Source organism: Komagataeibacter diospyri, assembly GCF_006538165.1.
GTDB classification, from domain to species: domain Bacteria; phylum Pseudomonadota; class Alphaproteobacteria; order Acetobacterales; family Acetobacteraceae; genus Komagataeibacter; species Komagataeibacter diospyri.
This window is the reverse complement of record NZ_BDLU01000070.1, coordinates 1-55,933: the sequence shown is the minus strand read 5'-3', so window position 1 is coordinate 55,933 and position 55,933 is coordinate 1. Positions and strand designations below refer to the sequence as shown.

The 55,933-nt window shown below is 57.9% G+C and carries 61 protein-coding genes and 2 pseudogenes (1 of these 63 cut by a window edge); 38 read left to right on the top strand and 25 right to left on the bottom strand.

All coding sequences use genetic code 11. From position 1 onward, the window contains the following. The 11 genes from MSKU9_RS16725 to MSKU9_RS16675 form a co-directional block, all read right to left on the bottom strand. A protein-coding gene (locus MSKU9_RS16725) for a hypothetical protein (protein ID WP_141262491.1) crosses the window boundary here: on the bottom strand, positions 1-305 show its 5' portion. The gene continues 43 nt to the left of window position 1, outside the view; only the first 305 of its 348 coding nucleotides appear in the window; its start codon is at positions 303-305; its stop codon lies beyond the left edge, outside the window. Between the two features lie 71 nt (positions 306-376). After that, complete coding sequence (locus MSKU9_RS16720; RefSeq protein WP_141262490.1) at positions 377-787, bottom strand: hypothetical protein; 411 nt, start codon at positions 785-787, stop codon at positions 377-379. Then, positions 757-981, bottom strand: a complete 225-nt coding sequence (locus MSKU9_RS16715) for a hypothetical protein (protein ID WP_141262489.1) — start codon at positions 979-981, stop codon at positions 757-759. The genes MSKU9_RS16720 and MSKU9_RS16715 overlap by 31 nt, the downstream gene beginning before the upstream one ends. Continuing rightward, a complete protein-coding gene (locus MSKU9_RS16710; protein ID WP_141262488.1) occupies positions 981-2,369 on the bottom strand; it encodes a DUF4043 domain-containing protein in 1,389 nt (462 codons plus the stop codon). The genes MSKU9_RS16715 and MSKU9_RS16710 overlap by 1 nt, the downstream gene beginning before the upstream one ends. Positions 2,370-2,449: 80 nt before the next feature. Continuing rightward, positions 2,450-3,067 (bottom strand): phage scaffolding protein, encoded by a 618-nt coding sequence (locus tag MSKU9_RS16705; protein WP_141262487.1) that lies wholly within the window; start codon positions 3,065-3,067, stop codon positions 2,450-2,452. Positions 3,068-3,112: 45 nt separating this feature from the next. Then, positions 3,113-4,630 (bottom strand): portal protein, encoded by a 1,518-nt coding sequence (locus tag MSKU9_RS16700; protein ID WP_141262486.1) that lies wholly within the window; start codon positions 4,628-4,630, stop codon positions 3,113-3,115. A gap of 15 nt (positions 4,631-4,645) precedes the next feature. After that, on the bottom strand, positions 4,646-5,956 hold the full coding sequence (locus tag MSKU9_RS16695; RefSeq protein ID WP_193557724.1) for a phage terminase large subunit: 1,311 nt from the start codon (positions 5,954-5,956) through the stop codon (positions 4,646-4,648). Next, entirely contained in the window at positions 5,956-6,417 is a 462-nt protein-coding gene (locus tag MSKU9_RS16690; protein ID WP_193557723.1) for a hypothetical protein, read from the bottom strand. Before MSKU9_RS16690 ends, MSKU9_RS16695 begins: the two co-directional genes overlap by 1 nt. Before the next feature lie 298 nt (positions 6,418-6,715). Beyond that, positions 6,716-7,264 (bottom strand): hypothetical protein, encoded by a 549-nt coding sequence (locus tag MSKU9_RS16685; RefSeq protein ID WP_141262485.1) that lies wholly within the window; start codon positions 7,262-7,264, stop codon positions 6,716-6,718. Positions 7,265-7,277: 13 nt separating this feature from the next. Then, positions 7,278-7,532, bottom strand: coding sequence for a hypothetical protein (locus MSKU9_RS16680; protein ID WP_141262484.1), 255 nt, complete (start codon positions 7,530-7,532; stop codon positions 7,278-7,280). Positions 7,533-7,777: 245 nt separating this feature from the next. After that, the gene (locus tag MSKU9_RS16675) at positions 7,778-8,059 is read right to left on the bottom strand and encodes a hypothetical protein (protein WP_141262483.1); all 282 of its coding nucleotides are present in this window, start codon (positions 8,057-8,059) and stop codon (positions 7,778-7,780) included. 1,004 nt (positions 8,060-9,063) lie between these two features. Between MSKU9_RS16675 and MSKU9_RS16660 the strand changes: the two genes are divergently transcribed. Continuing rightward, positions 9,064-9,783: a hypothetical protein gene (locus MSKU9_RS16660; RefSeq protein WP_141262482.1), complete on the top strand. Its 720-nt coding sequence runs from the start codon at positions 9,064-9,066 to the stop codon at positions 9,781-9,783. On the opposite strand, the gene MSKU9_RS16655 is transcribed toward MSKU9_RS16660, so the two are convergent. From MSKU9_RS16655 to MSKU9_RS16630, 6 genes are all read right to left on the bottom strand, one after another. Next, the gene (locus MSKU9_RS16655; protein ID WP_141262481.1) at positions 9,775-12,300 is read right to left on the bottom strand and encodes a topoisomerase; all 2,526 of its coding nucleotides are present in this window, start codon (positions 12,298-12,300) and stop codon (positions 9,775-9,777) included. The two genes, MSKU9_RS16660 and MSKU9_RS16655, sit on opposite strands and share 9 nt — an antisense overlap. After that, positions 12,297-12,689, bottom strand: coding sequence for a VRR-NUC domain-containing protein (locus MSKU9_RS16650; protein ID WP_227002546.1), 393 nt, complete (start codon positions 12,687-12,689; stop codon positions 12,297-12,299). The genes MSKU9_RS16655 and MSKU9_RS16650 overlap by 4 nt, the downstream gene beginning before the upstream one ends. Beyond that, positions 12,686-14,116, bottom strand: coding sequence for a DEAD/DEAH box helicase (locus tag MSKU9_RS16645; protein WP_141262480.1), 1,431 nt, complete (start codon positions 14,114-14,116; stop codon positions 12,686-12,688). The genes MSKU9_RS16650 and MSKU9_RS16645 overlap by 4 nt, the downstream gene beginning before the upstream one ends. Positions 14,117-14,240: 124 nt before the next feature. Further along, positions 14,241-14,540: a hypothetical protein gene (locus tag MSKU9_RS16640; protein ID WP_141262479.1), complete on the bottom strand. Its 300-nt coding sequence runs from the start codon at positions 14,538-14,540 to the stop codon at positions 14,241-14,243. 271 nt (positions 14,541-14,811) lie between these two features. Further along, a complete protein-coding gene (gene ssb / locus MSKU9_RS16635; protein ID WP_141262478.1) occupies positions 14,812-15,282 on the bottom strand; it encodes a single-stranded DNA-binding protein in 471 nt (156 codons plus the stop codon). Continuing rightward, positions 15,282-15,491: a hypothetical protein gene (locus MSKU9_RS16630; RefSeq protein ID WP_141262477.1), complete on the bottom strand. Its 210-nt coding sequence runs from the start codon at positions 15,489-15,491 to the stop codon at positions 15,282-15,284. Before MSKU9_RS16630 ends, ssb begins: the two co-directional genes overlap by 1 nt. Before the next feature lie 137 nt (positions 15,492-15,628). Between MSKU9_RS16630 and MSKU9_RS16625 the strand changes: the two genes are divergently transcribed. Continuing rightward, positions 15,629-15,835, top strand: a complete 207-nt coding sequence (locus tag MSKU9_RS16625) for a hypothetical protein (RefSeq protein ID WP_141262476.1) — start codon at positions 15,629-15,631, stop codon at positions 15,833-15,835. Between the two features lie 134 nt (positions 15,836-15,969). Here MSKU9_RS16625 and MSKU9_RS16620 read toward each other — a convergent pair whose 3' ends face one another. Beyond that, positions 15,970-16,170: a YdaS family helix-turn-helix protein gene (locus MSKU9_RS16620; RefSeq protein WP_227002544.1), complete on the bottom strand. Its 201-nt coding sequence runs from the start codon at positions 16,168-16,170 to the stop codon at positions 15,970-15,972. A 109-nt stretch (positions 16,171-16,279) separates the two neighbouring features. On the opposite strand from MSKU9_RS16620, the gene MSKU9_RS16615 reads away from it, so the two are divergent. From MSKU9_RS16615 to MSKU9_RS16605, 3 genes are all read left to right on the top strand, one after another. Further along, positions 16,280-16,648: a helix-turn-helix transcriptional regulator gene (locus MSKU9_RS16615; RefSeq protein WP_141262474.1), complete on the top strand. Its 369-nt coding sequence runs from the start codon at positions 16,280-16,282 to the stop codon at positions 16,646-16,648. 147 nt (positions 16,649-16,795) lie between these two features. Continuing rightward, positions 16,796-17,020 (top strand): hypothetical protein, encoded by a 225-nt coding sequence (locus tag MSKU9_RS16610; RefSeq protein WP_141262473.1) that lies wholly within the window; start codon positions 16,796-16,798, stop codon positions 17,018-17,020. Then, entirely contained in the window at positions 17,010-17,453 is a 444-nt protein-coding gene (locus tag MSKU9_RS16605) for a hypothetical protein (RefSeq protein ID WP_141262472.1), read from the top strand. Before MSKU9_RS16610 ends, MSKU9_RS16605 begins: the two co-directional genes overlap by 11 nt. A gap of 33 nt (positions 17,454-17,486) precedes the next feature. Here MSKU9_RS16605 and MSKU9_RS16600 read toward each other — a convergent pair whose 3' ends face one another. Beyond that, the gene (locus tag MSKU9_RS16600) at positions 17,487-17,744 is read right to left on the bottom strand and encodes a hypothetical protein (RefSeq protein ID WP_141262471.1); all 258 of its coding nucleotides are present in this window, start codon (positions 17,742-17,744) and stop codon (positions 17,487-17,489) included. Between the two features lie 155 nt (positions 17,745-17,899). Between MSKU9_RS16600 and MSKU9_RS16595 the strand changes: the two genes are divergently transcribed. The 28 genes and pseudogenes from MSKU9_RS16595 (at position 17,900) to MSKU9_RS16465 (ending at position 37,843) form a co-directional block, all read left to right on the top strand. After that, positions 17,900-18,595 carry a bactofilin family protein gene (locus MSKU9_RS16595; protein WP_227002542.1) on the top strand — a complete coding sequence of 232 codons (696 nt, stop codon included), beginning with the start codon at positions 17,900-17,902 and terminating at the stop codon, positions 18,593-18,595. Between the two features lie 222 nt (positions 18,596-18,817). After that, complete coding sequence (locus tag MSKU9_RS16590) at positions 18,818-19,084, top strand: hypothetical protein (protein WP_141262470.1); 267 nt, start codon at positions 18,818-18,820, stop codon at positions 19,082-19,084. An 82-nt stretch (positions 19,085-19,166) separates the two neighbouring features. Continuing rightward, on the top strand, positions 19,167-19,715 hold the full coding sequence (locus tag MSKU9_RS16585) for a hypothetical protein (RefSeq protein ID WP_141262469.1): 549 nt from the start codon (positions 19,167-19,169) through the stop codon (positions 19,713-19,715). Further along, positions 19,712-19,882 (top strand): class I SAM-dependent methyltransferase, encoded by a 171-nt coding sequence (locus MSKU9_RS16580; protein ID WP_141262468.1) that lies wholly within the window; start codon positions 19,712-19,714, stop codon positions 19,880-19,882. Before MSKU9_RS16585 ends, MSKU9_RS16580 begins: the two co-directional genes overlap by 4 nt. A 1-nt stretch (position 19,883) precedes the next feature. After that, positions 19,884-20,660, top strand: a complete 777-nt coding sequence (locus tag MSKU9_RS16575; RefSeq protein ID WP_141262467.1) for an ERF family protein — start codon at positions 19,884-19,886, stop codon at positions 20,658-20,660. Further along, complete coding sequence (locus MSKU9_RS16570; protein ID WP_141262466.1) at positions 20,657-21,292, top strand: lambda exonuclease family protein; 636 nt, start codon at positions 20,657-20,659, stop codon at positions 21,290-21,292. The genes MSKU9_RS16575 and MSKU9_RS16570 overlap by 4 nt, the downstream gene beginning before the upstream one ends. Beyond that, on the top strand, positions 21,289-21,495 hold the full coding sequence (locus tag MSKU9_RS16565; RefSeq protein WP_141262465.1) for a hypothetical protein: 207 nt from the start codon (positions 21,289-21,291) through the stop codon (positions 21,493-21,495). The genes MSKU9_RS16570 and MSKU9_RS16565 overlap by 4 nt, the downstream gene beginning before the upstream one ends. Continuing rightward, complete coding sequence (locus MSKU9_RS16560; RefSeq protein ID WP_141262464.1) at positions 21,482-21,979, top strand: hypothetical protein; 498 nt, start codon at positions 21,482-21,484, stop codon at positions 21,977-21,979. The genes MSKU9_RS16565 and MSKU9_RS16560 overlap by 14 nt, the downstream gene beginning before the upstream one ends. Next, entirely contained in the window at positions 21,976-22,164 is a 189-nt protein-coding gene (locus MSKU9_RS16555; protein ID WP_141262463.1) for a hypothetical protein, read from the top strand. The genes MSKU9_RS16560 and MSKU9_RS16555 overlap by 4 nt, the downstream gene beginning before the upstream one ends. Then, positions 22,161-22,538, top strand: coding sequence for a hypothetical protein (locus MSKU9_RS16550; RefSeq protein WP_141262462.1), 378 nt, complete (start codon positions 22,161-22,163; stop codon positions 22,536-22,538). Before MSKU9_RS16555 ends, MSKU9_RS16550 begins: the two co-directional genes overlap by 4 nt. Beyond that, the gene (locus tag MSKU9_RS16545) at positions 22,535-22,735 is read left to right on the top strand and encodes a hypothetical protein (protein ID WP_141262461.1); all 201 of its coding nucleotides are present in this window, start codon (positions 22,535-22,537) and stop codon (positions 22,733-22,735) included. The genes MSKU9_RS16550 and MSKU9_RS16545 overlap by 4 nt, the downstream gene beginning before the upstream one ends. Continuing rightward, positions 22,732-23,121: a hypothetical protein gene (locus MSKU9_RS16540; RefSeq protein ID WP_141262460.1), complete on the top strand. Its 390-nt coding sequence runs from the start codon at positions 22,732-22,734 to the stop codon at positions 23,119-23,121. Before MSKU9_RS16545 ends, MSKU9_RS16540 begins: the two co-directional genes overlap by 4 nt. Further along, on the top strand, positions 23,118-23,435 hold the full coding sequence (locus MSKU9_RS16535; protein ID WP_141262459.1) for a hypothetical protein: 318 nt from the start codon (positions 23,118-23,120) through the stop codon (positions 23,433-23,435). Before MSKU9_RS16540 ends, MSKU9_RS16535 begins: the two co-directional genes overlap by 4 nt. Then, a complete protein-coding gene (locus MSKU9_RS16530) occupies positions 23,432-24,268 on the top strand; it encodes an FAD-dependent thymidylate synthase (protein ID WP_141262458.1) in 837 nt (278 codons plus the stop codon). Before MSKU9_RS16535 ends, MSKU9_RS16530 begins: the two co-directional genes overlap by 4 nt. Continuing rightward, the gene (locus MSKU9_RS16525) at positions 24,265-24,840 is read left to right on the top strand and encodes a DUF3310 domain-containing protein (RefSeq protein WP_141262457.1); all 576 of its coding nucleotides are present in this window, start codon (positions 24,265-24,267) and stop codon (positions 24,838-24,840) included. The genes MSKU9_RS16530 and MSKU9_RS16525 overlap by 4 nt, the downstream gene beginning before the upstream one ends. Further along, a complete protein-coding gene (locus tag MSKU9_RS18305) occupies positions 24,837-25,010 on the top strand; it encodes a hypothetical protein (RefSeq protein ID WP_162853832.1) in 174 nt (57 codons plus the stop codon). Before MSKU9_RS16525 ends, MSKU9_RS18305 begins: the two co-directional genes overlap by 4 nt. Then, positions 25,007-25,177 carry a hypothetical protein gene (locus MSKU9_RS18300; RefSeq protein ID WP_162853831.1) on the top strand — a complete coding sequence of 57 codons (171 nt, stop codon included), beginning with the start codon at positions 25,007-25,009 and terminating at the stop codon, positions 25,175-25,177. Before MSKU9_RS18305 ends, MSKU9_RS18300 begins: the two co-directional genes overlap by 4 nt. 221 nt (positions 25,178-25,398) lie before the next feature. Then, entirely contained in the window at positions 25,399-26,376 is a 978-nt protein-coding gene (locus MSKU9_RS16515; protein ID WP_227002540.1) for a tyrosine-type recombinase/integrase, read from the top strand. A gap of 22 nt (positions 26,377-26,398) precedes the next feature. Then, positions 26,399-27,319: pseudogene (locus MSKU9_RS16510) on the top strand (complex I 51 kDa subunit family protein); the annotation flags it as partial. Positions 27,320-27,321: 2 nt separating this feature from the next. After that, positions 27,322-30,057, top strand: a complete 2,736-nt coding sequence (gene nuoG / locus MSKU9_RS16505) for an NADH-quinone oxidoreductase subunit NuoG (protein ID WP_141262455.1) — start codon at positions 27,322-27,324, stop codon at positions 30,055-30,057. After that, the gene (gene nuoH / locus MSKU9_RS16500) at positions 30,054-31,010 is read left to right on the top strand and encodes an NADH-quinone oxidoreductase subunit NuoH (RefSeq protein WP_141262454.1); all 957 of its coding nucleotides are present in this window, start codon (positions 30,054-30,056) and stop codon (positions 31,008-31,010) included. Before nuoG ends, nuoH begins: the two co-directional genes overlap by 4 nt. A 25-nt stretch (positions 31,011-31,035) precedes the next feature. Beyond that, positions 31,036-31,548 carry an NADH-quinone oxidoreductase subunit NuoI gene (gene nuoI / locus MSKU9_RS16495; protein ID WP_141262453.1) on the top strand — a complete coding sequence of 171 codons (513 nt, stop codon included), beginning with the start codon at positions 31,036-31,038 and terminating at the stop codon, positions 31,546-31,548. Between the two features lie 6 nt (positions 31,549-31,554). Then, a complete protein-coding gene (gene nuoJ / locus MSKU9_RS16490; RefSeq protein ID WP_141262452.1) occupies positions 31,555-32,055 on the top strand; it encodes an NADH-quinone oxidoreductase subunit J in 501 nt (166 codons plus the stop codon). A 1-nt stretch (position 32,056) separates the two neighbouring features. Continuing rightward, complete coding sequence (nuoK, locus tag MSKU9_RS16485) at positions 32,057-32,380, top strand: NADH-quinone oxidoreductase subunit NuoK (protein WP_141262451.1); 324 nt, start codon at positions 32,057-32,059, stop codon at positions 32,378-32,380. Beyond that, positions 32,373-34,343 (top strand): NADH-quinone oxidoreductase subunit L, encoded by a 1,971-nt coding sequence (gene nuoL / locus MSKU9_RS16480; RefSeq protein ID WP_141262450.1) that lies wholly within the window; start codon positions 32,373-32,375, stop codon positions 34,341-34,343. Before nuoK ends, nuoL begins: the two co-directional genes overlap by 8 nt. Further along, positions 34,340-35,848, top strand: a complete 1,509-nt coding sequence (locus MSKU9_RS16475) for a complex I subunit 4 family protein (RefSeq protein WP_141262449.1) — start codon at positions 34,340-34,342, stop codon at positions 35,846-35,848. The genes nuoL and MSKU9_RS16475 overlap by 4 nt, the downstream gene beginning before the upstream one ends. Then, positions 35,845-37,299, top strand: a complete 1,455-nt coding sequence (locus tag MSKU9_RS16470) for an NADH-quinone oxidoreductase subunit N (RefSeq protein WP_141262448.1) — start codon at positions 35,845-35,847, stop codon at positions 37,297-37,299. Before MSKU9_RS16475 ends, MSKU9_RS16470 begins: the two co-directional genes overlap by 4 nt. 43 nt (positions 37,300-37,342) lie before the next feature. Continuing rightward, the gene (locus MSKU9_RS16465; protein WP_141262447.1) at positions 37,343-37,843 is read left to right on the top strand and encodes a CBS domain-containing protein; all 501 of its coding nucleotides are present in this window, start codon (positions 37,343-37,345) and stop codon (positions 37,841-37,843) included. 415 nt (positions 37,844-38,258) lie between these two features. On the opposite strand, the gene MSKU9_RS16460 is transcribed toward MSKU9_RS16465, so the two are convergent. From MSKU9_RS16460 to MSKU9_RS16445, 4 genes are all read right to left on the bottom strand, one after another. Then, positions 38,259-39,671 carry an aminotransferase-like domain-containing protein gene (locus MSKU9_RS16460; RefSeq protein WP_141262446.1) on the bottom strand — a complete coding sequence of 471 codons (1,413 nt, stop codon included), beginning with the start codon at positions 39,669-39,671 and terminating at the stop codon, positions 38,259-38,261. A 772-nt stretch (positions 39,672-40,443) separates the two neighbouring features. Next, positions 40,444-41,733, bottom strand: coding sequence for an NAD(P)/FAD-dependent oxidoreductase (locus MSKU9_RS16455; protein WP_141262445.1), 1,290 nt, complete (start codon positions 41,731-41,733; stop codon positions 40,444-40,446). Between the two features lie 47 nt (positions 41,734-41,780). Further along, on the bottom strand, positions 41,781-43,154 hold the full coding sequence (locus tag MSKU9_RS16450) for an amino acid permease (protein WP_141262444.1): 1,374 nt from the start codon (positions 43,152-43,154) through the stop codon (positions 41,781-41,783). Between the two features lie 126 nt (positions 43,155-43,280). Beyond that, positions 43,281-45,422, bottom strand: coding sequence for a TonB-dependent receptor (locus tag MSKU9_RS16445; protein WP_141262443.1), 2,142 nt, complete (start codon positions 45,420-45,422; stop codon positions 43,281-43,283). A gap of 564 nt (positions 45,423-45,986) precedes the next feature. On the opposite strand from MSKU9_RS16445, the gene MSKU9_RS16440 reads away from it, so the two are divergent. Continuing rightward, the gene (locus MSKU9_RS16440; RefSeq protein WP_141262442.1) at positions 45,987-46,187 is read left to right on the top strand and encodes a DUF2905 domain-containing protein; all 201 of its coding nucleotides are present in this window, start codon (positions 45,987-45,989) and stop codon (positions 46,185-46,187) included. Here MSKU9_RS16440 and MSKU9_RS16435 read toward each other — a convergent pair. Together MSKU9_RS16435 and MSKU9_RS16430 are read right to left on the bottom strand one after the other, a co-directional pair. After that, positions 46,158-46,887 (bottom strand): annotated as a pseudogene (locus MSKU9_RS16435) (IS5 family transposase). The gene MSKU9_RS16440 and the pseudogene MSKU9_RS16435 overlap by 30 nt on opposite strands. A gap of 309 nt (positions 46,888-47,196) precedes the next feature. Then, the gene (locus MSKU9_RS16430; RefSeq protein ID WP_227002538.1) at positions 47,197-48,651 is read right to left on the bottom strand and encodes an MFS transporter; all 1,455 of its coding nucleotides are present in this window, start codon (positions 48,649-48,651) and stop codon (positions 47,197-47,199) included. Between the two features lie 388 nt (positions 48,652-49,039). Between MSKU9_RS16430 and MSKU9_RS16425 the strand changes: the two genes are divergently transcribed. From MSKU9_RS16425 to MSKU9_RS16405, 4 genes are all read left to right on the top strand, one after another. After that, positions 49,040-49,741 carry a response regulator transcription factor gene (locus MSKU9_RS16425; protein WP_264371859.1) on the top strand — a complete coding sequence of 234 codons (702 nt, stop codon included), beginning with the start codon at positions 49,040-49,042 and terminating at the stop codon, positions 49,739-49,741. Next, positions 49,738-51,114 carry an ATP-binding protein gene (locus MSKU9_RS16420; RefSeq protein WP_141262441.1) on the top strand — a complete coding sequence of 459 codons (1,377 nt, stop codon included), beginning with the start codon at positions 49,738-49,740 and terminating at the stop codon, positions 51,112-51,114. The genes MSKU9_RS16425 and MSKU9_RS16420 overlap by 4 nt, the downstream gene beginning before the upstream one ends. Before the next feature lie 74 nt (positions 51,115-51,188). Continuing rightward, positions 51,189-53,033, top strand: a complete 1,845-nt coding sequence (locus MSKU9_RS16415) for a PD40 domain-containing protein (RefSeq protein WP_141262440.1) — start codon at positions 51,189-51,191, stop codon at positions 53,031-53,033. Positions 53,034-53,932: 899 nt separating this feature from the next. After that, a complete protein-coding gene (locus tag MSKU9_RS16405; protein ID WP_193557722.1) occupies positions 53,933-55,420 on the top strand; it encodes a prolyl oligopeptidase family serine peptidase in 1,488 nt (495 codons plus the stop codon). Positions 55,421-55,933: the final 513 nt, after the last annotated feature.

The following is a 55,933-nucleotide window of genomic DNA, read 5'->3' as shown; positions in this document are numbered from 1 at the left end:
TTCTTGGCCTTGTTCTGCGGCCAGTTTGCGGGATGGTCAGGATCTTTGCTGGGCACAATGCCTGCCGAAGTCAAAGCCACGGAAAGCGGTCCGGACATGGGAGCAGGAACCGGCGGCCCTTCCAGATACGCGGGCTGGCCATCAGGTATCGGCCCGGTCCGGCGCTCGCGCGGGGTGACGTTTCCCATGCGATCAACAAGGTATCCGATCATCGCATCGGTGCCAGTGACCTCGACCACGCGACCGGCATCCGCCCCGAACGGTTGGGGGTCACGCGCAAGAGCGCGCCTGACTGCGACAATCACGCCATCTTTAACCTGCGCCCAAATCCGCGATGGTCGCGGCCTGTTGCTGTCAACAGCGAACATGCTGCCTCCTATATTGTGATGCGATTGGCAGGGCGCAGACCAGGCCCCGGTGGCACTCCCAGAAACGCGCACAGCTGCCTGCGCCACCTGTTGTAAAGGCCAAACCTGTCCTGAACCTCGGATCGGTTGTGATGCCACACGGCGGCCTGATCCGTGTCCAGATTGTCCGACGCGCCCATGATGGCGGTCTCCAATGTCTGGCACTGGGTCAGAAAGGTACGGGCCTGCACGCATTCGTCGGGCGCAAGATTGCGCATGCGCCATTCGTTGAAGCCATAGACCTGAAAAAATCGCCATGACTGCTGGCCGCTGTTAATGCCGCCCATGGCTGGATAGCCCATATAGCGGCGGCACTGGACAAGCTCGTCGTCGGTCAGGGGTGTGCTGACTACGTCTTGGCCCGTGGTTGTTCCAGACATTCGACCGGCTCCATCTCTGCCCCCCGTTCGCGCAGGTGGGCGATTTCCTCGGGGCTTGTGATGATTTCCCCGGCGGACCAGTGGTATCGGCCCCGGTTGAACCGGGGTTCGATATACCCGTGGTCACGCACAAGCCGAACGGGGGCGGCAATTTCGCCACCCCCCTCCCCCTGCACCTTGCGAGGGCGCGCCATTACGCGCTGGCGCCCAGACTTTCGATCACCACGCCGCGCTTGAGATAGCTGTTGGTCGCGGTCGGGATGATCGTGGTATCAGCCGTAAGGTCAGTGGGAAGCGCAAAGCCCCCAATCCACGACCACGACTGCGCAATGATCTGCGCCAGACGATCCAGCGCCGGGCGGGTGATCATGCACACGTCGTCCACATGCGTCAGTTCGCCACCGTCCAGCATGCCCGCGTAATGGTTGCCCATGTTCGCGTAATCGCCCTCGATCAGCGCCCCCTGACCGCAGATGATGGCGCGGTGGATGGCCCCTGCCCCCAGAGACGCCTGCTGCGGCGCTTCTGTCGTGGGGATGAAGCGAATACCCAGCAGGTCGAAGATCTGGCCGGTCTGGTAGGTATCGGACCCATACTGACCACGATACAGCAGCTTGAAGTCGTCATCGCGGAACAGGCCCAGAAGCTGCGCATTGTCGAGGTAGCAGTGATAGACGCCACCTTCCAGCGTAGGCACGTTGTTGTCACGCAGCGCGGAAAGGGCGGCCAGCATCGCCTGAATGGTCAGAAGATCGCCAGTCACCACGTTTCCATCGGAGTCCTTCTGCCCGCCAGCCAGAAGGCCAAGCGTTGTCGAACGCCCGTTGGGACGCAGAACCAGCGGGGCCGTGGCGGCAACAACAGCCTGCCCAGCCGTGCCGTCTGCCACGGTCACGTTGCTGGAGAACGTCAGCGTGCCGGAGATTCCGTTGGGAGCGGTTGTGGTGTTGGTCGCATCAGCCGCGACACCAACCAGTGTGTAGGCATCACCGCCGACGGTAACCGTCATTCCGTTGCTGCTGCTGACCGCGACCACCTGTCCCTCATCGGACAGGATATTCTGGAATCCGCGAATATCATCCACCGCGACCGTGGTGCCCGCAGCGGTCAGCGTGGTGGTGACGCGCGTATTGCCACCGAGGTAGCCACCGACACCGCTCTGAACACCACCGAACAGCGCGTTGCGGGCCAGCCGGTCGAGCGTCTGACGGGCATTGATGCCGAGAACCTGCGCATTTTCCACGAACTGGTTGGCAATGCCCACGCCTTCGGTCACCTGGTTAAGGTCCATGGTGTTGCCATACTGATCGATCGACAGCGTGTACTGCTCGACCGACCAGTTCGTGGGCGACATGCCGTTATCGAAGTTGGTGTTGCTGCTGGGGTTCAGCGGGGTTGTCGCGGGAGCCAGCAGGCCGCGCCGGGTATCGGTAATGGTCTGGCCGATGCGTGCCGGAAAATCCATCCGATCCGCAACGGAACGAAACCCGAGGCGCGACTGGAGGGAATCCTGAAAGGCACGCGCGAGGTAGCCCTGCTGAATGACGGGCTGAAGAACTGCGGGGAAATTGGCGATGGCCATGTTTATGTCCTTGATGTCAGAAATTCGCCCCGGCATCAGCAGGAAGCGGTGCGCGCATCAGCGGCGGGATTTGTTTTGTGTTAGCGAGGCGGCCAGCGCAGACCGATGGTTGCGGCATTTGCTGCCACGTCTTTCGCGTCTGCCGTTACCGCGTTGAACGGTTCGGGGTCTCCGGCCTTGGGCGCGGGCGTCGTCTTGGTCGTGCCGGTTTCTGTGCCGGGCTTGGCCGGTGCAGTGAACAGATAGCCACGGCTTTCCTTGGCGGCTTCCATGACTGCATCAAGACCTTCGACCTGACCATTATCGCCCATCTTGACGGTGCCGAGGTCGATCAGCTTGACCACATCCTCGGGATTGACCGCGCCCAGACGGACGGCGGCGGCCTTGGCCTCGGCGCGAATGACGGCGGCGTTCGCCTTTTCAGTCGCACCCTTGGTTGCGGCCTCGGCGTCGGCCTTGGCCTGCTCGACGGCAGCATTCGCATCGGCCAGGGCCTTTTCGCCGTCAGCCTTCTGCTTGTCGAACTGGGCCTTGAGGCCATCACGCGACTTGATTGCCTCATCGCGCTCACCGCGAATGGTGTCGCGTTCAGCACGGGCGGATTTCAGTTCGCCGCGCACCGTTACGAGATCGGCGCGGGCTTTTTCGAGTTCTCGCACCGTGTTGGGATCGATTACAGGCGTGGTGTTTTCGGTCATCTGACCCTCTGTTTTGTGAATGATCCGGCATCAGCCGGGGGAACGTCAGGCCGTGGCTTGTCGTGTCTCTGTTCGGCCTGCACCAGCAGCCTGCCGGTCGGCTTTGGCGGCGTTCGCGGCGTTCTGCCGCTTGGCGGCCAGAACCGGGTCGGACAGTTCATCCAGCACCCGGTCCCATTCCTCCTGCGGGCTGGCCGTTCCGACCTTGGCGGCATAGATGTTGCAGGCGGTCTCGTTGGACATAAAGCCCGACGCCACAGCCGTCGCCAGCCCCTGCGCAAGCTGCAGTAGTTCGGGGTCCGTGCTGGGGAAGTAGGGTGGCCATTGCAGCGCCAGACCGGCGTCAGGCAGATTGACGTGATCCTTGCCGCCAATCCGGATGCCGCCAGCCACTACGCTGGAAAACCGGCAGATCATGCGATACAGCGCCAGCAGTCCGTATTCGCCGTATGACAGGCGCAGGCGGTCAGCCAGCCACACCAGCGATTGGCACATCATTTCCATGGCCCGGCCAGACTGCGCGGCGCTGATCTTGTCCGCACTGGCCCGGTTGCCGTGGATCTGCTCCATCACGATGGCGCGCAGTTCCTTGTAGTGCGCCAACATGGCGCCGGATGCGTCGCCATTGATCTCCAGCATCTTGGCGTCGCCATCAAGCGGGAGCGTCAGGGCAGACGCTGCGCCGCCGGTTATCCCGCCATCATCCGCCGCGCCGGCCGGATCAGCCGCACCGGCTTTGATAACCAACTTCGGGTCGGCGCTGTATTTCAGGCCGCGTCCAGACTGGGACAACAGGTAATCGCACTCGATGACCGTATCGATGGCGCGCTCGAAGGTGCATGGACCGTCCACAACGCCCGGCTGCGCCAGATTGGCCATCCAGATCCACGGGACAAAGTCTAGGCCGTGGTGCGTGGTGCGTGTGGCATCTATCCGGTCGGGCAGGCCATCGGCCACACGGGTTGGAACGTAGACCCGACAGGCTTTTTTGTCCCATTCGCGCCGCCACCAGAACACGGCAGGCATGTCATCATCAGAGAGGGGCCAGCCATTCGCGGCCAGATCAGCCCCCTTGACCTTGTAGCACTCGGTCACGCTCACCAGGTGGTTCGCCGCGTCCCATACGGGCGTAAGAAACCGGGTATCGTGCATCGACACACACGGCGCACGATCCACAACCTCGACCAGCAGGGCAGACGAACCGACAGAGCCAGAAATAACCGCTTCGATCATGACCGCGGGCAATGCACATTCCCGGTCCAGATCGGCCATGACGGCGGCAACATCCGGACTGTCCGCGCTCAGGGCGGGCCAGTGGCATTCGCCGAACACCAACGAAGCGCTTTCATCCACCACCGTTGCGCACATGTTGGTGCGCACCGACGGTCTGCGCTGCGATAGCGGGATGTATTCCCCTGCCCCGTTGTATTCGCTGCTGAACGGGTTCTGGATCGCGTCATACTGCGTGCAGTCCCTGACCTTCATCAGCGCGGTCAGGCGGTTTGCACGCGCTGGCAGATCGTTGTCCTGCGGATAGGTTTTCTTTAGCTGCTGCCAGTCCATACGGCCCCGTGGCCGCTATCGGCCCAGATTGAAACGTGTTGGTGCGAAGCGCGCCGGTGCGGCCGGTGGCGGCCCCAGCATGAGATCAGTCAGGCCCCACACCAGCGCGTCGGCCCGGTCGGGCGAACGCGCGCCCTCAAACCCCGACATGGAGAACTGGCAAAGCTGGTCCTCAAGGTCGGGGAACCTGCCGTGGTGGGTCACTTTCCCCTGTTCATAGAGCGCCGCCACAGGTTCAGCCCGAGCGAACTTTCCGCGCGAGGCCGTGACAAGCGTGACCGGCGCCGTGGCACGCGCCGCCCTGATCGTGCTTTCGACCATCGCGCCGCCAAAGTTTTTTTCGGCCACGATCCGGTCGCCGCGCCAAAGGTCCAGCGCATCCAGTGCGATCTTGGCCCATCCGGCCGGGCCGGTGCGGCATGACAGGTCAGCCAGCACATGGCCGTTGCCGTCAACGTCAACACCGCACACCGAAATGCCTATCTCATCCGAGCGATAATCTTCCGGCCCTGAACAGCCCGAAGGATCGACGGCCACGACGATGCGCCGCATACGCGCCAGCACGGCGGCACGGTTGGCGTCCGTTATCGCGGCCTCGCGCCGAATGCGGTCCAGCGTCCACAGCGCTCCCTCGATTGCAGTCTGGTAATTGCCGAACAGGAACCGCTGGCGTTCCTTCTCCGGCAGGCTTTCCAATTGCTTCAGATATTCAGGCGACAGGTTGGCCCGGTTGCTGTCCGGGTTGATCTGCATGGTTGCATAATCGGCCGGGTCGGGCAGCGGTTCGCCCGACTTCGGCTCAACGTGCCGCTCGAACAGGCTGTAAAGCCAATGCGAAGTCGTGGGCGGGTTGGCGTCGATATATTCCTTGACGTTCAGCGTCGATTTCTGCGCCAGCCGTGTCAGCAGCATGTTGCGCGCGCCGTATCCGATCTGGCTGGCCTCATTCAGGTAAACAGTGGCGAACTCAAGACCGAGGATCTTCTCTGTGCGGTCGGAACTATCAAGGCCATGGAACAGGATTTCGGACCCGTTCGGCAGGGTCACGAACCAGTCCGTGCGGTTCAGGTTGTAGGGCACGCCGGGGAAGCACAGGCGCATCACCTTGGGAAACGTGTCCCCGATGATGGAGTGTTTCAGCGCATTGAATCGGTGGCGGAAAATGCCGTGGCGCGTGCCCGGCGCCTTGGCTGCGCGGATGACCAGAGCGCGGATCAGGAGAAAGGTTTTCCCCGACCGCGAACCGCCCCGAAGCAGGATGTGCGTGGCCGGGCTGCCCAGCAGTCGGTTTGCTTCCTGCTGGGCCGGGTTCAGCTTGGCGACCATTACAGCGCGTCGTCATCCGATGTGATGTTCATGGTGATGTTGCCGGTCTGCTGAACGTCATAGCGTTCACGGAATTTCTCGGGCCGGTGCGCTTTGAGAAGAAGCGTTGTCAACGCATCGCTGTATTTCTTCTGTTTCAGCGGCTTCCCGGTTTCCGGATCGCGCACTATCTGCCCCATGGAAATCACGTATTCTTCGTGGCCATCGACGGCGCGACGACGCGCTTCCGCCTCAAGGGCGTCTGTCGCCTCATCGATCGCATCGTCCCATGCGGCGGCAAACGCAGGGTCTTGATCCCGCCATTCATGAACGGTCGTTCGCCCGACCACAGCAACACGAGCAGATTCTGATACGTTTGATGTTTTACGCAGATGCTCAAGGAAAACCTCGCGTGCATCGCGCGTAGGACGTGTCCGGCTCGTTCGCTTCTCAGCTTTAGCCGGACCCTTTCGCCCAGCCATACGATCCTCCAGGCAATGATGTTTGATGCACTCCCCGCCTTATCCCCCGTTGCTTGCGGGCTGACAGGATTTACCCATGCCGATCGGCAATGAAACTAACGGGCACCAATCGGTTAGGGAGGACGGGGATATCGGCTCCGTGCCAGAACCGTAAGGTTGTCAGCCGCCCGAATGCACATGGAACAGGGATGGCCGAATACGAAAAACCGCCCTCGGTGGGTGGATTATATCGTGCCGTTGCGGCGCATTTATTCCATGATGGACCGAATAATGCACGTTACTGGAAAAAGTACAAGTCTTATTTTTTGAACCACAGATCAGCCAGTTTATCGAGGCCATAGCACAGGGTTTTGCCGCGCATGCCCACACGCTCATCCTCGCCACATACGGCAACGATCGCGCGCCGCTGCGCTGATGTAAGAACTTCCAGCGCCTCGGAAACCAGTTCGCGGGCGTAGCTGGTGTTTTCCGGCCCTGTCAGATCGCCGCCACGTTCGATTTCCTGCGTGTCGTAAGTCTGGGTCACGCGCGCCCGTCGGGCGGAACGCAACCATGCCTGACGGAAACGCATCCCGGCAGCATGCTGCTGCGGTGTCAGGTTGCTGTTTGGCCGATGGTAGAACCGGTCCAGCGCACATTCATCCGCGACCCGGCGAACTGCCTGCGTCTTGCCACCGCCGCCTGCAATCGCAATAGCATCCTGCACAATCCTGCGGCGGATTGCGGCTGGTCCGTCTGCCCCCGGGTCTGTGGCTGTCCCGGCTTCTATCTCACGGCGCAGGCGATTATAGCGCCGGTCTGATTTCAGGATCTGGGATACGCGGTCAAGTTCACTGGTCTGCGCCACCTGCCCCTCCAAATCACTTCGTTTCGAGTTCGGCAATGCGTCGTGCCGTTGGTTCAATGTTTTTAGCCAAAAGACGGGCCGTATTTACAAGATTTTCCGCGCTTTTATCGGAGCCGATTAGCATTTCATTGAAATACAACTCCCCATTGCGCCTGATAAAATACATCACCTTTTCTTCGCCTGCATATGGAACCGTTACGAAACTTTTAGAATTTCTGCTTTCAGTCATCTTTCCTCCAACCTCCTCATATCTGCCCGCATTTTCCACGCCGCCCGCCAGTCACTCGGCGTAGCACTTGAGAAATACAGAGCGCCGTTACTGTGCTGCCACCTGATATGCCCGCTGCCGGTGATTGCGATGGCCGACCATCCCCTGTCTGCCATTTCGCGTTGCAGTTTGCGGTGGAGGCGGATTTTCATTCTCCGCACCACCAGACAAACACCCAAGCCGCTGCGGACACGGGTGCGACCACGAGGATGAACAGGGTCCAGATCAGGGCGGTTGTCAGTGTGTCAGCCATTCCGGGCAAACCTCCTGCTTTTCCCAATCTCATCCCGAAGACGATCGGCGATTTTATCATTTCCTGCGATACGATGCGCAACTGACCAGAATGCATTTGCCCCATCGTAATACTTCTGCACGTCAGGCATATGCGCCGCGCAGAACCCTACGAGATGATCAGTATAATCAAGCAGTTCAAGAAGATCGCGCCGCTCACGTTCCGTAATCCGCTCACGCTTCAGCCTCTCAATCTCCGACCAAGGCCACACGTAGCGTTTCAGGAAGCGGATCATGAATTGCGGCCTCCAAGCCGAACGACATTCGATACGGCACTATAAGCGCCCTTCGATTTTACCAATTTGATCTCTCGCGGATGGATCAGGCAATTTCCCCCGTGAGGAAACTGGACCCGGAAAAAAGTGGGCATGCCGGGCATTTTATCGCAGCCAATAATGACACCAGGCCTCGGAATACTTTTCGTGCTGATAAGCACCTCATCCCCGATTTGAAACACCCTTTCTTGCCGGAATGTCCGAGGGTCGCGCTCCCATCGCTTCATGGAAAGTTCACACCCTTCCGCCAGAGCGATCCCCTTGACCATTCCACGATGAGAAATTCGTCCACCGCAACCGCAAGGGCACTTCCGTCGGCAATACTTCCTGTCCTGCGGCTCGATATATCGACACTCAGTTTCGCATGCCGATTTCCCCCAACCATCAGTTCCGCCCTTCACCGCGGCCTTTAGGGCTTGGGGAGAAAGAGAATTCAGATCCATCATCCGAACCAACCCTCCATATTTGCCCACACAGCGCCTTTCCCATCACCCACGGTAATCTACCCTCGGAACCGATTACACCACACTCAGCGCCAATCCTCGACGCTCTCAGGGCTATACCAGCCAGCACAGCCCGTCCCGTTTCCCCGATATCGTATCCGGCCCGCATCTGACACGCGGTTACGGCCACGTTCCAGTTTCGGGCCGGGGCAAGGTTCGCCACATAGTCGGCGCCACAGCGTTCGGGCCAGATTTCTTGGGTATCCACAGATCACCGGAAATTATTGGATTTCCGGAATTCTAGTACGGATCGGATAGGGAGAGAAGGAAAAATGGTGATATTTACTTATTTTATACTTTGCGGGGTTTGCGGGGTATGTTTTTGGAAGGCCGTAAATAAACGCAGAAATATTAGTGTTTGTATGGTTTGCGGGTACGGAAGGGTTTGCACAACCACTTTCCCTTGGCGGGAGGAAAAATGCAGAGATAGTAATATGCAAATTTCAGGGTTGCGGGGCGGAAATGCCGCACAAACCCTTCCTAACCCGCAAACCATACAAACAAATTGACAAGACGACCGGGATGACTCATGTTTCAAGCATGAAAAAAGACATAGATAATCACCCGCGATTTTGCTCGTTTGTCGAGAAAAACTGGGGCTTAGGGCGGCCGTTTGAGGCCGATGACATCCTCAATTGCGCCCATGATTTAGGGGGTGCGTCTGACGTTTATGTCGTCGCGAAGTGGACGACTGCCAACAGTCCCGGCCTGTCGGTCGTTAATTTCCTCAAGCGGGTTTGTGGAGAAACAATCGGCAATTATCGAATTGTTCCCGTGACGGGCATGAAGCCTGCCCGCCGGAAGTATTTTGCGGTAATTCGACCAGTAGGGAAGCTGGAGCACTGCCAGGAATGGTTACATCACGAAGAAACCTACGAGGAACGTCGCGACAAGGAATTAGCGAAATATTATGGACTTTTGGCAGGCATGTTCGGGAAACATATCCCTTTTACGACCCGCGACATCCTCAAAATGTATAACGCTAAAAAATCCCTTGAAGGTGACGTCTTCACTGAAATTACGGAAAATCTTGCAGGAAAACGCGGAGAAAATGGCCCGGAAATAAGCCTGCGATCCTTGGGGCGTCATTTTATGAGCGTACCCCGCCCAAGCGCATCGTCTCCCACTATGGAGCGATGCGGCATGGCGTCGGGCGGGATTGCAAAATGGCACCTAGTTTGACGCTCTAGATGCGATATACCAGCGCTTTACCTTATCCCGCGTAACCCCGCTGTCCATAATACGTGCGCCATCGGTGATCCGACCCTTGTGGTCGGAGAACCACTTTCCAAGGCGGCGAGAACTTACCTTTCCGGATGCATTTCCGGCTATCCGTACCAGCGCATCCCGTAGTTCCGGAAACTTCAATCCTGACATGTGACCATCATCGCCGTATGTGGTTTGCAGTGATAGTTCCTCAATCTGACGAATTGTCAGGGCGCATTGCCTTCCCGATCCCGCCGCTTCAGCCAGTAGGCCCACAACCTCACGATGCTCGATACGTTCAGGATCATCCTCGCGTGCAGCTTCCATGCTGTCGCAGGGGTCTTCCTGACCAAGCCAGACCAGGGCACTCCGCACCGTCCTGCTCCACACCTCGAATGAGGCCAGAGGCGTCAGCTGCATATCATCGCCGCTTTCCATGTATGAGCGCACGATTGTGATGCAGGCCGCGACATACTTCCCGCGGTTCTCCATCACTTCCTCAACTGGGTTATGCCGGAACTTGCGCAGTTCGGGCTGCTCCATTCCGGCATCAAGCGAAGCAACCAGACTGCGTCGGGTCATGTCGCCCTTAACGCGCAGGGCATTTCCTGTCGCGAAAATCACGGCCCGGTTCTCGATCTCGGTTGATGATGACGATCCCAGCTCACGGATACGAACGATCGGCCGTTCCGTGGCCTGGCACAACAGGTCGCCGCCCAGTTCTCCATTCACGTTATCCAGCGACATGATGGGATACCCGGCGAGCAGCAGACCGGCGAGGCGCTTTTCCATTTCGGTCGTGTCTTCCCCTGCACTGGTTACCGGGCACACGCGGCCCGTGGCGATCACGCTAGCGACATCCACCAGAAATGATTTTCCCGACCCGGGAGCGTTGGCGCGAAAGGCAAAGAGCGGGCTGACCGGCATCATGCCGCGCACTACGGCCGTGATGATCGAGGCAACGGCAACGGACCGATCTACATCCGCGGCAAACGGAAATTCTTCCAGCAGGGTGTTCAGCGTATTCAGCGCGTCAAATGCCGCATTCTTGCTCGGGTTTGGCAGGCGCAGGTCCAGCAGCGGATCATCAACGTGGAACAGGCGCGTTGCAGCGTCATAGCCCGGCGCCATGAGCACGCTGCCATCAGGCCGAAGGGTTGGCGTGGTGATGACACCTGCGATCGACGGGAACGCCCATGTGCCAGCCCGGGCCAGAATGGTCTGGGCGGCTGTCGGCGGCGGGTCGATCTGCTTCCAGCCCTGAGTGCGCTTATCGTATTTCTGCCACTCCACTGCCTGACACAGCAGATCAGTCAGTGCCGATGCGCCCAGGTCGATCAGGCATGCAGCATAAGTCGTGCGACCGTTGGCGGCGGCCACTTCCCTGCGTCCCGGACGCATAAGGGCCGTGCCCCGCTGGTACACCGGCATGCCGGACGCAACCAACGCCTGTTCACCCGCAGTAGCGACAAGATCCAGTTCGCCAGCGCGTACCTGTATCGGTTCCAGACCGGCTACGCGCCGACCCGGCTGCATGACGGGTGCGCTTTCCTGCGCACGCTTGACGGTCATGCCGCATAGTACGGGTCCGCAGTGTTCACGCAGCCAGTCGCGTGGGCTGGGCACGTTCAGGTCAGCAGCATCATCGCCGGGGTTTAGACCGGACACATCAACCATCCGCACCGTATCGGCAATTCCGGCGAGGATGGAGCGGATTTCCTCGGCTGCCTTCAGGCCCGGTTCATCATTGTCCGGCCAGATCAGGACATTTTTCCCCTCGAGAACAGACCAATCCGACTTGCTCACGTTTCCGGTCCCGGCCGTCCACGTCACGCACGCAATGCGTGGGAACATGGATTGGGCGGCATCGGCGGCCTTCTCTCCCTCACACACCAGAACGGCACGATGTTGTGCTACACGGTCGAGACCATACAGGCAGCGTGGTGCGGCATCATGCTTCAGGTGCCACCGCGTTCCTTTGGGCGACGTGCCGTATGTGAGCGGCATGATTTTCTTTCGCTCATGCTCGGTCGCATTTTTCCGCACGACGTACCGTAGTGGGAAGCCTGCGGCATCGCGGTAAGCGTAAACCTCGTCCCAACCGGTAAAATCCGGCGCAGGGGCATCGGCCGGCGGCGGAACGATCGGCGACCAGTCTGACTGGTGCAAAGGCTGATCTCGGTGAACAGGGACAGGATCAACGGTATCAGAAGTCACGCCAAGAATTTCCCCAAGGGCGCGGGCCGCAGTTACCCGGTCGCCATTCGTATTGATTGCTGCATAGAGGCTGATCGGGTCGCCCCCCTTCCCTGCGCCGGAGAAATCGCTCCACTTCCCGGTGCGCGTGTTGATGGACAGGGAGCGCCCCGGGTTTCCTGACAGGTCACCCAGCACCCATTCATCACCCCGGCGCTTCCCTGCAGGCAGCCAGGTTGCAACCAGTTGCGGGAACTGAGACAGGGCAACGGAATTGATCTGGTCGAATGGTATCATGCCTGCACCAGTCCCAGCGTCGCCAACGCTTCATCAACTGAACGGGCGACGCCTGCAGTTGCACCATGACGGCGCACCACTTCGATGAACCGGGCCTGTTCCATGGTCGCACGTCCACGCGGTCCTTTCACCTCGATAGCCACAAGCTGCGCCACCGTCTGCCCGACCATATCAGGCGTGATTTCACGCGACCGGTAGCCCAGAAGATCAGATGACCCCGGACACCAACCGAATGTAACGCGACGCGGATGTTCCAGCAGGAGGCGACTGCCTTCATGGCGGATGGTACGCCCAACCCAGCCTTCACCAACCGAATTACGGAACAGACGTACCCCATGGAGAGAGCCAACGCGGAGCATGATCTCCGCCTGTATCTGGGCTTCGTTCATGCCTGCGCTCCTGCACGTTCAGCGCGCATTTTCATCTGGTGGAAAACCCATCCCCGCTTGTAATTGCGGGCTTTGGCGATTTCTTTCAGGTCATCTTCGGTCCGGGCTTCCCTGAGAACCTGCTTGTATGGCTGCTGGCGCAGGTAATTCAGACGGGCCTGCGCGGCCTCATCGAGTTCGACCAGTTCACCATCCGCAACTTCCATGCGTCGGTCATCTTCTTCAGGCTTGTCCTGCTTCCGCGCCTCTCCACACTCCTGGCATTTGCGTGCTGTTGCAGCATTGACGGAAAAGCAGTGCTCGCACCGCCAGGTCGCGATAGCCGATCCGTCCCGTTCTTTCTTGGTCCGGCCTTCGAGGGACCAGTTATGCAGGCTATCCGGCAGGCCATGCTTGAACGTGTTTCCCGCATGATCAAGAACGATCAGATGCGTCTTGCCCGGCATTGGACGTAAACCGCGGCCAACCTGCTGGACATGCAGCCCAAGGGATTTTGTCGGACGCAGCAGGATCACCGCCCCTACGCACGGGACATCCAGACCCTCGGAAACAAGGTCGCAGGTAGTCAGAACCTGCACGGATCCGTCAGCCAGACCATTTATCGCAGCATCGCGCTCTTCGCCGGGCATCGCTCCATACGCAGCCCTGGCGCGCCAGCCCGCGTTCTGGAATGCCTCTGCATACATCTGGGCATCCTGCACGCAGGCGCAGAAAGCAATAGCAGGCAGCCCGGCCGCATATTTTGCGTAATGCGCCACTACGTCCCCGGTCAGTTTAGGCTCTGACATGATTGAGGACAGTGCCGTGGTGTCATAATCACCACCGCGCGTCTTAATGCCGGACAGATCAGGCGCATCAGTCGGCGCGAACACCCGGCTAGGCGTGAGAAATCCGTTTCCGATCAGGTCGCCGATCAGCGGACCCATGACCAGTGTGTCAAACACGCCGCCAGCGGATACGCCCAGACCTTTTCCGTCCATACGTTCAGGCGTAGCCGTTACTCCAAGGATCTTTGCCCAAGGCTGTGCCGCGATGACCTTGGCCCAGGTGCCCGCCACGGCATGGTGCGCTTCGTCCATAATGATCAGATCGAAGCGCGGCAGCGTCTCCAGCCTGCGGGCCAGTGTCTGCACCGACGCAACCTGCACCAGATCGCCTGTGGGATCAGCCCATGGCGCGATGATGCCGTGGGATACGCCAGCATCGCGCAGCTTACGACTTGCTTGCCGAATAAGCTCCTTGCGATGCGCAATAATGAGCACCCGGGAGCCGCGCGCCTTGGCACTTGACGCGATGTGACTGAACATCACCGTCTTGCCTGCTCCGGTAGGCGCCACAAGCAGCGGGGCACGGTGCCCCTGCCGGAATGCGTCGCGGACACCCTCTACTGCGTCCTGCTGGTACGGGCGTAGGGTTACTGCTGTCATTTGCGCAGTTCCTCCTGTGCAGCCTTCAGGGCACGGTTCATCTTGTTGGCCCATGTGTCCCAATCGAACCACGAAATGTGCAGGCACAGGACGTGACACGAGGGAGGCGGACCATCTTCACGCTTCAGCCAGACGAAGCGTCGGAACCTGATTTTGATCCAGGGCATTCTTCTTCCCTTGCCTTGCGGCGTTCTTCGACAAGCTGCATGACCTCGCGTTCGATTTCGTCGCAGGAGGCCATAAGCTCGATCAGTTGCGGAACGCCCGGCGCGCATTGGCCGGACAACCAGTTTTCCGCCGCGCGAGGTGTGCTCGAAGCCATGTCGGCGAGCTTCTGCGCGGCAAATCGAAATGGTGCAAAATGGCTACGGATTACTTTCAGCAGCCGTGGGCGAGGATCAAACGAGGCAGTTGCGCCGCTCATTCCCCTAACCTTTCGGAATTTTCCCCAAGAGTTCGGCATTCAGATTCTCCATGTTCCCTCTTGCGACGGACGGAACTGGAGAAACTGCACTTGGAGGAACATGAACGAAGAAATGTTGATGGAGCACGCGAGGGAGACCGAACCCCCTTCCTCGCGTGGATGCTCGTAAACGATGCCCGCACCTGGGCTGTGCTACACCCGAATGCTACCATCGAGGTCCGGCAGCATCTAGCGGCCATGATAGCCACGGAACTGGCGGGGCGGTGACGCATCAGAACGGTATTTCGTCGTCCAGATCATTACCGGACGGCGCGTCCCACCCGCCTGAACGCTGCTGGGCGGCCTGCTGGCGCGGCTGGGACTGCTGAGAGGATGAGCAGCCTTCCCCGGCTGGCTCACCACACAGAACCAGATCACCGCCAAACTTCTGGATCACGACTTCGGTCGTATATCGGTCCTGGCTGTGCCGGTCGGTCCACTTTCTGGTCTGGTTCTGGCCGATGACCTGCACTTTAGACCCCTTGCGAACAAACCGTTCGATCACGCTGGTCAGTCCTTCATTCCAGCAGACCACGCGATGCCATTCAGTCTTTTCGCGCTTTTCGCCGGACTGCCTGTCTTTCCATGTTTCAGACGTGGCGAGCGTGAAGCTGGCGACCTTCTGTGCGCCTTGTGTGGTCCGTATTTCAGGGTCCTTACCCACATTGCCAAGGATGATCGTCTGGGAGAAATGACCGGCCATCACCGCACCCCCAAAGCCTGCCGACTGACCACGCGCTCGCCAATCCCGCGAACGCTGACGGTCACGCCGTATCCGACATACGCCCCGCTTGGCGCGGCATCGCCGTCCACACGGACCCGCCCGCAGCGGATCAGGGCGCAGGCTTCGTCGGTCGTGGTCGCAAGGCCGAGGCGGCGCATTGTGCTTGAGAGGGGGAAGGTTTTGCTCATGAGCGGTCCTCCCTGTCACGGGTGCCATGCATGCGACGGCATAGGTCGCACGAGCAGCGGGATATTACAGTTTCAGCGCCGGAGAGAGTCGCACCCCTCTCCGGCTTTTCTCCACCCTGTGCAGAGGATGAAGCTTTATGAGTATGGAAACAATGAGCCGAGAAGGTCTGATCTGGCATATTGCCAAAGTCATTGCCGCCAATGAAGGAAAAGAAACGTCTTACAATACTATTGATGCAGACCGGGCATACATCATTGATGTGATCTCGGCCGCCCGCATGGCTGTCGACGGCACTGGCAACCCCATTTCCATGAGCGTTGTCCCCGACGACACGAAGCTGTAGGGCGCCCGTCAGATAGGCTTCAATGATGGCAGCCGCCTTCACAAGATCAGTGCTGGTGGCTGCCTGTGCGCCGCCGCGCACTTCAGTCCAGCGGAGTGCAAGGTCAATGGCTTCACGTCGATTGTTCTGTGTGTTCATCGCACCCCCTCCCCTTCAGGCCGCACGACCGTCACGCCTCGGAATAGGTCCGGGCGCAGTTCTTCGCGGGGGATGCCGGTGGCGGCTTCGATTGTAATGAGATGCTTGTCAGGAATACGCTCCCATCCCAGCACTGTCGCATGGGACCGAAGGCCAGCGGCGCGGGCGACTTTTGCAGCGCCGCCTACCCGCTTCATGAGTTCTGCTGGTGTCATGCCGGAATGTTAGTATTTCCGACTTTAGCACGCAACAGAAAAGTCGGTAGTTCCGACACAGGGGTTAGAAATATCAACCATACTGCTTCCCATGAGCCTTGAGACAGACATGGGCGCCCGTCTTTCCGGCCTGCGGTTGCAGAAGGGAAAGAAAGAAGGGCGACGGATTACCCAGCAAGAGGCGGCTGATGCTGTAGGCATTGGACGCAGTACGCTTGCGTCATACGAAAAGGCTCACGATAAGCCGGGACGCGAGACTATGATTGCGTTAGCGCAGTACTATGGTGTCCCCGTCGATTATATAGCTGGCGCGGCGCCGGTTAATTCGGACCTGTCGCCGCAATCGGTCGAAGATCCCGACGAATTGGCCCTCCTTGGCCTCTGGCGCGCCCTCAATCACGATGAGCGCAAATTGCTTCTCACTCTTTTTGAGAAGGCTATTCGCTCGGATGCAGCCTGACCAATCCCCAAGCGCCCGCAGGTCTTTCGCCGCGTTCCCGTTCATTGTTTCCCTTTCGTTCTCATGGAACGATAGCAGAACAGACCGGGCGGTTGATATACGTAATTTGGATATTGCTTATAATGAAATCTGCGATTGGAACCTCGGATGACTGATTTTGAACAACGATCAGATTTGCGAGTGGTCGCGGCAAAAACCGCTTTAGGGGTCGCAATGGTTAGCGATGCCATCGCACAGATAGCCCGTGGAGAGCGAAACGCACTTCTCCCGGCCGATTTAAAAAAAATTCAAGAAGATATGAATAAGACTGCACAGCAAATGATCGACTTATGCGGGCAGCTTTTAAAAGAGATAGATGCCGATGAGCACTGAAGAAGCCCTACGCGAGCAGTTCCGGTCTTTCTCTGCCAAACTAGATGCTGAAAAGCAGGAAATTCGTCATCTTGAAAATGGCTCAGGGGGCAACGATAATGGAGGTATGGATCGGCGCATAACCAATCTTGAAAGCGACATGAAGGCCGTCAAGGAAACATTGACAGGCATTCAGGTTACGCTTGCCGAAATTAAAGCGTCCATCGCGACTAAGGATGATATATCCAAGCTGGATATTCGACTCAATACCATTGAGCACACTATGGCGACGTCAGAGTCCTTGGCGGCATCCAATACACGCCTTGCTGTGCTTGACGAGCGAACAACCAAACTATTAACAACACGATCCGCCGGAGTGATGATGGCTCTTGCGATTGGTGCTATTACCTTGGTCACTAGATGGCATGATATTCTAAGTAGCTTTCATAGATAGAGTGCGTCCCCTCCCCCGCTCCGGCGGGGTTTTTCATGCCTGCACCACAGCCACCTGCCCCACTTCGTCCACCGTCTCGGTCCGTGGCGCGCCATCCTCCCCCACATAGAACCGGAACACGCTGGCGCCTATATCGTCGGTCAATCCTGATTTGACCTTATAGAGCCGCATCAGGGCATCTTGGCGCGACCGGCAGTGCACAAGCCCTGTCGGCCATGGATATTGTGCGCCTGGCTTCCCTTCCAGCTTGTAGGATTGGAACACGTAGGTCTCGGTCTGGGGTGCGGGCATGGCGAATCCTTCCAATTATGTTCATATTATGTTCTTTGAGATTCGCGAAGGCGATTTTCGCATGGGTGATATTTTGTCGGGGCTTCTAACTTTTCCTCTTGCATAATTTGTCGGATTATCCGACATTGTTCCCATCACCAACACGGAGATGGGCAGTGAACAATTCCACGGTTGAGCAGACGGATGCTCCCGAAAACAACAAATACGAACTCCTGACTACAGATACCGTGAAGTCGTGGGATGGCCGGACGCTCTATCGTATCCGCGCCCTCGTCGCGATTACGGTAATCGGTGTCGCGGCTGGCGATCTTGGTGGTTACGTCGAAGCTGAGGCGAACCTGCAGGTCTACGGCGACGCGTGGGTCTCCGGCGACGCGCAGGTCTCCGGCAACGCGCGGGTCTCCGGCAACGCGCGGGTCTCCGGCGACGCGCAGGTCTTCGGCGACGCGTGGGTCTTCGGCAACGCGCAGGTCTCCGGCAACGCGTGGGTCTCCGGCAACGCGCGGGTCTTCGGCAACGCGCAGGTCTACGGCGACGCGTGGGTCTCCGGCAACGCGCGGGTCTACGGCAACGCGTGGGTCTCCGGCGACGCGCAGGTCTCTCTCGATATTCACTTTGGCTGGATCAGCCACGTTGGGTCTGAGGACGGAACTCTGACTTGGTATCGCTCCAAGGATGGGGTTCAGGTCAATCGGGGATGTTTTTATGGGACGCTGGAGGCGTTCAATGCTGCCGTTGAGGAAACGCACGGCGACAACCAGACAGCCAAAGAATATCGCTGCCTGATCGACTTCATCAAACTGCGCTCGTCCTCGTGGATCAATGAAGAAACGGATCAGGAGGCGGCCTGATGCCTCCCCTCCCCGACAACCACCTAACCCGCTTCCTCGGCATGGCCCTGCTCGGCGCCATGCTTCTGGGTGTCATGTTCTGGGCCTTCACCATCATTGCAATGCCCTGACACGCCCAGGCCACCGGGATTGCGGTCCCGGCAGTCTGGCCGAGTTGGCCGAGTATTTTCCAAGTAATGAGAGGAATTGATTATGTGCAGTAATCTTCCTGACGGTTGTTCGATGAATGACATCGATCGTCGGTTTCAGACGCAGAGCATAGCGATTGTGCGTAAGGCGCAGCGTGCTGAGAAGCTGAAGAAGGATCTCGAGAACTGCTTGCATGAAGCAAAGCAGGTGTTCTTCGGCGAAGTATCCGACACGGTCGGTTTCCTGCCAGATTGCATCGAGGAAGTGACGGCGGAAATCGAGCGTCTGGACAAGGACCAGTGTGATCTCGAGGACGAATGGCGTGCAGCCAACGCGCCTCAGTTGGAGGCAGCCGAATGACCTTCCCCCTGACATCCCACCAGTACGCCCGCGTCCGGGTCAACCGGCGGCCTGTGCCTGCCCATTTGGGGAGGCGGGGGCTGTGACATATCCCGGTGAAAAAGCTTTCGAGGTCTTCGAGAAGAAATACGGAGCAGATGCTGGAACCGAAGTTATGGAGCGCATCGCGGATGCGATGTGGGACCAGAAGGGAAATGATCGTCTAATCATCAGCAATATCCATACCATCAATGCATGCAATCACGTTGTAGATGGAGATATTGAGCATGCAGGCGAGTGGTTTTCATTTTCCATTGAAAGCGGAGATCGAAACGGGACGGTAATTCATGGCTGGGGGCCTTTGGACGAAGTGTCTCCATATAAGCCGGAACCACCTGTCATCTATGAAATGGTTCCTCGCGATAGAGACCTAGAGTTGCGCAATCCTAGCATGTTCAGGGTCTATCTTCATTGGCGCGATGCGGATTGGTTTAAGGAAATGTGCCGTTCCTACAACTATGATCGATATGCTCAGCCGGGCGGAAAGATCGAAGGATATTACCGTGACAAGGCGGCAAAGCGCGGCCTTGCGTGGACAACCCGCGAAGATGCCAAGGAACGAATTGACGCATTCAGGAGCATCTCGGCATGAAAACCCTCACCACCCGACAGCTTGAGGCAGCGCGCCGGAACCTGCGCATGATGGACCCTTGCACCGACTGGCAGCGCATCACGGGACGCGACGATCTGGAAATCCCCGCGTGGCCGTTCCCTGATTACGAAAAGATCTACTTTCCGCCATCATATGGAGTTCCCTAGTATGTCTGAAACGCTTGAGCGCAAAGCAACCACAGTATCCGTCAAGCAGGATCAGGCGGTGGCGACAAGGCAGGAACAGGACCCAGCCGTATCCAATAGCATCCTGAACGTCATCGCGCGCGCGGCCGCTGACCCGTCCGTTGACGTGGACAAGATGCACGAACTGCTTAAACTGCAGGACAGCATCATGAAGCGGCAGGCAGAGGCCGAGTTCAACCAGGCTATGGCCGACGCCACTGGGGAAATCCAGCGCGTTGCAAAGATGGGCAAGGTCGATACCGGCAAGGGGAAATACAGCTTTGCCCGATGGGAAGATATGGATCGGATGCTCCGTCCGGTCATGCAGAAGTTCGGCTTTTCCCTGTCGTTTGACGCGCAGGAGCGTCAGGGCGGCCTGACCATAACCGGAACCGTCAGGCATCGCAGTGGGCACAGCCAGACGGCATCCATGCCGCTTCCGATCGATAACGGCCCTGGCCGCAATGCCCTGCAGGCAATGGGATCAACGCTTTCCTACGGTAAGCGGTATTGCGCGGAGATGCTGTTCAACATCGTGCGTGAAAATGCCGATGACGATGGTGTGCAGGGATTTGTCCGCACTGTGGATGCAGCGCAGGCAAAAGCTATTCAGGATATGGTTTTTGAAATTGGCATGCCCTTGACGGATGTTCTCAAGCATTTTGGTGCCAATTCGATCCAGGAACTTCCGGCCAATCAGTTCGCCCGGATTGTGAACTCCCTGAACAAGCGCCGCCAGACGGGAGCGCAGGCGAAATGAAGATCCATACCATGGAACAGGGTAGCGAGGCGTGGCTTCAGGCGCGCCTCGGCCTTCCTACAGCATCCGAGTTCGACAAGATCGTAAGCAACACGGGAAAGCTTTCTACGCAGTCCCGCAAGTATGCCATCCGGCTTGTCGGAGAAATCATTCTCCAGCGCCCCCTCGGTGCTGACCTGTCAAACAACTACGATGTGCAGCGCGGGAATGAACTTGAGCCGGTCGCAGCTGACCTTTACGCGTTTGAGACCGGACGTGTCCTGCAGAAGGTTGGCTTTGTGACGCTTGACAGCGGTATTGCCGGGGCAAGTCCTGACCGAATGGTGGGTGATGACGGGCTTCTCGAAATCAAGTGCCCGAAGGTGGAGACCCACATAGAATACGAGTTCGACGGCTTTGGGCACAAGTATAATACCCAGACGCAAGGCCAGATGATGGTCTGTGAGCGTGAATGGACGGATAAGTATTCCTACTGCGAGGAAATGCCATCCTATGTGGAGCGGGTATTCCGTGACGAACCGTTCATCAAGAACTTGGAACAGGCCCTCAAAGACTTCCACGACATGAAGTTGGAACTGCTGGAACGGGCACGGCAGCGCGGGATGATGCAGCAGGTAGGAGGTGCAGCATGACCCCCACCAGCGACGCCGCCGAACCCGACTACCTCGCCACGCGGCTTACGTGGATGCAGCAGGTCGAACTGCACATGAGGGCGCATAACTCCGCGCCCTGCAATTCCCGGCAGAAACGTCGCCTGTGTATTGCCCGCGATAACGGCGTCGAACCGTGGGAAGCTTTCACCCAGATCATAGGAACCGACCATGTGCAGTTCTGAAAACGAACTGATCCACGATGCGCGGCAGGTTCATTTGGAAGAATTGATCATGAAGAACGAAGAACAGTTTGTTATGGTGCGGTTGCCGCTGTCAGATGAACAGCATGATACGTTCTACCGCCTCACTCGTCGGGACAGCGCCGAAGCAGCACTCATCGCCATCAGCGCCCCCATCCCGCCGTGCGCGGACGTGGAGACGGTCGGATGGGGCCGGGAAACATCCTTTGTCGATATCAAGGCTCCCGGATGCCATGCGGTTTCAATCCACAAGGAATGGGACGGCGGAATCCCCCTCGTCCGCCGCACCGACATGGAAGCGCAGGTTGCGAAGGTGGCGGCGGAGAAGGATGCAGAGATTGCGCGGCTTAGCGCGGTCCTTCTCGAAATTGTGCGCGCTGAACCTAGCATCTACGATGGCCGCTATCTTCGAGAAATCGCCCGGACGGCTCTCAACGAAGGATCGGTCGTAGGGGAGAAGGCATGATGGGAATGCCCGTAGCATGGCAGGCCGGTTACGACTGGGCCTACGATAAAGGTGAATTTTCAGGAATGGACTGCGGAGACGCCATAGAAGCGCATGGTTGGGATTTTACCAGCAAAGAACACGATCAGTTCTGCGATGGCGCAAAGGCGGCGCAGAACGAGCAGCTTGAGGCGTTTGGAGAATGACCAAAACAAAACTTGAAATCATCGGCCCCTACACCCCGGAGCATGAGGGGCCGTTTTGCACGCGGGATGGGCTACCTGCTCGCATCATCAGCCGGACTGGTGGCAGTACGAAATACCCCGTTGTCGCAATCATAGATGGTTGTGATTTGGCCGGAAGCTTTGAAGCTGACGGTTCTGTTTTTTCAGCTGCTGGGCCGAAACCAGACGACCTCATGAACGCCCGCGAAGTCCCTGTGGCGCGGGAGTTTTGGGTTAATGAGTATTATGGCGGTGGACGATCGGTTTACCTGTCAGAAGAAGAAGCAGAGAAATGCAGAGTGCGTTTCCAGCGCACAATCCACGTCCGCGAAGTCCTGCCGGGGGATGGGGAATGATTTCCAAAGAAGAAACAATGAAAATCGTCCGCAATCCTGAATGCAAATTGCATAAGGCTATGACGATTATCTCTAACTGTCATGGGCGCATTGATAATGACAGTCGTAACCGCAGGCCAGAAGGGCCTGTAATGTGGCGCGGATGGCAGATTGAAGCGGCAAAAGAAATTCTTGCGCTTTACGGGGTTGAGGTATGACCAAACCATGGCACGGCCTGCCAGATCAGCCGGAGCGGAAAGGCTGGCATATCATCCTCGACAATACCGGCGACCGTCACGAGTTCTGGTGGGAAGGTCCGAACTACCAATACTGGACCACATGTGAAGGCGGCGATCTGATCTGGTCCATTGAGGAAATGGCAGCAGAATATCGTTATGCCGGTGCCGTCTATTCGTCATCCGAACTCGCGCAGATGCTTAGTGACCAGCGTGAAAAAGACGCTCAGGTGGCTGAAAGATACGCAAGTCAATTCGCGCAACCGTTCCCTACGTTAGGTTCTGATTGCCGAAATATCGCTGCTGGTATCCGTGCCAATCCATTGGCCATCCGCGCCCTAACCGACGATGAAGGGAAGAAGTCGTGAGAAGCCGGGAAGAACAGATTGCTGATCTCACCAACCTATTTGGCGAGGAAGGCACATTTTCATTCGTGGATGACCGGGACGCCGCGACCAAGCATATCATCGTAGCCGAGCGCCGGGCAGAACAGCGCGTGCGGGAAGCGATTGCGCGGGATAGTGAGCGATTGGATTGGTTGGCAGAATGCTGCATTCATGCGTATGCGCCGAAACAATATCAGAGAGGCGTTGGCTGCGGTGTTTGTCTCGTGAGTCATGTACCCGAAATAGATCGTAATTTACGCGCCGCCATCGACGCAGCACGGGAGGCGCAGGGATGACCATCACAGCCACATCCATCCTTGCCAGCATCAGCAATGCCGGGAAGCGCATTGACACGCTCCTGCTACGATATCCTCGGTTTATTCATGCTGAGTTCATGACGCATCGTCAGTTCAGCCGCAACGCCAGCAGCAGCCGGGCCATCCCGGTTGAGCGATTGATTGCGGACGTTGAACGCGATCCAGCCGCGCCGGTGTTCTGGGGTAAGAACCAGAAAGGGATGCAGGCACGTGAGGAAATGTCAATCCATGACAGGTCAGCGACCGAAATGCTTTGGCATGACGGCGCGCGGTATGCCGTCGAAACTGCACGCCTCATGTCTGGGCATGCCGCTCACAAACAGATCGTCAACCGTGTCCTTGAGCCATTCTCTCATATCAACGTGGTGGTGACGGCAACGGAATGGGATAACTTCTTCGCTCTACGCGACCGTGAGGACGCCCAGCCGGAAATCCGCGCGCTGGCTCAGGCGATGAAAGCGGCTATTTCGGCAGCGGATACGCAGCACCTCTATAGCGACCAATGGCATCTCCCGTTCGTGTCGCCAGAGGAAATCCGCGAGCATCAGGGCCTCACAGACCCGACTGGCAACCTGCGTATCGTGTCGGCTGCCCGGTGTGCGCGCACGTCCTACCTGACGCATGATGGGCGACCTTCCTCACTGGCTGAGGATTTGGCTCTAGGTGAACGCCTGACGCGCTCCCGTCCGTTCCATGCCAGTCCTTTCGAGCATTCTGCGTCACCCTATGTTCCCGGTTTCCATGACGAAACCGACCAACGCAATTTCCGGGGCTGGGTCCAGAACCGCGCCCTGATGGAGAAATACCAGTGACTGAACAGACGCACACTCCCTATCAGCGAGGGCGCCGGGCGGCTGAGCGTGGCGCTCCGAGGGAAGTGCCGAAGGATATAGATTTTGGCCAATACCGTAGACCATGGCTTGCGGGTTTCGACAGCATTCGCGGTACGCAGCGCACAGAAATCGCCGACGATACACGCGGCGAACACTACCGGACCGGCCAATTTCAGGCATGGGATGTGACGCGCTACCTGTCCGGCGATATGGCCCAGGCATGGCAGTATGTCTATCGGTGCGGGCGTAAGGGGTCGGATCAGGATGCCATTACGGATCTACGAAAGGCCGTCGATTTTCTGGAAGACTGGTGCGCGAATGATGTTCCGATAAGGGAAGTTGATCCCGATGTGAGGCATCGCGTGAACTGCCTGCTATGCGACCACCAAGCAGTAGACGGTTGGAAGGTGCCGATATTGGACCGGATTTTCATGGCAGACACGTATGTAGGTCAGAATATGGCGGGAGACCGCTTCCATGGACAGTCCCTCGTAATGGCGGCGGTCATTCCTGCCATTACTGCTGAAATCGCGCGGCGGGAGGCATCATGAACATCTCCACATGCTTCGGCTTCTTCTACAAGGGGTGCCGGGTGGAGTGCACCCGGAAAGAAGCCCGTATCATTCTGGACGGGAAGGTCGTGGGGATATCCAAGGGTGCCACGCGGTCCGCTATCGAACAGGACATAGAGAGGGTGATTGCCGGGGAGGAATTGGCATGACCCACAAAATCCGCATAGCAGGCGACCTGACCGAAACCGTGGAGCTGATCGCCCAGAACCGATACCGCGTTTTTCTGCGGCGCAATGGAGAAATCGTGGCGATGAATGCCGCAGCCTGGCAGAGGATTGTGGATAGCGGGCGCGTAGTGGAGGTTCAGAATGGGTGAAGCATTGGAACGCTGGCTTAGCCGAGAGGGGCTGGCCCGACGCATAGATGTGAAGCCCCACAATGTGGCCCGGATGGTTAAGCAGGGGAAATTGCCACGCCCCAGCTATCACCTTGGCGAGCGCAGCCCGCGATGGGACAGACACGCAGTTGATGCCCTCATGATGAAAAGTCAGGGCATTGAGATCAAACGGGACATGGACGAGATATTAGAGCGGCATTGTGAAGAAAAAATCAGACAGCACGCGGCGCTTCAAGGTCGTAAAAAAGCGGCTGGCAGACGGGTCAATTAAGGAATACCGCTATCCTGTTAAATCTGCTGGCGAGGACACCTCTCGGCTGCCCGCACAGGGATCTGTAGAAAGCGTCATCCGGTCATATCGGCAAAGCATTGAATTTAGACAAACCCGACCGGCAACGCAGAGGATCAAACAATACTATCTTTGCGAGCTTGATATTTTTAGGGATATGCCGATCCAAGATATCAAGAGGCGGAATATACTGGCGATCAGAGACATGATTGCCTCATGTCGGGGGCATGGCGCTTCTAATGGTTTTCTTTCAATAGTTCGGTCATTCTTTGGGTGGGCAGTCACCCGAGATTGGATTGAAGTAAACCCAGCCTCGGGGATTAAGATGCTCCCCTCCAAGCCGCTGCCTACATGGACACCGGAAATCGTCCAGCAGGCAATGGGGAGCTTAAATCATGCACTGCAAAGAGCGATTATTATGGCTCTGTTCACTGGACAGAGGCGCAGCGATCTTTGCCGGATGAAGTGGTCCGATATATCAGGGAACTTTATCCATGTGATCCAAGGAAAAACCGGAACCGCGCTAAAGATTCCCATCCACCCTAAACTTGCAATCTATCTGGATCAATGGAGGCACTCCGGAGAATTTATTCTGACCAACACCAATGGCGATCCATGGAAGCCTAACAGCATCACATCCTCATTAAGCGAGGCGTCTTTATCCGGGAGAATACCACCGGGCTTCAATATCCATGGCCTGCGCAAAATGTCAGCAACGCTTTTGGCTGAAGCCGGATGCACGACCCACGAAATTGCCGCCATAACAGGGCACAAGACGCTTGCGATGGTCCAGCATTATACATTGGCCGTCAGTCAGGAGAAGTTGGCAAAGGATGCGATCGCACGCATAGATACCAGTTTCTTAAACCAGAAAGAAACTAAGCCATAAGTTGTTGATTACGTTTGATTAGGTATCCATGCGCGGGGAATACCATCTTGCCTGCGCCCGTCTGCACCATGCAATCGGGGAAGCACGGCAACAGGGCTGGCTGGGGAAGAATATCCTTGGCTCCGGCTTCAGTTTTGACATCCATGTGCATTCCAGCGCCGGACGCTACATATGCGGCGAGGAAACCGCCCTGCTGACCGCGCTGGAGGGCCGGCGCGCCACACCGCGCAGCAAGCCGCCCTTTCCCCAGACCGGCGGCCTGTGGGGCGCGCCGAGCGTGGTGAACAATGTCGAGACGCTGTGCAACCTGCCCCATATCATCACCAACGGGCCGGAATGGTTCGCGGACCTCGGGCTGGGGGAAGATGGCGGCACCAAGATCTATGGTGTCAGCGGCCGGGTAACGAGACCGGGCGCGTGGGAACTGCCCATAGGCACGCCGCTGCGCCAGATTATCGAGGACCATGCAGGAGGCATGATTCCAGGCTACCAGTTGCGCGCCCTGTTGCCCGGCGGGGCGTCCACCGCCTTTCTTGACGGAACCGCCCTTGATGTCGCGATGGATTACGGGTCGGTTGAAAAAGCAGGCAGCAGGCTGGGGACCGGCATGGCCATCATTCTGGATGACCGGACCTGCCCCATCGGCATGATCCGCAACCTGGAACATTTCTTTGCGCAGGAATCCTGCGGGTGGTGCACCCCATGCCGTGACGGGCTGCCATGGGTGGAACGCCTGCTGGACGCGATCGAAGACGGAACCGGACAGGACGAGGACATGGACCAGCTTGGCCGTCATGCCCGCATGCTGGGGGCACCGGGCCGGACCTTCTGCGCCCACGCACCAGGGGCAATGGCGCCACTAGCCAGCGGGCTGAAGCTTTTTGCCGCCGATTTTGCAGCCCACATCCAGCAGCGTCGATGCCCGCAGCAATCGGGAGCATGACCATGACCAGCATCCGCATTGATGGACGGGACTGCCTGACCCGCACCGGCATCAACCTGCTGCAGGCCTGTCTGGAAGCGGGGGCCAACCTGCCCTATTTCTGCTGGCACCCCGAACTGGGCTCCGTTGGGGCATGCCGCCAGTGCGCCATCAAACAGTTCAGCGGGCCGGATGACACGAAGGGCCGCATCGTGATGGCCTGCATGACGCCTGTCAGCGAAAATACCATCATATCCACCGATGACCCGGAAGCCCGGGATTTTCGCGCCAGCATCATCGAATGGATGATGGTCAACCATCCCCATGACTGCCCGGTATGTGAGGAAGGCGGCGAATGCCACCTGCAGGACATGACGGTCATGACCGGGCACAATCCCCGCCGCTACCGGTTCACGAAACGGACGCATCGCAATCAGGATCTGGGGCCGTTCGTAAAACACGAAATGAACCGCTGCATCGCCTGCTACCGCTGCGTGCGCTTTTACCGTGATTATGCGGGCGGGGATGATCTGGCGGCCTTTGCATCGCATGACAATGTGTATTTTGGCCGTGCGGCGGACGGTACGCTGGAAAATGCCTTCAGCGGCAACCTGGTGGAAATCTGCCCGACAGGCGTGTTTACCGACAAACCCTTTTCCACTACCTATACCCGCAAATGGGACATGCGTGGCGCACCCTCGATATGCGTGCATTGTGCGGTGGGCTGCAACACCATTGTCAATGCGCGCGAGGAAACCCTCCGCCGTGTCCTCAACCGCTACAATACCGATATCAACCGCTACGTGCTGTGCGACCGGGGACGGTTCGGGCATGGTTTTGTCAATGCGCCGACACGTATCGGCACGCCGCTGCGCACCATCGGCGGCCAGCAGGTATCCGTCCCGATAACGGATGCCCTGCAGGCCTTCGCCCGCATGGCGGCAGATGGCCCGATCGTGGGCATCGCCTCCGCCCGTGCGACACTGGAAACCTGTTTCAGCCTGTATGCGCTGGTGGGTCCCCAGCATTTCTGCACCGGCCAGACACGGCATGAACAGGAATGCGTGGAACTGGTCCATGCCCTGCTTACCCGGCATCCCGGCGCCCTTCCCACCCTGCATGAGATGGAAAGCGCCGATGCCGTACTGGTTCTGGGAGAGGACGCATGCGCCACCGCCCCCCGGCTGGGTCTGTCGCTGCGACAGTCCGTGCGTCAGGCATCCTTCCATATGGCAGACGGCGCCAAAGTACCACGCTGGATGGATGCGGCAGTGCGCACGCTGGGAGCCGAATGTCCGTCCACCCTGCATGTCCTGACACCTGCGCCAACCAATCTGGACAGCGTGGCGGCGGAAGCGTTTCGCGCCGCGCCCGATGATATCGCGCGGCTGGGCTTTGCCATCGCCCACGAAATTGATCCCGCAGCCCCACCCGTCACGGATCTGACGCCAGATGATGCGGCGCGTGCCACACGCATTGCGCATACGCTTATGGCAGCCAGAAAACCGCTGGTCGTATCGGGCATGCAATATGGCTCCCCGGCACTGTTGCAGGCAGCCAGCAGTATTGCCGCAGCCCTTGCGCGCGCCACGCCTGAAGCGGGCCTGTCGCTGGTGCTGCCGGAATGCAACAGCATGGGGCTGGCCATGATGGGGGGGCTGTCGCTGGAAACGGTGATGGAACAGGCACGGGCGGGTGCGATTTCCACCCTGGTCATTGTGGAAAACGACCTGACCCGCCACCTGCCCCCGGCCGATGTGGCGGAACTGGTGGCGGCAGTCCCCGATATCGTCATGATCGACCACACGGCAACGCCGCTGTGCCAGCAGGCCAGCCTTGTCCTGCCGGTTGCCGCCTTCAGTGAATGCAGCGGCACGCTGGTCAGTCAGGACAGCAGGGCGCAACGATTTTTCCAGGCGGTCTTTCCCACTGCCCCCATACAGGCGGGCTGGCGGTGGGTACAGGCGCTGGCGCAGCACCTTGACCCGTCCATGCTCCATATTTCAGGCCTGACCGGGTGGCGGGATCTGGATGATGTCCTTGCCGCACTGGCGGTGGCATTTCCCCCCCTTGCTCCGGCAGTCATGGCCGCACCGGGGGCAGATTACCGCATGAATGGCCAGAAACTGCGCAGCCAGACCTACCGCGCCAGCGGACGGACCGTCATCCGTTCCTTCGTAAACGTACATGACCAGCCACCGCCCGGCAGCCCGGACACCCCGTTCAGCAGTTCAATGGAAGGTGCCTATGGTCCCGACATGCCCGCCACACTGGTTCCCGGCTATCAGGCGCCAGCATGGAATTCGGTTCAGGCGCTCAACCGTTTCCAGCATGAAATTGGTGGGGACATGCGTGACGGGGCATCCGGTCTGCGGCTGCTGTCCCGCGCCGGGAATCAGAATGCGGATCCCCCTCCGTATGCTTACGTCAATGATATTCCCGCCCCTTACGCCGCGCGGACGGATACTGTTCTGGTGCTACCCGATACGCGCCTGTTCGGCAGCGAGGAACTGAGCATGTTCTCCCCACCCGTCATGGCGCGCGCACCCGCGCCAACGCTGGGTCTGCCTGCCGACATGGTGACATCAGGCCGCATGGTGCTGCATCTGGAAGACGGGCCACACGTTCTGCCTGTGAAACCGGTGCCAGGGCTGCCTGCGGGCATTGCGCTGTGCCCGGCGCACATGGTCGCGCGGGCGCTGCGTTTTCCCTGCATGGCCCGGCTGGACAGGGCGCCAGACGGGGGAGAAGGATCATGACATATACGGCGCTTACGACCATCATTTTTACGCCGTTGGTCATCCTTGGTCTTGCCACCGTGCTGACATGGATCGAACGGCGTCTGCTGGGGTTGTGGCAGGACCGGCATGGTCCCAACCGCGTGGGACCGGGCGGCATGTTCCAGGCCGTGGCAGACGGGACCAAGATCCTGTTCAAGCAGGACTGGATTCCTCCCTTTGCCGACCGGGGCGTGTTTGTCGCGGCACCTGCCATTGGCATGATGACGGTCCTGCTGTCCTTTGCCGTCATTCCCGTCACGATGGGCGCTGGCATTGCGGGGAACATGAATGTCGGGCTGCTGTTCGTCGTCGGCATGATGGGACTTGGGGTCTATGCGGTGGTGCTGGCAGGGTGGTCATCCAACAGCAAATACGCACTGCTGGGCGGCATGCGGGCAGCGGCCCAGATGATCAGCTACGAAGTCTTCATGGGGCTATCCCTGCTGGGCGTGGTCATGATGGCGGGGTCATTCAACCTGCACGATATCGTGGCTGCACAGACGGGACTATGGTTCATCATCCCGCAATGTCTCGGCTTTGGCGTGTTCATGCTGGCTGGCATTGCAGAAACGCACCGCCTGCCCTTCGATCTGCCCGAAGGGGAAAACGAACTGGGTGCGGGGTTCCATACCGAATATTCAGGCATGAAATTCGGCATGTTCTTCATTGCCGAATATGCCGGGATCGTCCTGGTCGCAAGCCTCGTGACCACGCTCTACCTTGGTGGCTGGCGCGGGCCGTGGCTGCCCGCTGGCGTGTGGTTCGCGCTCAAGACCGGGGGCATGGTAGGGTTTTTCATCCTGCTGCGGGCAGGCCTGCCACGCCCGCGTTACGACCAGTTGATGGCGCTGGGCTGGAAGGTCCTACTGCCGCTTTCCCTTTTCAATGTCATGGCGACCGGAACCATCCTCATGCTGCGCGCGTCTTTGTGACACGCCTGATGCAAAGGCATTTCCCATGCTTGATACCCTGCGTACCCTGTTCCTGACGGCGCTGCATGCCTTCCACCGGCGCGCGACCGTGCAGTATCCTGAACAGAAGCCCTACCTGCCGCCGCGTTATCGCGGGCGGATCATCCTGTCGCGCGATCCCGATGGGGCGGAGCGGTGCGTTGCGTGCAACCTGTGTGCCGTCGCCTGTCCGGTGGACTGCATAAGCCTGCAGAAAACCGAAGCCGATGGCCGGTGGTACCCGGAATATTTCCGGATCAATTTCTCGCGCTGTATTTTCTGCGGCTTTTGCGAGGAAGCCTGCCCCACCTATGCCATACAGCTGACGCCTGATTTTGAAATGGGCGAATATGCGCGCCCCAACCTTGTTTATGAAAAGGACGACCTGCTGATAAGCGGGACCGGGAAACATCCCGATTACAGTTTCTACAATGTCGCGGGCATTCCCATTCCCGGCAAGGATCGCGGCGCGTCCGAACGCGAACGCCCGCCGGTCGACCTCCATTCCCTGCTACCGTAACCCGTCATGCATGCCCTGGCCCTTCTTGCCGCCAGTGTGACCGTTGTGGGGGCCGTCATGGTCATTACCCGGCGCGTGGCGGTGCATGCGGTGCTGTACCTGGTGGTGACGCTGCTGTCGCTGGCGGTGATACTTGTCATGCAGGGCGCATCATTCGCGGCGATGCTGGAAGTCATCATCTATGCCGGTGCGATCATGGTGCTGTTCGTCTTTGTCATCATGATGCTCAATCTAGGGCACCCGGACAGTGCACGTGAAAAGGAATGGCTGCGTCCGCGCGCATGGTGCGGACCGGGGCTTCTGGCCGCCATAGTGTGTGCGGAACTTCTTTATTGCATGGGGACATTTTCCGGTCCTGCACGACCTTTCGCCCCCATTACGGCGCATGATGTCGGGTTAAGCCTGTTTGGCCGCTATGTACTGATGGTCGAACTGGCGTCGTTCCTGCTGCTGGCCGGTCTGGTCTCAGCCTTTCACATCGGACGCAACCGGGTGGGGGGAAACTGACATGCCTGCCTTTTCCTTCAATGACATCCTGCTGCTGGCAACGACCCTGTTTTCGGTCGGGCTGGCAGGCGTGCTGGTCCGGCGCAACATGGTGTTCATGCTAATGTCGCTGGACATCATGCTCAATGCAGCAGCCCTTGTGTTCGTGGGGGCGGGCGCACGCTGGCATGATGCGACGGGACAGGTGATGTTTGTGCTGATTCTGGCCCTTGCCGCCGTGGAAACGGCAGTCGGGCTTGCCATCATCCTGTGTCTGCATGCCCACGGACGCCCCACACTGGATGCCGACACCGGCAACCTTTTGCGAGGATGGAACCATGGGTGAAATCCTTCTCCCCCTTCTCATCCTCTGCCCGCTTGCGGCATCCATGATCGTGTCTGTATCGGCCGGTCGCATGGGAGCGTGTGCCATCGGGACGGTTGCCTGCACCGGAGTAGGGATATCCGCCGTCATCAGCATCATCCTGTCCATCACGCTCCTGTCCGGGCCACCAGCGGGAGTATTGCAGGTAACGCTGTGGCCTTGGATGCATATTGCGGGATTTTCAGCGGATATCGCCTTCATGCTGGACCGGGTTTCCATGGTCATGATCCTTGTCGTCACGATCGTGGGGCTGCTGATCCATGTCTATGCCGCAGGCTACATGCGCGATGATCCGGGGATCGCACGCTTTTTTGGCTGCATGACGCTGTTTGTGGCGGCCATGCTGGTGCTGGTGCTGGCGTCCGACCTGCTGTGCCTGTTTATCGGGTGGGAAGGCGTGGGGTTGTGTTCCTACCTGCTGATCGGGTTCTGGTATAACGACCCGGCCAATACCGCTGCCGCGCGCAAGGCTTTCTACATGACCCGCATGGGGGATGTGGCATTGCTGTGTGGCCTGCTGCTGCTGGCCACGGCTACAGGTTCCCTGCGCATCGGGGCCGTGCTGGCGGCGGTCACGAATGGGCAGCTGGCTCCGTCCGGTGTCAATTTGGCGGCCCTTTTCATACTGGTGGGGGCACTTGCCAAATCGGCGCAGATCCCGTTCCAGACATGGCTGCCAGACGCCATGGCCGGTCCGACGCCGACCTCCGCCCTTATCCATGCGGCCACCATGGTAACTGCAGGCATCTACCTGATCGCGCGACTGCATGACCTGTTTGCCATGGCAACCCCCATCATGGCGCTCACGGCCATACTTGGAACGCTGACGCTGCTTATGGGGGCCTGCACGGCCCTGGTGCAGTCCGACCTCAAGCGTATCCTTGCATGGTCCACGATCAGCCAGCTTGGTTACATGTTTCTCGCCCTTGGGTGTGGAGTATGGCAGGCGGCGCTGTTTCACCTGATGACCCATGCCTTTTTCAAGGCGCTGCTTTTCCTTACGGCTGGCGCCGTGATCATGCGCACTGGTCATGAACAGGATATTTTCCGCCTTGGTGGCCTGCGCCACGCCATGCCTGGACTGAGTGCAGCCTTTGCCGTGGGCGCATCCGCACTGGCTGGCCTGCCACTGGTGACGGCGGGATTCTACAGCAAGGAAATGATCCTGTCGGGTGTATGGCACGTCCATTTTGGCCTGACGCGGGAATGGACCCTGAGCGGGCATCCGTTATGGGGGATTGCCCTGCTGGGGGCCTTCCTGACCGCGCTGTATATTTTCCGCTGCGTTTTCATCGTCTTTTGCGGAAAAAAACAGGGAACTTCGGCCACGGGCCGGACGTCACGCCTGATGAGCATTCCGCTGGGTTGCCTGTGCTTCCTCTCCCTATGCGGCGGAGTCATTGAAATGCCCGATACGCTTCCCCCCCTTCACCTGTTCAGCACCCTTCTTGACCCGAAAACGCCATTATCACATGCAGATGAACCGATCTGGCTTGTGCTGGCGGGAGCACTTGCCCCCCTTGCCGGGCTTGGGGTTGCATGGGTGCTGTGGGGACGTGCTACGCCCGTCATGCATGAAATACCCGGACAGGCAGCCATCATCCGCCTTGCCCGTACCGGCTGGGGCATGGATGCGCTGTATGACCGTGTATTCGTGCAGCCCTTCCGCCTGCTGACGTGGCTGACACACCATGATGTTCTTGCTCATGCCATCACTGCGACAGGGCGGCTGACGCAGGCCGTCAGTGGCCGGATTTTCCAGGCGCGGACAGGTTTTCTGGACATTCTTTCCATATGGGGAAGCCGGGGGACCGGATGGATGGCATACCTGCTGGGTCAATTGGATAATGGCCGTGTGCGGTGGTATGCGGCATGGATTGCGGGTGGGCTGTGCGCGGGCCTGGCCATGGCGGTGCTGTCATGAACCCCCTGCCCGCCCTTGTGCTGCTGCCTGTCGTGGGCGGCGGACTGGCATGGCTGGCCGAGCACATCCAGCCTCATACCACCACCCCCGCGCGCGATGCATCATGGTGGGTGGTGCTCGGTATCCTGACTGTGGAAACGCTGCTGCTTGTGATGGTCACATTCCACCATCCTGCCCATGCGGGGCCGTGGCTTGGACATTTTTCCGTGCCATGGATCCCGGCCATGGGTATTGCGATCAGGCTGGACATGGATGGTCTTTCACTGTCGCTGATCTGGCTTTCGCTTATCCTGTGCTTCCTGTGCGTGTTTCTTGCCACCCGTCAGGTCACGGTCAATGCTGGTGCATTCCATTTTCTTTTTCTTGCGACCCTTACGGGCATTATCGGCACGTTCCTGGCCACTGACCTGTTTCTGTTCTTCTTTTTCTGGGAACTGATGCTGGTGCCGATGTTCGTGCTGATTGCCGCATGGGGGCATGAGGACAGGCAGCGTGCCGCCATGAAGTTTTTCATGTTCACGCAGGGCAGCGGCCTGCTCATGCTGCTGTCCATCCTTGGTCTGGTCATTGCGCATTATCAGGAAAGCGGCGAACTGACGTTTGATTACTTCACGCTGGCCCACACACCATTATCCCCTGCCGTGTCCATGCTGCTTATGCTGGGATTCTTCATCGCCTTTGCCGTCAAGCTGCCTGTCGTGCCGGTCCATGTCTGGCTACCGGATGCCCACACGCAGGCCCCTACGGCGGCCAGCGTGCTGCTGGCGGGTATACTGCTCAAGACCGGGGGGTATGGCATGATCCGGTTCAATGTCATGCTGTTCCCCGATGCAGCCAGCCATTTCGCACCTATCGCCATGGGGCTTGGCGTCGCGGGGATCCTGTACGGGGCGTGGCTGTCGTGCGCACAGGATGATGTCAAGCGGCTGATTGCCTATAGCAGCATCAGTCATATGGGTTTCGTACTGCTTGGCATCTTTACCGGTTCCCGCATGGGGATGCAGGGGGCGATCATACAGATGCTGGCCCATGGGCTGAGCACGGCAGCCCTGTTCCTGATCGCAGGCGCCATTCAGGACCGGCTGCATACACGGGACATGTACCGTATTGGCGGGCTGTGGACGGCAATGCCACGCCTGTCCACCGCGGGGCTGTTCTTTGCCGTGGCCTCACTCGGCATGCCGGGACTGGGTAACTTCGCGGGCGAATTCCTTGTCCTGCTGGCGACATGGCATGTCAGCCCCACTACTGCGACACTGACGACGGCCGGACTGGTTCTGTCCGCGATCTACGCGCTGCGGATGGTCAACCGCATATTCCTGGCGGCTTCCCGGCCCGACCAGCACCCCATACAGGACTTTCCGGTCCGGCAGATGGCAGTTTTCGCCTGCATCATGGTCTTTCTGGTCGTGCTGGGCCTTTATCCGCAGCCTTTCATGATGTTTTCCGCGCCATCCCCCCTGTCCGTTACAGCCGTGACCAGCCGGGAGGGCGCCACACCATGATCGGGCATGATATCTTCCTGCCGACTCCGCTGCTGGTCATATCTTCCGGCATCATGATCATGCTGGCCGCAATGGTATGGCGCCGTTCGGTGGGACGCAGCTTTGCGTATGGACTGGTGACACTGCTGCTGTCCCTTGCCGTTGTGGGGCACCATCCGGGCAGAATGTCGGGGAATGGCGACAGCCTGTTCATTCAGGATCGCTGGACGACCTATACCGCCATCCTGATCATATTTTCCACCATGTGTATCCTGTTCATGTCATGGCGGGATGTGGCGCATGACGGGACCACACTGGTGGATGAATATCCGCTGCTGTTCATGCTGGGCACGCTTGGCGCGCTGGCTATGGTATTCAGCGCGAATTACATGCCCTTTTTCCTGGGGCTGGAAATACTGGGCATCTCCATCATGGGACTTGTGACCTTTCGCCACCGCCCTGTCATGCTGGGGTATGAAGCCGCGATGAAGTACCTGGTCCTGTCCGGAGCATCTTCCGCCATTCTTCTGTTTGGTATCGGCCTCGCCTATGGTGTTACGGGATCCCTGCGGTTCATGCCGCCCATCGCAACCGGAGAAGTTCCCGCCGCATTGCCGGTTGCCGCCACGGTCATGGTTCTTGTCGGCATGTTCTTCAAGCTTTCCGCAGTCCCCTTCCATATGTGGCTGCTGGATGTAATGGAAGGCGCGCCCATTCCGGTGGCGGCGTTTCTGGCCATAGTTTCAAAAATCGCGATATTTTCTTCACTTGTCCGTTATTTCGGAACAGGGGCGCAGCCTCCGTTCCTTAATGATATCCTGTCTGTCGTCATTATCCTGACCATTATGGTGGGCAACCTGCTTGCCCTGCGTCAGGCCAGCCTCACACGCCTTCTGGCATGTTCATCCATTGCGCATGTGGGGTATCTGCTGATTGCGTTCCTTTGTCCCGGTCATCTGCAATCGGGGGCCATAACCGTCTACCTTGCGGCCTATACCGCCAGTACACTGGGTGTATTTGCGACCATGACCGCCTTTGTGGTCCCGGATGGGCCGGATGGCACGGTTATTGCACAATGGAGGGGACTGTTTTTCCGCCGCCCGTTCCTGGCGACAGCCATGTCGCTCATGCTGTTTTCACTTGCGGGCATTCCGCCGGGCATCGGTTTTTTTGCGAAATTCGAGGTCGCGGCAACCGGCGTTGAACACCAGCGTGACATACTGCTGTGTGTACTCGTAATCGGCAGCATTATCGGGCTGTATTATTACCTGAACATTATCCGTGTCATGATGGCGGCGCCATCGTCACCCTCCAGCACCCTGAACCGGCATGCCCGCCCGGAACTGACGGCGCTTGTCATCGTTCTGACCATAATCGTGGTGATCGGGGGGCTTTTTCCTGCCCGTGCCATCCATCCGTTGCTTCCTGCCGCCACTGTCCCACCCGAAACGCGGGATGGAATAAGGCATTGACGGAACTATTTTCGATTATCCTGAACATGGAAAGGATTGTCCCATGTCCTCTCGTGTCTTTCACATTCTGGCGCAGAAAGGCCGCACGGTCATTACCGTCAGGGCAGATGACCCCATTCTGGACGTCGCCACCGCGCTGGCGCGACATAATATTGGTGGCGCACCCGTTCTTGGCCCTGATGAGCAGCTGGTTGGCCTTGTATCGGAAAAGATGATTGTCCATGCCTTATCCCAACATGGCGCGGATATAGCGGCCCTGACCGCAAAGGACATCATGGCAAGGGATATGCCGACCGCAACCCCTGATGACAGTATTTATGATATTGCCTGCCGCATGACGTATTCCCGCAACCGGCATGTACCCGTTCTGGAAAACGGAAAACTGGCGGGACTGGTCAGTATCGGGGATATTGTCAAGCTGCGCGCCGAAAATGCCGAACAGGAAGCGCAGGAGCTGCAGGATTACGTAACGGGCAGTGACCATGCTGCCGTCCAGTCCCCCAATGACACACCGCCCATGCAATGCGGGGGAAAGGAAAGCTGACCTGCATGTCGCCACAGACGATATGTCCTCATATCTTTGCTGCGACCGGGACGGACAGCCTCATACAACAGATTTCGCGATCATGTATGCTTCCACCAATGTGGAATAATCTGATGCGCTCCCCTTTCCGCCTCGACTCAAAAAAAGTGTCCTGTTTTTATGGCCCATGGTTTATATGATGACAACGATATCAAGGGTCTATCTCCGCTGTCGTTGTCGGGCCATATGAGCCGGTGGCCCGGTCCGCGAGGCGGACGCGCCACGGATTTGTGCAGGCTGTCTATCGGATTAGCCGTTAAGGCACTTTCTTCTATCACAACGTGCTGTCAGATGAATAATCTGTCCGGAAAATAGTAAAACCATTCATTCCGATCTCTGAAAAATACGTAACAGAATTTACTGTATAAAATCCTTCCTAACAATGATCATCCTGATATTTTTTAAGAAAATCAAAAAGATATGGATTATTACAATGCGCGACATTAAAGCGCATCCATGGAGAAGGTTCATAATTCGGCCGGAACAGATAACCGGGCGCAAGAAGAATATCTTCCTCCGCTGCGGACTGCGCCAGCGCCTGCATGTTGATCCCCTCCCTGTCAAACCGTGCCCAGACAAACATACCACCAGGTGGCCGAAAATATAGCCGCATACCAGTATTGGTCAGCGCACGGCCAACGCTGGCCTGCATGCGTTCCAGACGTTCCTTCAGGCGTGTCAGATGATGACGATATTTCCCGTCCTTGATGATACTATGAATAACATATTCATTAATACCGGACGTTGTCAGACTGCTGGCCATTTTCTGGCGCAGGATAACCTGTGCCAGTTCGGGGTGCGATGCGGTAAACCCGACCCTTACGCCCGGCGCGATCGTTTTTGAAAAACTGCCGACCTGTATCACACGCCGCATCTGGTCCAGATAGGCCAGGTTGGTTGTAATATCTGTTGTCAGACTGGAAAATATATCATCCTCGACAATAAGAAAATTGTATTTTTCTGCCAGATTCAAAATATGAAAAGCATTTGCCGGCGAACAGCTGGTCCCGGTTGGATTATGAAGAATTGTATTGGTAATGAACAACCGTGGTTGATGTAGCCGCGCAAGATATTCAAGGCGTTCAATATCCGGCCCTTCAAATGTACGCGGCACCCCGACCACATTCAGATCCAGCCCCTGCAATGCGGGATTCAGATTACAATAACCCGGATCGTCCACCAGCACGGTATCCTGCTTGTGGGTAAAGGCCCGCACGGACAGTTCCAGCGCCTGACTGGCCCCGTGCGTCAGGATAATCCCGGCATCGCATGTCCGTATCTTGCGCTGTGCCAGCATGAGCTGGATGCTGTGTCGCAGCGGCGTGTAGCCGTACGGATTGCCATATTCAAAAATGGAAGACGGCGGCTTGCGCCCCAATGAAACAAGGGCCTGCTTGATCGCATCCACAAACAGGTAACTTTCGGGCAGCCAGCCACAACCGGCCTTGATAATGGGCGCTTTGTCCTCATACGCGCTTTGTAGCAGCCACCGTGAATCCACCGACCTGTCCACCAGCGTGGCCGTGGTAATCAGTGTCCGGTTGAGGGTATTGTTATGGGTTACGAAATAGCCCCTCGCCCGTCGCGCTTCCAGCAACCCTTCCGCAACGAGCTTGTTATAGGCATTGGAAACCGTAAGCGTACTGACCCCGCACTGTTCTGCCAGTTGCCGCACCGAAGGCAACCGTTGACCTGTCTGCAACTTCATGCCCAGAATCAGATCGCGGACACCGGAAACAATTTGATTGACCAGTGGAACTGTACTTGAATTGTCTATATTAATATTCATAATGATATATGAAAATCTGATATGCAGGTCAAATTTTTCATATATACTTGCCCCTTTTGCCTGATCAATGCATATATCGTCAGTTACCACCTTCTTCAGGCCAGCATATTAAACTGTATATATGAATTGATCCGAATTGGCAACAAAATGACAGGCGATGCCTGATAATGTGTTATCCATCAAACAGGATGACAATGAATGCAAACCGGATCATCGCGACAAAGGGCCTGTCGCATCGTGTCGCGATGTCCCTGAACGAAGGCTGCCGGTTGAAGATTTTCCTGCCAGATTTTGTTCCACAACCACACAGATGGCGTGAATTTGCGTAATCAGCGCACAACAGGACCATCCAACAGCTTCCCTGCAGCTTTCTTTTCACAAACATCCGTAATATTGCGCACGGATATTAAAACTTTTTATATATGATATGTTTTTATTTATTAATTAAAATAATTAAACTGCTGAACTTTTGAAAATTATTTATCGTTTTCGTCAGGTTTTAAAAATAGGCAGCTATCTGCAACCTTACCATCAATATGGTCGTCAGATTGTTGGCCACCGTGATCAAGGTCCTATCAATCCGCGAACAGACGCCCAGTCAATCAGCCTTTGAAAGACTGCGGCGTCTATGCCTTTTGCCAGTCTCTGACGCCTCCAGGCCGGAGGATGGAACAGATCATCCCCACCAGATCAGCCCATCGACAGTCCCTACATCATGGAAATTCATTATCCCTGATGACACGATGCATTCCATCAAGGTTATAGCAGAAGGTCACTTAGCCAAGGCGTCCAGAATCCTTCCCCGCAGCACTGCCCCCGCAACCCCCAGGCGCCAGCCAAAATGTGCAGGAATAGGCCGCAAGGGAGAAACCGGCAGCAGGATTTCCTCAGCGGGCACCCCACTGATCCGACGTGCGATCTCACGTCCCATCAGGGTAGCCATCGCCACCCCGCGGCCATTATACCCGACACAGGCCATGATCCCCTCGATCGGTTCATGCCAGTGGGGATAATGGTCAAGGGTAATGGCAATCTGCCCATTCCATCCATACCGCCATGCAGTCCCCTTCAGAAATGGCCACAGGGTACAGGCATGCTTCTGTAGAAACGGAAATGTCGCGGGGCCTGACAGATCGCGGGACGCTGACCGCCCACCAATAAGCAGACGCCCTGCGCCATCAATGCGGTAATATGTTACCAGCTCGCCCATTTCATACACGACTTCACGTTCAGCAAGAATGCGCTTTACAAAGGGGACAGGCAGCGGATCTGTCGCGATAATGGCGCTGTAAGCGGGGACAAGGGTGCGACGCAGGCGGTTCCACAACCGTCCTGTATACCCATTGGTGGCAAAGACGACATGTCTGGCGTTTACGCTGCCATGGGGTGTCCTGACCAGCCATTTTCCGTTTGCACGACGCAGGGATATGACGGGCGAATTGGCATGGACAATCGCACCGTTATCGATCGCAGCCTGCGCAAGCCCACGCGTATAGGCCAGTGGGTTGACCTGTCCTCCACGCGCATCAATAAAACCACCACAGTAACGGCTGGTCCCCGTGTGGGTGGCGATGTCCGCACGATCCAGCCATGTTACTGGCCCACCACGGTCACGGCATTCATTGAATAGTTTCTGTTCATGGGGAAGCTGCCCTTCCGCCGTAGATGCACGGATCGTGCCACCACGTGCCGCATCGCATTTGATGCCGTATTTCTCGATCAGGTTAAATACAACATCAGGAGCCTCCCACGCCGCATCGGCCAGCGCGGCCCCATGGGGACCAAGGTCACGCTCGACCTCGGACGGCAGGGTCTTGAGACCGGGATTAACCTGTCCACCATTACGGCCCGATGCGCCCCAGCCAATTTCGTTGGCTTCCAGCACCATGACCTCAGCCCCGGCCCGGGCAAGGTGCAGCGCCGCCGACAGGCCGGTAAAGCCTGCGCCAATCAGCACGGTTTCACATATGTGCTCCCCCTGCAATGCGGTCGTGACCGGCCCGGGCGGGCTGACAGCGGCATACAGGCTGGAGGGAAGGGATTTATATGAAACGGAAGCCATGACTACGTGTACTCCACCATGAACCCTGAACGATCGGGTTCAGATTGTCACGAAAGACGTGATGTATCGGACGTCCCCACTGGAACGGTTGCCTTGCGCCCTGCCCGGGTCATCTGCGCGTGTCCGTTGCGACGCCAGCGCCCGAAAGAGAAGTTTTCGATCACGATGATGATGCCAAGACTGATCGTACTCATTACGATTTCCTGACGCGTATGTTCAGTCGCGAAGAACATGGTGACCAGTGTGGCCAGCAACGCACCCAATGTTGCATATGACAGGAATGGAAACCCCCACATGGGAAGCGCAGGCGACTCCCCCTTTGCCATACTGGCGCGACGCAGGCGGATATGCGCCACGACAATCAGTACGTAGTCAAACAGGATGAAAGTGCCACTCGCGCTGACCAGAAAACCGAATACCCGCCCCGGCGCCATCATGCCCACCACCGCCACGATAACAGCGACCCCGCAGCCACACAGGATGGCCCGCACGGGGGTGCCTTTTGTGTCGCGCTGAAGAAAGACACCTGGCGCGTCACCGTTTTCCGCCAGTTCACACAGAATGCGCGATGTTATGTATATACCTGAATTAAGGGCCGATAATGTTGCGATCAACATGACGGCCGTCATCATTGCCGAGGCAAACGGCACGCCGATATATTCCAGCGTCGCCAGAAACGGCGAATATCCCGGCACGACACGCGATAACGGAAGCAGAAAGATAATAAGCCCGATGGATACAAGATAGAAAATCATGATCCGCAGCACCACCGTCCGGGTGGACCGGGCCACGTTACCCGCCGGGTCGCTACTGTCGCATGCGGCGATGGTCGTTATTTCCGACCCCGCCATGGAAAGCATGATACCGGGAATGACCGCCAGCAGCGTAAACAGGCCGTGCGGTATCAACCCTGCGGCGGAAAACAGCGCCCCGCCCGGGCTGGCTGCGCCTTTCATGCCAAAAAGGACGGAAACGCCAATCAGGATAAAAACGACGATCGTGGTAATCTTGAGAACCGAGAACCAGTACTCGAACTCCCCATACCCCCTTACGGAAAACAGGTTGACCCCTGTCATGATTCCGATCACCAGCAATTCGATGACAAGATAGGGAAGCGGCAGATAGGGACTGAGAAAACTGGCAGCGGCAATCGCCTCCAGTCCCAGCAGGGTGGCCCACATGATCCAGTAGATCCACCCAGCGATAAAACCGACCCGCAGTCCCAATCCCCGGCGAATCTGCCCGACAAATGAACCGGTAACAGGGGAAGCAACAGTCATCTCCCCCAGCATCCGCATCACGCACATGACCAGCAGGCCGCAGAGAAAATATGAAAACAGCACCCCCGCCCCAGCCGTGGAGATGGCCGTAGCCGACCCCACGAACAGGCTGGCTCCGATCACCCCCCCGATTGAAATCATGGAAACGTGCCGGTCCTTGAGCACCGCGTTCTCCGGAGCCGTCTTAACCTTTGGCGAAGGCGGTGAAAGGCTGTTCATACGTTCTTACCCCATTCCCATCAGGTGATCCCGGCCCCGGTCCGACGCTTAGAAATGTGCGCTGATCGTTCCGAAATACTGTCGTGGCGCACCGCGTTCGACGGAATACAGATCGCCAGACATCGGGTTGCCGTTTTCACCCATCATAGAGATATATTTCGTATTCGTAAGGTTATATACGCTGAAATCAAGGGTCAGGTTTTTCAGGGGGCCGTAATCTCCGAAACGGTAACGTGCCCCCATCGTAACCAGCCAGTAACCCGGCACGGATGTATCATTGGTATAGCTGTAATAACGACGGGAATAATAATTGGCGTCAATATGCGCTTCCGCCCGATGGAATGCATATGTCAGGTTGGATTTATACATGAACTTTGGATAGTTCACGATATTCTTTTTATTCACATCATAAGTATGACCAGCCGATTCAAGATTACTACCATAAGTAGCATGATTGTAGCTGATGCTGTTGAACATCGACAGGCCCTTCATCACCCCGCTCTGGAACGGATGCAATGTCAGCGTGGCGTCAACACCATACATGGAAATATCAGTCTGCTGTACCGACAGGACCGGGTTGTTCAGCGTGCCGGCATTCACTTCCAGCAGGCGATGGTTATCGTTGACATGGTATGCATCAACCGAGAAATTGGCGTATTTGTCGTTAAAGCGATAACCGACAAGATAGACCCAGTCCCGTTCCGCAGGTGTCGAACCCTGCAGTTTACGGAAGGTCGCCTGATCCTGCACCGCCCACAGCGACGCCTGCCCTGCCGACCCCCAGGACTGAACACCATAGCCACGCATGTTCTCGGCCACGTCAAAATACAGTTCATGACCGGGCAGGAAACGCCAGTTCACACTGACATGAGGCAGGAAAGCCGCCGCTGCCGTCATGCTGCCATTCGCCAGCGCGGATGCACCAGTAAAGGCAGAGTCATTATACTGCGCCCCTCCCGATGTCGTGGTGATCATGGACTTGAAACCGGCATGGATATCCAGGTTATGCAGCACATGATACGTATCGGACATGAAATACTGGAATGTATCCGTAGTCCACTTGAAATCATACGGGCTGAGGAAGGCGCGGCCATAGGTATTGTACGGACCGATCGTCTTGAGTGGTGCAAGGCCACTGGACAGGGACGGTTCGTTATAGAAAAACTGACCCATTTCCTGATTGTTGTTTTCCAGCCAGATACCCGTCTGGAACGTATTATGCGCAATATTATATTTGATGGATGACGTCATGCCATAGCGCACCTGGTGGGACTGCCAGACCTGCTCGGACAGGGGGGCAGCCTCTGTCGCGCCCGGCAATACCTGCGATGACTGCCCGGGATCAGCATAGGTGGAATAAAGCACCTGACTGTTACCGTAGAACAGGGTTTTCCAGCGCAGGTTCCTGGTCATCGCCATGTCGAATGTCAGACCACCAAGGTAGTCGACCTGATGCTGGCCACCATCATACAGCTGTGCATCGCCCCCATATTTCTGGGCCTGTTTATAGGCAGCGCCATAATTGGGGTATAGGTAATCGTCACTCCACCCACCGTTCTTGATTTCAGTAAGCGACTGGTCGACATAACCCCACTGGGAGTTGTTTGCCCAGCTCATGAAGCCGGAAATGCTGCTGTCTTTTCCTACTGGCTGCACCAGCTTCGCTTCTGCCTGCTGCTGCAACTGGTCACCATACCCCCTCCATTTATGCGTATCGGAGCGGGCATAGGCGATATACATCTTGGTTCCGGTGCTATTCATGGCACCCGTATCAAATCGCCCGTAAGTACGGAAAGAAGCGTTACTGCCGAACATCTGCGAGACGTCACCACCCATCTTGTCAGACGGATTGGCACTGCTGACCTGAATGGCACCCCCAAGGTTGGTGGTGGACATGGTGTCAACCGAACCACCACCCTGTGATACGGACATACCACTGATATTGTTGGTAATAATGGCCTGAGACAGGTTAAGGCCGTTCAGCGTCGCATAGGACTGGTCATTTAGCGGAATGCCGTCCAGCGTCATGCCGATGTTATTCCAGTAGAACCCACGCATGTACAGGCTGCTCGACCATGCATCCAGTCCCAGCGCATCGCTGGAGCTGAAGCTCAGCCCCGGCGTGCGCGCCGCCAGTATTTTCATGGGGTTCGTCCCCGCCACGAACTGCTGCATGACCTTCTGGCCCATGCGCTGTTCCGTACCATGCGAGACATTACGACGTGCACTGACGGAAAGGGATTCAACAGGACGCGCCCCTTCCGCATGCCTGGCTGCCGTATGGCCCTTGATCGCTGGATTATGACCTTGATCCGTACGCGTCAGATCCGCCCCCCAAGCCAGCTGACAGTCAAGTGCCGTCGCTGCAAGAAGGAGACCACACAAGGGCAATTTTCTGACCATTCCTGCCATTTCCGTCCAAAAAAATGATTCCACCGCAATAAGGCTTCAGTCAGCCGGGAGCAGACCCACGAATATTGCGTATCCAGATCATTCCGAATAAGCATCATATCGTATATAGACAGTTTAGGTCCAGATACCTGATCGTGTACATATGCAGCCAGCATAACAGTACACATATCCAGCATTGATCCACTGGCACTGATACAGGAGTAGAAATGGCGGTATATCGCCATTATATGGTCGTCATGAACCTGTCCTGACGTATAAAGTTCTCTTGTCGGACTGTATCCCGATAGAGCCACATCCATCTTGTATTACACAGATTGACCGACCAGTTAGGGATAACCTTTCATGCCCCGCATTCTGATTGTCATCGGCCTGCTCCTTCTTCTGGCAGGCCTGTGCTGGCCCCTGCTTTCGCGCCTGCCGCTTGGCAGGCTACCGGGAGACATCCTGATACAGAGGCAGAATTTTACTGTTTACATCCCCATTACGACCTGCGTGCTTGCAAGTATCATATTTTCATTCGTTCTGTGGATTATCAGGCGCTAGGCTCAGGACGCATAGCCAGAACATGACGGTTGCAGCGAGACAGATGGCCGAGAAGAATACGGTTGGGCATCTGTCTTGGCGTGTTGCGACACGCCGCCTGTCCTTAAGCCTTCCAGGCATGATCTCGATGCGGTTGCGGCGTTTGTATTTCTGCCTGTCGTATTTGACAGGTTTTCCACGGGATCTCCGTCCTGGAATGCAGGGCCTGATCTCCTTTTTTTCCAGTGCATCCCTGAACCAGTCAGCGTGATAGCCCTGGTCGCCCGACATTCATTGTGCTGCAGAAGACTGTCCAGCAGGGCAGCGGCACCGGTATAATCACTGATCTGTCCCGCTGTCAGGACGAACGTCCATTTTTGTCAGTAACCGCCCGGATCCCCTTTTCCAGCAGCAGGCTCGAAGCCGTGCGGTGTGCCTTGAGATACGTCGCATCAATCATAACCGTCCGGGGCTCTGCTTTTTCGATAGACAGACCATCCATCATTCGAATGAAGATCCCCATGGCGCCCCAGCGGTTCTAGAGCGTCTTGTGTGGGCCGTATTCCCGGGGCGCATCACGCCAGCGCAGACTATTCCGGTTCACGAAAATGATCCCGCTCAGCATTCGGCGGTCATCAACCCGAGGGCAGCCATGGCTCTTGGGAAAGAACGGCCGCAGATGCTCCATCTGTTCGTCCGTCAGCGAAAACAGGTCGTTCATCTCCAGTCTCCTAGCAGAGCCTGAATCAAAATCTCACACAAAAATCAATGGGTCCTGAGCCTAACCCCGCCGGAGCATTTTCAGCAGCAAGTCTGACAGTTACGACCGCCTGCAAGTCTGTTTCTGTGTTTCATAATTTCCGATATATTTTCAGATATATCTTAATATACTCTGCCCCAGCCAGACACAGCCGGAAAAGCCATCCCAGAACCGAACCGGCACGCAGGCCCAAGTTGGCGTGTGTCCCCTGCCCGATGGCAGCACGAAAACAGGAGGCCGTAGCGAGCGCCCCCTGTTTTTTCCAATGAATCATTGACGCAATCCATGGCCAGAAACCTCCTGACCGATATCTGCGGGCATTTTTTTAAAACCCAGCGTACCCACCAATACGAAGACCGCCGTTATGAGAAAAGCGATGTGAAGTTCCTGCAGGCTGACCGTGGCATGGCCATATACGCTTTCCAGAGCAGTCAGACAGAACGCCGTAATGGCAACCCCTGCGGTCGAACCGGTCTGCCCCAGAATAGACATGACGCTGGCGGCCCTGCCACGTTCATCCTGACCCACATCAGCAAACGCGACAGTAGACAGGCTTGTCAGTTGCAGGGATCGGGTCATACCGGCAAAGGCAAGCGACAGGCCAAGCAGGATGGCGGGCGTATCTGGCGTCAGGAATACAAAGGGCAACAGGGAAGCGCACACAAGGAAACCATTCAAGAACAAAACTTTACGGAAACCAGCCCACTGGATGATGGCCGATGTAGCCGGTTTGATACCCAGATTTGCGCAAAAATAGGCCAGCAGCCACGTGCCCGTGCGCGCAGGCGAAAAACCAAAGCCAAGCTGGAAAAACAGCGGCAGCAGGAACGGTGCCGACGAAAATACGGCGCGAAATATCAGCCCCGGATATAGCGCGGCATAACGCAGGCTGGCCCGCTTCAGCGGCGCAAGGGAAAGAATGGGCGTGGGATGCCGCCCCAGGTGATGGATTGCGGCACCCCCCGTCACCGCACCGATCCCCAGCAGCCCAAGGGCCACAAACCGCTCCGTACCGACTTCAGCCGAGCGCTGGAGCCCGGACAGAAGGCATGTCAGGCTGAAGGCGCATAGCCCGAACCCCCGGACATCCAGCCGGGGCGCCCCTTCTGGCGGTTCCGCAGGCACAACACGCAGCACGCAGAATACGGCGATCAGGCCCACTGGCAGGTTGAGCCAGAAATTCCACCGCCATCCCACGGTCTGGGTCAGGTAACCGCCAAGCACAGGCCCGATGATGGGCGCGCTGAGTGCAGGCCAGACCGTAACCGACTGTGCTTTCAGCAGGTCACTTTTGGGCGTGTAGCGCAGGATGATGGACATGCCGACCGGCATCATGACGGCCCCGGCCAGTCCCTGCCCGATACGTGCGCATACAAACGCGTCCAGTCCATGCGCGATGCCACACAGGAAGGACGAGAACGTGAAAAGCAGCATGGCCACCCACATCACGCGCTTTTCGCCGTATTTCATGGCCAGCCAGGCGGAAACTGGCGAAATGGCGGCAGATGCCAGCATATAGGCCGTAACCCCCAGCGAGAGATCCAGCGTTTTCACTCCAAAGGATCGGGCCATGGCCGGAAGGGAAGTATTGATGATGGCCCCATCCAGATTCTGCATGAACGTCGCCATGGCCATGATAAAGGCGAGAAGTGGTGAATACCGCACAACCGTGGCACCCGTGCCAACCGTTTGCGTCCGGCGATGCTGTGTGGTTGAAATGGGCATGCAGGCTGGTTTCCAATGAATGACGTCTGTCTGTCACAATATCTGCCGGCATGCATATGTATGCGGCACCCCATGTCACGGGATCATGGTCCGGCATGCGACAGCGCGTGCAACAGGGTGCGTTCACTGGCAGCCCATGGCAAGGTGACAACCACCCACCTGCATGGTTTTTTGTCAATCCTGACATAAATGCCTGTCGCCCGTTCTCTTTGCTACGCGATGCGGCGGGAGTGGATATAGTCCCTGTCAGCAAACAGATCTGTATGGATTGACGCGGAGCACGGGATTGGTAGCGGGGTATTCAGACAATGATCGCCCGGACAGGCACGGTTGCGACGGCATCCCGGCGCACAGGGGACATCATTCCGTCCTCATTGTGGAAGACGACATGGATATCCGCAGCCTGCTGGCACGTTTCCTGTCACACAGGGGCTATCATGTTGCATCCGCCATGACGGCGGCCGAAGTTCTGGCGATCATTGCACAGCGACCACCTGATATTGTCCTGCTTGACCTTATGCTGCCGCAGGAAAGTGGTCATGACATCTGCCGCCTGATCCGTGACAGAAGCCGTGCCCCGATCATCATGGTTACGGCACTGGCTGATGTCCGGGAACGGATCGCGGGTCTTGACCTTGGGGCGGACGACTACATCAGCAAGCCTTTTGACCTGGAAGAACTTGCGGCCCGCATGCGGGCGGTCATGCGTCGCCCGCCCATCCCGACCGATCATGCCGCGCGCAGACCCGGTTACGGTTACAGATTTGGAAACTGGATCTTCACACCGGAAAAACGCGCCCTTTACAGCACGGAAGGCGTGCGCATGACGTTGACCGGTGCCGAAACCGACCTTCTCCTGCTATTCTGGAATCATGCCGGGATGTTGCTGGGTCGGGAGCAGATTATAGAACTGCTCTATAATGCCCCGGGCGCGGTCGAGGAGCGTACCATCGATCTGCTTGTCAGCCGCCTGCGCCGTAAACTGGCCCATGGTGGCCGCCAGCTTGAAATGCTCCGGACCGTCCGGGGGGATGGTTATGTTTTCGACCCGGGCATGACCGATCCCAATGGGGAAATGCCACAGCAATGACGGACCGTTTTTCCCTGCTTCCCCGCACGGTTTACGGGCAGATGGTCGCGATCGTCATTTCCAGCATGCTGGTCACCATTTTTGTCGTCGCTTTCCTTGTCGTCGCTCTGCGCCCGACCGTGCCGCCGCTGCCTGAAGGGCCATGGCCAAACGCGCTGGCGATCGAGACCGCGATTGACGCCCTGCGCGCAAGCCCACCCGAAACGCGCGAAGCCATTGCACGCGGCATGTCCATGCCGGACGCACGGTTCCAGACCACAGGCCCCTTCCCCTGCGCGCGGATCCCGACCGAGCATTTTTCGGTCCTGTTGCGGCGCATCCTCAAGGCACAGCCGGACAACCGGAGCGCTGTCATAACCGAATCGACCTGTGCTGCCGATTCAAGCGGCATGACCTCCACCCATGTCGACATGCCACGCGAAGGTATCTTCATTACCGCCCATAACGGGATCAATCACCACCTGCCGCAACTCATGCGCACGACGCTGCCGCTGATCGTGTCGTTCCTGTCGCTGCTGGTCATAATGGGCACCCTGTCACTATGGAGCCTGTGGCGCATCAACCGCCCGCTGAAGGTACTGGCAAACAAGGCGGACACCTTTGGCCACGAGATCACCCCCGAACCACTGACCGAACAGGGACCTGTGGAACTGCGTCGCGTCGCCCGGGCGTTCAACCGCATGCAGGCCCGGATCGCGGCCGCCACCGAAGAGCGCACCCGCATGCTAATGGCGATCGGCCACGACCTGCGCACGCCGCTGACCCGACTGTCCATGCGGATCGAAATGGGCGGCCCCGATGCAACTCCCGCCGCCCTGCGCAACGATTTATGGCTCATGAACCGGATGCTGAACGGGGCGCTGTCGTTCCTGAAGGGCCAGGGCGACACGGAACCGGCGGAACGGGTTGATATCGGTGCGCTGGTGGAAAGCGTGTGCGCGGAATTCGAAGCCATTGGCCGGAATGTGATCTATCAGGGTGATCTGGGCCTGACCTGCCTGTGCCAGCCCGTTGCCGTGGCCCGCATGGTCAATAACCTGATCGACAATGCCTGCAAATTTGGCAGTCTGGTGCAGGTTGACACAAGACGGAATGGCAACGTGGCCATTATCGAGGTCGCGGATAACGGTCCGGGCATCCCGCCCGAAATGCACGATATCGTGCTGCTTCCCTTTGCCCGGCTGGACCCGGCCCGCAGCACGGATGGCGGGCTGGGGCTGGGCCTGTCGATCATTCACGATATCGTACAACGCCATCAGGGTACGCTGACCTTTCACCACAACCAGCCATCCGGCCTGCGTGTGCGCATCGCCTTGCCCCTTGACCCGCACGGGGCGCAACGCAGCCACCCTGACGTCCATGCCGTCCATTAAATGACCCGCCAGAAAAGATGGATACCCGAAGAATGCACCGGATCTGTAACGTCCAAAAGACAGGGGAAGCCTTCATGAACCGTCGGAATATGTTGAAGATGCTGGGGGCGACACTCCTGCTGCCCGCAGGTGCCATGGCGGCTCCCCGCCCGAAGGGGGTGATGCTGATGAACCGCATCGGGCCATCAGCATCACAGCTTTACCTTGCCAACGCGGACGGAAGTGATGAACGGCCATTCCTGCCGGGAAATGGCCTTGATTACCATGCGTCTTTTGCCCCGGATGGACAGTCCGTCCTCTTTACATCGGAACGTAACGGGTTGGGACAGGCAGACATCTTCCGCGCCCGTCTGGACGGAACCGACGTTATGCCCCTGATCCGCCATCCATCAGTGGACGATACGGGCGTCCTGTCACCCGATGGCACGCGCCTGGCCTTCGTTTCCACGCGCGATGGATACCGTGCGAATATCTGGGTCATGGACCTTCGCACGGGCAGGGTACGTAACCTGACCGGAGCGGCCCGCGTGCAGGGCGATCGGCAGGGACCAGACTGTTTCTTCCGCCCCGCATGGTCGCCCGATGGCAGGTGGCTGGCGTTTTCGTCCGACCGCAACACCCAATGGCGCGGCCATGACAATGGCCGGGGCTGGGAACACACGCAGGAACTCAGCATCTACATAATCGGTGTGGATGGCCGGGGTTTCCGCCGTATCGCCACCCGCCCCGATTACTGCCTTGGCTCCCCCAAATGGTCACCGGATGGCCGACGGGTGGTGTTTTATGAAATGCTGACCGAAAGCACATGGGGTGCCAGGCGACCCGAAGGGGTGGCATCCGTAGTTTCCCAGATCGTGTCCGTCGATATCACCAGTGGGGAACGGGTCCAGCACACGTCCGGCCCGGGCCTGAAGGTCTTTCCCCAGTTCGTGACGGCGGAAATCATCGGGTATCATCGCAAGGGCGGCCCGGATGAGGGACTGGCCTACACTACTGGCATCGCCAGCGTACACCGGACGCTGCGTTCCCCCGCATGGTCACCCGATGGCCGGACAGTCATCTATGAAAAGGTCAGTTTCCGCCCCTTTACCCAGAACCGGCAGCTTTACAGCTGGGACCCGCAGCGGGATTACCGGCATACGGATGTCTTTCCCGGCCTGTCATGTGATGGCAGGCTGGTGCTGACGGAAAAGGCGCTCAATTCCTCCATCGCCACCATGAACCCGGACGGATCTGACCGGAAACGCATATTTGATGTCTCCCGCACAGCCCTCAACCCGACACAGGTGGGCCACGGCATGGCCGGGGCGTTTGCCCCCGCATGGTCGCCCGACGGGCAGTGGATTGCCTTCGGGCTGGGCCAGTGGTTCCAGGCACGGCGCACGGGCAAGGCAACGGTCATGCGCATGCGCCGCGACGGCAGCGCGGTCGAACCCCTGACCGATGGCACCATACATTCCGGTTTTCCCAGCTATTCCGCTGATGGCAGGCAGGTTGTGTATCGGGTATGGGGCGAAAACAACATGGGCCTGCGCATACTGGACCTGCAGACCCGGCAGACACGCGTGCTGACCACCGCATACGACAACCTGCCCGGCTGGTCGCCCGATGGTAGCCGGATCGTGTTCACGCGCCGGGTGGATGACGAAAATTATGATATTTTCACCATCCGCCCCGACGGAACCGGACTGAAACGACTGACCACCAGTGGCGCCAATGACGGCCATGCCGTGTGGACGGCCGACGGGCGGATCATGTGGTCAAGTGGCATGTATGGCTTCCGTGATGAAGCCGCCCTGTATGACAATACATTCCAGCCTTACGGTCAGATCTTCATCATGAATGCCGATGGTAGCCACAAGCGGATACTGACGGACAGCCTGTGGGAGGATTCCATGCCCCTTTATGTCCCGGCATAACGTCCCCGGCCCCGCCATATACCATAAGGATCCGGCAGTGCATGCTTCCTTTTGGCCCGGTACTGCGGGATTGCGGCCTGAGGCAACAGACCGCAGTCCGTTACCCCAAGCATACAGCCACACAGGCCATATTCGTGGATTTACTGCATGGGGGCAGCCTGTTCCGTTCTGTTCTGATCCCCCGTTACCGGTTCCGGTCCTGTCGATGACTGGCCTGAAGGATATTGTTCATGTTTTTTATGGGTTTTCATATGCTGCCGTTCCGACGTTCCTGTGCCTGACCCATTCTGGTCATGCACAGGCGGAGTGGTAGTGACCGGTTTCCCGGGAGAGGAGCGGGGCGTTGCAAACTGTGCATGCGCCGTCAGGGGGAAACTGCAGATCATTACAGCCAGATACAACCACTTCATGTTTGTAGAACAGGACATGAGGACCTCCCGATGATGAAGAACAAACACCATCACCTGTCACACATTGCTTTGGCCACAAGTCAACGGATACACAGGGAAGATGGTTCCTTTGCAGACACATCCCCTGATGGTGTTGTCACTGGTCCGTACGGCCTGCATCAAACCGTCGCCGTCATTTCAATGAACAGGGTGATGCCTGCAGGGGAGCGCATGCGCCGTATATTCAGCAACCCTGCGCATCGTCCGGCGACATGGAGCAGCCGGGACGATATCATGCATGGGGATTGTGACAGAAACAGGCCGCCCGGCCCGGCGACGGCTGCAATCCCTGCCATGCAGGATCTACCCGATAACAACGCCGTTGCACGTTGCCATGGCAACCGCAAAGTTTCCTGACCCTGACTGCCCTGACTGCCCTGACTGCCCTGACTGCCCTGACTGCCCTGACTGCCCTGACTGCCCTGACTGCCCTGACTGGAGAAAGCACACATGACCGATGTATCAAGACGTAACTTCATGACGGTCGGGGCGGCTTTCGCCGGTGCGGTCTCCGCCATGGGGACCGGTGTTCACGCGGCCCGTGCCGCAGGGGGCGGAAATGGCTTCATGGCGGCATCTGCAGGCGGGCCGGATGGCCCCGACGGTCCCGGCCCCCACAGACACAGGGCGCCGGGCCTGCAGGGCATCTGCGCATTATGTGAAGTCACGGGCGGCGGACAGAAGGTTTACGGCATTGCAGTAGAATACGATGCCGCGATCGATCCTGCCAGCCTGGCACACGATACATACACCACGTCCGTCTTTCCCGCGGCCCAAGGTTTTTTTGCGGGAATGCCGCAGGAACCTGACAAGAACGATACCACGGCGGCCCCGAAGCGGCGCCCTGTCGCGGCCATATACACCAATGACGAACCGGCGCTCCGTCCCGACAGGAAGAATGTCACCGGCAGGTATGTCATCACGGAGTTCGGGCATGACCCGGACCTGAGCCTGCCTACAACCGACAGCGACAGGGTCGCGCTGACACAGGACCGCAATGTCCGGACAACGGACGGCGCTATCTACGCTGCCAGCAAAACCGTATGGAGCAACGCGGGACAACGCGGGAACAGTGTTGTCATTCGTGGTGTCGATGCGTGGGAACAGCATCACTGGTGGTGGGATGACACGCGTTCGGCCTGGCTTGAATACAGCATCTACCTGCCGAAGTCCTTTCTGGAAAAAGGTGGGGAAAACAGGGCCTATCCCCTCGTCCTTGCCATAACCCATTCCGGAACCAGTCCGGATGGCACCTGTGCCCAGACGCTGACGGAACAGTGCATTGCCAGTATCTGGAGCCTGCCAGAAGAACAGGACCGGCATGAATGTGTCGTCATCACCCCGCGCTATGAACGCACGACGATGAACGATTACTGGGAACATACGTCCGATGTCGAGAATACCTACAGGCTTGTCGCATCCCTTCTCGGCAACACATGGAACTATGGCAATCCCAATCTGGATGACCGGCGCGACAAGGTCCTGAAGATTGATCCCAGACGGGTTTATTGCACCGGCTGGTCCATGGGGGCCATGACATCGCTGTGGCTGATGGCAAAACATCCGCAGACCTTTGCGGCAGGACTGATTATCGCGGGGCAGCAGCGGCCCGGAGACCTTGTCCCCCTTGCCGGTCAGAAAGTCCTGATCATTACCGGGTCGGAGGATGACAAGGCCACGCCGTGGAATGAAAAATGCGTACCGGTCTGGGAACAGGCAGGCGGCAGGGTCGTCCGGCCAGCCGAACGCCTTGATCCCGCCCTCATATTCCCGCTCGACAGCCAGCAGAAACTGACCGATCAGGTCAATGGCTATCTTGCCCCCGACGCCAATATCACCTTCCTGACCTTTGAAGGCGTCGATCACATGGGATCCGCACGAAAATTCTTTTATATCAAGGCAGCACGGGACTGGCTGTTCAGGCAGGTAAAAGCGTGAACATATGTATCGGCGGCATTGCGGGTTCAAAACTGTTACGGAGTTCCATACGCCAGCGAGGATAATATCGGGCCATACCTGAATTTCATGGTCTGACAGCATGAATCTGACACGATCGCATAGGCCATCCGTCGCCCGTTCCGTCTGCCAGTGCAGTTACAATGGACGACTGCTCACAACCGTTCCAACGTCGATACGCCCTTGATGGCCGGGATATGCATACATGCGTAAGAGATCCTGTAACCAAGGGATCGCGCCCTGCCCAGCCCCACCATGACAGCTATGCGGCAACCATCCATGCGCCACCGATATTCTGAAGGGAAGCCCTCTATACCATGCGGACAGAAATGATACGGTGGACTGTATGAATGATATTAATGACCATCTGCCTGAGTCGACAGCGGTGCAGGCTACTGGCCCACAGCAGCAGCCTGCCCCGTTACAGGCCACCACCCCGCAGTGGCGGCCGCTGCTGCATTATACGCCCCGACGCAACTGGATGAATGACCCCAA

Excerpts from the sequence above, each read along its gene's own strand:
- MSKU9_RS16570 (WP_141262466.1), top strand. The coding sequence starts at position 20,657 with ATGAAGATCCATACCATGGAACAGGGTAGCGAGGCGTGGCTTCAGGCG.
- nuoL (WP_141262450.1), top strand. The coding sequence starts at position 32,373 with ATGGGTGAAATCCTTCTCCCCCTTCTCATCCTCTGCCCGCTTGCGGCA.
- MSKU9_RS16645 (WP_141262480.1), bottom strand. The coding sequence starts at position 14,116 with ATGACAGCAGTAACCCTACGCCCGTACCAGCAGGACGCAGTAGAGGGT.
- MSKU9_RS16440 (WP_141262442.1), top strand. The coding sequence starts at position 45,987 with ATGCCCCGCATTCTGATTGTCATCGGCCTGCTCCTTCTTCTGGCAGGC.
- MSKU9_RS16630 (WP_141262477.1), bottom strand. The coding sequence starts at position 15,491 with ATGAGCAAAACCTTCCCCCTCTCAAGCACAATGCGCCGCCTCGGCCTT.
- MSKU9_RS16415 (WP_141262440.1), top strand. The coding sequence starts at position 51,189 with ATGAACCGTCGGAATATGTTGAAGATGCTGGGGGCGACACTCCTGCTG.
- nuoK (WP_141262451.1), top strand. The coding sequence starts at position 32,057 with ATGCCTGCCTTTTCCTTCAATGACATCCTGCTGCTGGCAACGACCCTG.
- MSKU9_RS16675 (WP_141262483.1), bottom strand. The coding sequence starts at position 8,059 with ATGATCCGCTTCCTGAAACGCTACGTGTGGCCTTGGTCGGAGATTGAG.
- MSKU9_RS16615 (WP_141262474.1), top strand. The coding sequence starts at position 16,280 with ATGAGCCTTGAGACAGACATGGGCGCCCGTCTTTCCGGCCTGCGGTTG.
- MSKU9_RS16690 (WP_193557723.1), bottom strand. The coding sequence starts at position 6,417 with ATGGCTGGGCGAAAGGGTCCGGCTAAAGCTGAGAAGCGAACGAGCCGG.
- MSKU9_RS16625 (WP_141262476.1), top strand. The coding sequence starts at position 15,629 with ATGAGTATGGAAACAATGAGCCGAGAAGGTCTGATCTGGCATATTGCC.
- MSKU9_RS16475 (WP_141262449.1), top strand. The coding sequence starts at position 34,340 with ATGAACCCCCTGCCCGCCCTTGTGCTGCTGCCTGTCGTGGGCGGCGGA.
- MSKU9_RS16455 (WP_141262445.1), bottom strand. The coding sequence starts at position 41,733 with ATGGCTTCCGTTTCATATAAATCCCTTCCCTCCAGCCTGTATGCCGCT.
- MSKU9_RS16650 (WP_227002546.1), bottom strand. The coding sequence starts at position 12,689 with ATGAACGAAGCCCAGATACAGGCGGAGATCATGCTCCGCGTTGGCTCT.
- MSKU9_RS16545 (WP_141262461.1), top strand. The coding sequence starts at position 22,535 with ATGATTTCCAAAGAAGAAACAATGAAAATCGTCCGCAATCCTGAATGC.
- MSKU9_RS16550 (WP_141262462.1), top strand. The coding sequence starts at position 22,161 with ATGACCAAAACAAAACTTGAAATCATCGGCCCCTACACCCCGGAGCAT.
- nuoH (WP_141262454.1), top strand. The coding sequence starts at position 30,054 with ATGACATATACGGCGCTTACGACCATCATTTTTACGCCGTTGGTCATC.
- MSKU9_RS18305 (WP_162853832.1), top strand. The coding sequence starts at position 24,837 with ATGAACATCTCCACATGCTTCGGCTTCTTCTACAAGGGGTGCCGGGTG.
- MSKU9_RS16430 (WP_227002538.1), bottom strand. The coding sequence starts at position 48,651 with ATGCCCATTTCAACCACACAGCATCGCCGGACGCAAACGGTTGGCACG.
- MSKU9_RS16590 (WP_141262470.1), top strand. The coding sequence starts at position 18,818 with ATGAATGACATCGATCGTCGGTTTCAGACGCAGAGCATAGCGATTGTG.
- MSKU9_RS16655 (WP_141262481.1), bottom strand. The coding sequence starts at position 12,300 with ATGATACCATTCGACCAGATCAATTCCGTTGCCCTGTCTCAGTTCCCG.
- ssb (WP_141262478.1), bottom strand. The coding sequence starts at position 15,282 with ATGGCCGGTCATTTCTCCCAGACGATCATCCTTGGCAATGTGGGTAAG.
- nuoJ (WP_141262452.1), top strand. The coding sequence starts at position 31,555 with ATGCATGCCCTGGCCCTTCTTGCCGCCAGTGTGACCGTTGTGGGGGCC.
- MSKU9_RS16600 (WP_141262471.1), bottom strand. The coding sequence starts at position 17,744 with ATGCCCGCACCCCAGACCGAGACCTACGTGTTCCAATCCTACAAGCTG.
- MSKU9_RS16715 (WP_141262489.1), bottom strand. The coding sequence starts at position 981 with ATGGCGCGCCCTCGCAAGGTGCAGGGGGAGGGGGGTGGCGAAATTGCC.
- MSKU9_RS16565 (WP_141262465.1), top strand. The coding sequence starts at position 21,289 with ATGACCCCCACCAGCGACGCCGCCGAACCCGACTACCTCGCCACGCGG.
- MSKU9_RS16710 (WP_141262488.1), bottom strand. The coding sequence starts at position 2,369 with ATGGCCATCGCCAATTTCCCCGCAGTTCTTCAGCCCGTCATTCAGCAG.
- MSKU9_RS16620 (WP_227002544.1), bottom strand. The coding sequence starts at position 16,170 with ATGAAGCGGGTAGGCGGCGCTGCAAAAGTCGCCCGCGCCGCTGGCCTT.
- MSKU9_RS16555 (WP_141262463.1), top strand. The coding sequence starts at position 21,976 with ATGATGGGAATGCCCGTAGCATGGCAGGCCGGTTACGACTGGGCCTAC.
- MSKU9_RS16695 (WP_193557724.1), bottom strand. The coding sequence starts at position 5,956 with ATGGTCGCCAAGCTGAACCCGGCCCAGCAGGAAGCAAACCGACTGCTG.
- MSKU9_RS16445 (WP_141262443.1), bottom strand. The coding sequence starts at position 45,422 with ATGGGCCAGAAGGTCATGCAGCAGTTCGTGGCGGGGACGAACCCCATG.
- MSKU9_RS16540 (WP_141262460.1), top strand. The coding sequence starts at position 22,732 with ATGACCAAACCATGGCACGGCCTGCCAGATCAGCCGGAGCGGAAAGGC.
- MSKU9_RS18300 (WP_162853831.1), top strand. The coding sequence starts at position 25,007 with ATGACCCACAAAATCCGCATAGCAGGCGACCTGACCGAAACCGTGGAG.
- MSKU9_RS16660 (WP_141262482.1), top strand. The coding sequence starts at position 9,064 with ATGCCGCACAAACCCTTCCTAACCCGCAAACCATACAAACAAATTGAC.
- MSKU9_RS16425 (WP_264371859.1), top strand. The coding sequence starts at position 49,040 with ATGGATATCCGCAGCCTGCTGGCACGTTTCCTGTCACACAGGGGCTAT.
- MSKU9_RS16450 (WP_141262444.1), bottom strand. The coding sequence starts at position 43,154 with ATGATTTCAATCGGGGGGGTGATCGGAGCCAGCCTGTTCGTGGGGTCG.
- MSKU9_RS16560 (WP_141262464.1), top strand. The coding sequence starts at position 21,482 with ATGTGCAGTTCTGAAAACGAACTGATCCACGATGCGCGGCAGGTTCAT.
- MSKU9_RS16530 (WP_141262458.1), top strand. The coding sequence starts at position 23,432 with ATGACCATCACAGCCACATCCATCCTTGCCAGCATCAGCAATGCCGGG.
- MSKU9_RS16720 (WP_141262490.1), bottom strand. The coding sequence starts at position 787 with ATGTCTGGAACAACCACGGGCCAAGACGTAGTCAGCACACCCCTGACC.
- nuoG (WP_141262455.1), top strand. The coding sequence starts at position 27,322 with ATGACCAGCATCCGCATTGATGGACGGGACTGCCTGACCCGCACCGGC.
- MSKU9_RS16465 (WP_141262447.1), top strand. The coding sequence starts at position 37,343 with ATGTCCTCTCGTGTCTTTCACATTCTGGCGCAGAAAGGCCGCACGGTC.
- MSKU9_RS16700 (WP_141262486.1), bottom strand. The coding sequence starts at position 4,630 with ATGGACTGGCAGCAGCTAAAGAAAACCTATCCGCAGGACAACGATCTG.
- MSKU9_RS16705 (WP_141262487.1), bottom strand. The coding sequence starts at position 3,067 with ATGACCGAAAACACCACGCCTGTAATCGATCCCAACACGGTGCGAGAA.
- MSKU9_RS16580 (WP_141262468.1), top strand. The coding sequence starts at position 19,712 with ATGAAAACCCTCACCACCCGACAGCTTGAGGCAGCGCGCCGGAACCTG.
- nuoI (WP_141262453.1), top strand. The coding sequence starts at position 31,036 with ATGCTTGATACCCTGCGTACCCTGTTCCTGACGGCGCTGCATGCCTTC.
- MSKU9_RS16610 (WP_141262473.1), top strand. The coding sequence starts at position 16,796 with ATGACTGATTTTGAACAACGATCAGATTTGCGAGTGGTCGCGGCAAAA.
- MSKU9_RS16470 (WP_141262448.1), top strand. The coding sequence starts at position 35,845 with ATGATCGGGCATGATATCTTCCTGCCGACTCCGCTGCTGGTCATATCT.
- MSKU9_RS16460 (WP_141262446.1), bottom strand. The coding sequence starts at position 39,671 with ATGAATATTAATATAGACAATTCAAGTACAGTTCCACTGGTCAATCAA.
- MSKU9_RS16420 (WP_141262441.1), top strand. The coding sequence starts at position 49,738 with ATGACGGACCGTTTTTCCCTGCTTCCCCGCACGGTTTACGGGCAGATG.
- MSKU9_RS16640 (WP_141262479.1), bottom strand. The coding sequence starts at position 14,540 with ATGAGCGGCGCAACTGCCTCGTTTGATCCTCGCCCACGGCTGCTGAAA.
- MSKU9_RS16405 (WP_193557722.1), top strand. The coding sequence starts at position 53,933 with ATGACCGATGTATCAAGACGTAACTTCATGACGGTCGGGGCGGCTTTC.
- MSKU9_RS16575 (WP_141262467.1), top strand. The coding sequence starts at position 19,884 with ATGTCTGAAACGCTTGAGCGCAAAGCAACCACAGTATCCGTCAAGCAG.
- MSKU9_RS16605 (WP_141262472.1), top strand. The coding sequence starts at position 17,010 with ATGAGCACTGAAGAAGCCCTACGCGAGCAGTTCCGGTCTTTCTCTGCC.